We start from the raw sequence: 55960 nt of genomic DNA on the forward strand, positions 1-55960 counted from the left end.
TCCGGAAGCAACGGCTCGATCCGCGCCCACTGCGCATCTGTTAACGGCACACCCAGACCAACGACCAGCTGATCCAAACGAAACTGCCTAGCCGGGTCAAGCCGCTCCCGCCGTCGCCGCCGGGGTGCCGGTGGGCGCGGCCGACGCCATGGCACCGTGCTGACACCCGCACCCCCGACGCGTACTCTCCGCAGGATGCGCCTCACCAAGTACACCCATTCCTGTGTCCGGCTGGAGCGTCCGGGGGGCGGGACCCTGGTCATCGACCCCGGCATCTGGAGCGAGGCGCGGGCGCTGCCCGGTGCCGACGCGGTCCTGGTCACACACGAGCACGCCGACCATGTCGACGTGCTGCGGCTCAAGGGACTCGGCGTGCCGGTCTTCGCGCCCAAGGGCGCGGACTTCGGCGGCCTCCTGGACGTCATCGAGGTGGAGCCCGGCGAGGAGTTCAGCGCGGCCGGCTTCGCCGTCACGGCACACGGCGGCCGGCACGCGCGGATCTACGGCGACCTCCCGGACTGCGCCAACCTCGGCTACCTGATCGACGAGCGCCTCTACCACCCCGGCGACTCGCTCCATGTGCCGGACAGACCGGTGGAGACGCTGTTCGTCCCCGTGCAGGCCTCGTGGCTGCGCACCTCCGAGGCCATCGACTTCGTCCGCACGGTCAGGCCGGAGCGCGCCTACGGCATCCATGACGCACAGCTCAACGAACGGGGCCTGCACAGCGTCAACGGCTGGCTCGGCCAAGAGGCGGGCGGGTGCTACCGCTGGGTGCCTCCGGGTGAGCTGACGCCGTGTTCGCGAGGGTGAGGGTGCGCCCGGGGAGGCGCCCCGCGTACCTCAGTCCACCTCCACCTGGTCGAAGAGCGCGAGCATCTCCGTGAGCACCCGCACGCACGCCCGCACGTCGGAGTCGGTCAGATTCCCCTGGACGTGACGGAGCAGCGCGTGCTCGCGCGCGAGTACCGCGGTGATGGCTGCCCTGCCCTCATCGGTCAGCCGGATCAACGAAGAACGCTGATGTGCCGGGTTCGGGGTGATCTCGACCAGCTTCCGGTCAGCGGCGTCGTTGACCATGCGCTGCACGAACTGCCGGCTCAGCGCCTGGGCCCGGCCCATCTGAGGGACGGTCATGGGGCCCTTGTCGCGCAGCAGGTCCAGGACGGCGCGCACGCCGACGGACAGTCCCTCTACCGGCGCGGCCTGTTCGACCTTGCGCTGTACGCGTCGGTACAGGGGCCCCACGAGGTCGAACACCTCCGTGAGCCGGTGGGCGAGGTCGTCGGGGGCGAGGGGCAGTTCGATGTCGGTCACCGCTCCAGAATGACACCTCAGTTGCCAAGTGATGGCCAATGTGACACCTTGGTTGTCATGAGTGATGTCTTAGCCATGCGTTTTTTCGAGACCGGGGGCGGCCGCCTCGCCTACCGCGACATCGGTGCCGGGCCCCCGGTGGTGCTGCTGCACGGCGGCTTCCTGGACAGCGGCATGTGGGATGACCAGTTGGCGGCCCTCACGCCGGACTTCCGGGTGATCGCCCCGGACGCCCGCGGCCACGGCGCCTCCTCGATCGCGACCGGAGCGTTCCGGCACACCGACGATCTCGCCGCGCTGCTGCGGCACTTGGACGTCGGCCCTGTGGTCCTCGTCGGACTCTCGATGGGCGCGGGCATCGCGGTGGACACCGCGCTGGAGCACCCCGGGCTGGTGCGCGCGCTGGTCGTCAGCGGTGCCGGGACCAGCGAGCCGGAGTTCCACGACCCCTGGGTCAAGGGCATCGTGGCCGAGCAGGACCGCGCCCTGGCGGCCGGTGACGTCGCGGGCTGGATCGACGCCTTCATGTTGTTCGCGGCCGGCCCGTGCCGCACGCTCGACGACGTCGACCAGGACGTCGTACGACGGCTGCGGGCGATGGCCGAGCGGACGCTCGCCAAGCACACCGGTACCGAACCGGACTGGCAGCTCCCCGTGGCAGACACCTGGGCGCGGGCGGCGAAGATCACCGTTCCGGTGCTGGCCCTCAGCGGTGCCATCGACGCGCCCGACCAGATCGGCATGGGGGAGCGCCTGGCGCGCGGTGTCAGCCATGGCCGGGCCGAAACCATCGACGGCACCGCGCACTACCCCAACATGGAACGCCCGGACGTCTTCAACGAGTTCCTGGGGGAGTTCCTGCACACCGTGGGTGTGCCGGCGCGCTGACGGGGGTCGGGGCCCGCCGTGGTGGCTGCGGCCCGGGGCACGGCTGATACGCCGCACCCCGGACCGGGCAGGGATGCGGGCATGACCGTTCTCGTCGGAACCTCCGGCTGGCAGTACAAGGACTGGCGTGAGGTGCTGTACCCGCCGGACCGGCCGCAGCGGCGGTGGCTGGAGGAGTACGCGCGGCACTTCGCCACCGTCGAGAGCAACGCCGCCTTCTACCGGCTGCCCGAGGAGAAGACCTTCGCGGACTGGCGGGACCGGACCCCCGAGGGGTTCGTGATGGCCGTGAAGGCGAGCCGCTATCTGACCCACATCAAGCGGCTGCGCGATCCGGAGGAGCCGGTCCGGCGGCTGATGTCGCGCGCCGCCGCCCTCGGGCCCCGGCTCGGGCCCGTCCTGCTCCAACTGCCGCCCACCCTGCGGGTGGACGCCCGGCTGCTGGACGACTGCCTCGGCTGCTTCCCCGCCGGCACCAGGGTGGCCGTGGAGCCCCGCCACGCCTCGTGGTGGACGGAGGAGATCCGCGCGGTGCTGGAGCGGCGGGGTGCCGCGCTGTGCTGGGCGGACCGGGGCTCCCGGCCCGTGACGCCCCTGTGGCGGACCGCCGACTGGGGGTATGTGCGCTTCCATGAGGGCCGCGCGGACCCCTGGCCGCGCTACGGCGGGCAGGCGCTCACCACCTGGGTGCGGCGGATCGCCGACACCTGGCCGGACGGTGCCGACGTCCACACCTACTTCAACAACGACCCGGGCGGGGCGGCCGTCCGCGACGCCTCCCGCTTCGCCCGTGCCGCCGCGGCCGCCGGACGCTCCGTGAGCCGTGCGCCGTCCGGGCGTGGCGCCGCCCGGTGACCGTGGGGCGGGGGAGGGCCATCGAGGGACGAGGTGACGAGGTGAGGCACGGATGATCCGCAGACGGGTGGTGGTCTCCGGAGAGGTGCAGGGCGTGTTCTTCCGCGACACCTGCCGACGCACGGCCGAGGCGTCCGGGGTGGCCGGCTGGGTGCGGAACCTGCCGGACGGGACGGTGGAGGCCGTGTTCGAGGGGGAGCCCGAGCGGGTGCGGCAGCTGGTCGACTGGGCGCACACGGGCCCGCCGTCGGCCACCGTCGACGCCGTGTCCGTGCGGGAGGAGGAGCCGGAGGGGCTGACGGGCTTCGCGATCCGGCCGACGGCGGGAGGCTTCTGACCGGGGCGGGGTGCGGGCGCCGCCCCGCCGCGGTCAGCTCATGAGGAAGGCGGCGTCCCAGCCGTTCCCTTCCTGCGGAGCGGCTCCCCGGCGGGCGTCCGCGTAGTCGGCCAGGACGAGGGCGATTCCGGCGGCGCCGTCCAGCAGCCCGGGGTGGTGCACCCGGTGCGGCGCGGCCGCGAACGGGTCGGCGGGCGGCACAACCTGACGGTAGCCAAAGGGAGTTCGGGTGTCGCACTCCGCCACGAGCTCCCCGGCGAGAGCGTCCGCCGTCGCCCACCACTCGGTGCGCCCCGTGGCGACCGCCATCCGGCTCACGGCGTGCAGGACGCCCGCCCGGCCGTGGCAGAAGCCCGGGTCGGCGGCCACGGCGGCGTCGTGCGGGCGGCGCACCAGACCGCTGACCGCATCCTCGGCCAGCGCCGTCAGCCGGTCGTCACCCAGCGCCCGCCCGGCCAGATACAGGGCCCAGGCGATCCCGGCCGTCCCGTAACACCACCCCGGGCGGCTCCGCGCCCCCGCCTCCCGCCAGGACGCCGGCGCCTCCGGCCGGGAACCCGCCGTCTCCGGATGCGGGACGCGGCCGGGCCACCGCATGCCCAGGCCGTCGGTGTGGCCCACGCTCACCACCCAGTCGGCCATACGGCGGAGGGCGTCCGGCATGCCGTGCACCCGGTGTCCCGCGCGGTAGGCCAGGGACATAAGGGCGAGGGGGCCGCAAATCCCGTGGGCGGCACCGACGTTGAGGTCACCCTTCGGGAACTCCGTGCGGTCCCGCGGGACGGGATACCGGCCGGGGGCGCACCACCACCCCGGCACCTGGAGGCCGTCGTCCGCCACGGGGGACCGTACGGGAAGGGTCATCCCGACCAGGAAGGAGAGGACGTCGCCGAGCGCGCGGGCGCACCGCTCGTCGCCGTGGTCGGCCGCCGACAGCAGGGCGCGGCCCTGGCCCGCCAGGCCCGAGATCGCGTCGTAGTCCTCGGCCGCCAGCCCCGGTCCGTGCTCCCGCCGCCGCGCCACCAGCCGGGCGACGCGGGCCCGGACGTATCCGGCGTGGACCTCGGCGCAGCGGGCCAGCAGCCGGGCGTATCCGCCGTGTGCCTCGGCGTGCAGCCGGGCGGGCAGCAGCAGATCACCGACCGCGGCCGGGCCCGCTTCGGTGGTCGCGGCGACGGCGGCGGCGAGGTGGGCGTGCCCGAGCGCCGCGTGCCGTGCGTCGTTCCGGGCGCATCTGATGTGCAGCAGCGCGACACCGGGGTGCCCCAGCAGCAGTGACGCGGGCTGCCAGGCGGGCTGCAGCAGTTCCGGTGGCAGCGCGGCGAACGCCGCACGGGCGGTGCCGGCCACCTGCTCGGGTGAACTCAGCAGACCGGCGACACGGAGGGCGAGGTCAGACGCCGCGTCGCACAGTGCGAGAGGTGCGCTCATCCGGCGTTCCGCCTCCTGCCGAGCCACAGCGACAGCGCCTCACGGGCCGTCACCTGCGCCGTCAGTTCCTGTTCGCGCCGCGGTCCGAGCAGCCGGTTGCAGTGCATATGGGCCAGGCTCAGGGCGATCCGCGCCGTCCGGCCGGGGTCCGTCCCGGCGGCGGACAGCGCCTCGCGCAGGCCGGCCAGCGCCGGGCCGCGGCTGCTCCACCCCACGCCCCACCCGTCCGCCGCGGCCGGTGGCCGGGGCCGGCCCCGCGCGTCCAGCAGCGCCGCGACCTCCTGCTTCCGGGCCCGCGGGATCTCTCCCCGGCGCTCCAGCACCGACGGGCTGCTGAGCCGGTCGAGCGCCTCCTGCGGGGAGCCGAGACGGGTGAGGATGTCGAGGATGCCCAGCGCGGCCGACGCCGACGGATCGCCCAGCTGGTCGGGGGCCATGGCCAGCAACCTGACGACGGACTCGCTGTCGGCCTGGAAGACCCGCTCGGCGTGCCCGAGGGCGGCCGGTCCGCCGTACCGCTCGACCTCGGGCTCGTAGGTGTCCAGGACCACCTTCCCGAGGAGCCCCGCCTCTGTACGCGCCCGTGCCCAGGAGTGGAGTTCGGGCAGCAGCACCGGCCACAGGGACTCCGGCGTGCCGTGGAAGCGCAGCCGGAGGTGCGGTTCGGGGTCCTCGTACCGGAGGAAGAACCAGCGGTCGACGCCCGCCTTGTGCAGCAGTCCGGGGTCGGTGAGTGTCCCGAGGTGACGGGTCAGCACCTCCGGCTGGCGGGCCGTGGGTACGTAGAGCTTCGCGTAGAGCCACTCGCCACCGGGCAGATGGCCGCGCGCGCCCGGGAGGCCGCCGTCCGGGCCCGCCGTCGGGAGCGGGGCCGGCGCCGTCCCGGGGGCGTCCCGCCGGATGCGGTCGCCGGTGCCGCGGCCCGTGGGCCGGGCGAGGACGGGGAAGACGAACTCGGCGGCGTGCGGCCCCTCGGGCCCCCCGAACCACTGCCGTCCGGCCCGGCCGCCGACCTGCTCCACCACGGTCAGCCCGGCCGCCCGCCGCACCTCGTCACGGAAGACGGCCAGCTGCGACGGGTCGTCGAGGTCGGCCGCGACGCGGTGGTCGGCCTTGGCGAGCAGTACCCGCCGGGGGACGTCCCAGCGCCGCCGCCACCGCCCCACCGCCGTCCGCCACTCCTCGTCCCCCTGGCCGGCCGCGGCGCGCAGGGCCCGGTCCGGCAGCCAGCGCGCCGGGGACAGCACCGTCCGGCCGTACCGCACCCGCGGCAGCGCGGGAGCCGCGTGCCAGCTTCCCCAGCTCCACGGCGCGCAGAAGGACCGGCCTTCCTGCCCGAGTTCCAGCAGGAACCGTGCCACGTACGGCAGATGACCGTTGCCCGGGTAGAGCATCGAGTACGAGAGCGGCCGCACCCCGCGGCCGGTCGTGGTGTCGACGAGCCGGAGGCGCTCCGGGTCCGCCCGCACCGCCAGGTTCTCCAACCGCAGGTCGTGCGCCGTCTCCGCCGCGGCGGGCCCGACACCCAGCGGGATGCGGTGCGAGAGCCACTGCGGTACGGCGGACACATTGGCCGCACGCGCCACCCGGGGCCGGTAGGCGACACAGGCCGGGATCTCGTCGTCCGGGGCGCCGCGCTCCGGGTGCCGGGCCAGATCCCGGATCTGCGCACCGGACCGGCCGAGCACCGGCGCGAACCGGCTGAACATCGCCCCGGCCAGCGGCGACACCGCCTGCGGAGCGAGCACCAGACGGAAGTCCCCGTCGCACAGGGCGTCCCGGTCCGGCGCCACCAGCTCGGCCACCAGCTCCATGCTCGGCGGGGCCGGCCCGCGCTCCGCGGGTTCCAGGGCGCGGACGGTCTCCTCGTCGAGCACCACTTCCGGTGTGCCCCGGCGGGCCGCGTCCATCAGCAGCTCGCCGAGGACCCGGTCGCGCGCACCGGACACGGGGGCGGGCTCGGCGGTGGGCTGCCGGTAGGCGCGCGGCAGCCCCAACCCCCGTGCCTCGTCGAGCAGTTCCAGGACCGGGACCGGCCGTTCGGTGCCGTACCGTTCGAGGAAGGCCAGGTGGTAGTCGCGCAGCTGCGGATTGCCGCGCTGGACGGGGGAGGTCCGCCACAGCACCGTCGCGGCCTGCGCCACCTCCCGGGCCACGTCCCGCGGCAGGGTAAGCCGTATGCCCAGGGACAGGTCCGTCTGGAGGACGTCGGACGCCGGCCGCAGCGCCCGCATCCGTGCGGAGACCGCGGCCCGCCGGGACCGCCGTGCGCCCGGCGGGTCGGCGTCCAGGGAACGTAACTCCCCGTGAATCGCGCACAGTTCACGGGCCGCCGGGTGGTCGATCCCGTGCAGCCGGTCCCGTACGTGGTCGAGGGGCGCGGTGCAGTCGGGCGGCGGCGTCAGGTCGGTCAGCAGGAAGTGGCCGCGCACGAGCTGCCCGACGGCCGCCTCGACCGCCCCGTCGGGAGCCTGTGGGAACTGCCGCCCGGCCTCCTCGACCAGCCGGGGAAAGGGGGTGGGGCGTGCCGCGGCCGCCAGGAGGTGCCGGACCACCCGGGTATGCCGCACCGACCCCGTCACCTGCCGTTTCCCGGTGCGGTCATGGTGGTCGACCAGCACCAGACGGCCGTCCCGGACGGTGTGCAGGTTGTTGGCCGTGAGCCGGGCACGCTCCAGTACGGCGGGGGCCTCGCGCAGCGTCTCCAGCACGTCGTCCAGCCAGGCCGCGTCGGGCCGGGTCACGCTGCGCCCGCCGCCGACCGCTTCCCCCGCGGACGCCGCTCCGAACCCGGCGAGACCGACCCCCGCGAACAGGCCGAACGGAGTGGGGCGGTGGGACATCCGTGAGTGGTACTTCGTCAGCGACAGCGCGATACGGCGCAGCGACTTGAGCCGCAGCCGTTCCCCGGCGACGACCCGGTCCACCTCGGGGGCCAGGCTCGGACCGGCCAGGCCGACCGCTTCCATGAGCCGTGGGTCGGCGGCGAGCCGGGTGATGTGCCGGCGCAGCCGCTCCTCCTCGGGCGGGGCCTCGCCAGGCTGCCGGACCGGGGGCTCGTCCGGGGGCAGGGGGAGGGCCGCGGCCCGTACCAGGGCCACCGTCCCGCACTCGAAGGCCACCTCAGCCGCACCGCTCATGTCCGCCCCCGCCCCGTTCCCCTGCCACCGCCTCGGCCGGCATGGGTGCGGGGTGCTGCGGGACGGCCTCCCGCAGCACCCCGCACCCATGTCTCAGCAAGGCCAGGTGGTGGGCGAGCAGACCTGCGTCATGAGCTGCGGGTCCTGCGCCTTCACGGCGGTCTCGGCCGGCTCCATGAGGTCCATGTCCAGGTCGAGGTCGAATTCGTCCACGCTGATGGCGACGTTCTCCATGATCCCCTCCAAGAAAGATAATTCAATTCCGGAGTATTTCCGGTTGTTGCGGCGATATGGCGCAACCGCCGACGTATTCCATCCAAGGCCGCGGACCGGGGTCAAGCACCTTTGATCTTTGGCTGAGGACCAACTCCCGTGCTGCGGGCCTGTGTTAGGTTGCGCCCCACCTCGGTGCCCCGCGCGGCCTGCGCCGCCTCAGAGAGAAGTCGAGTTCAGAGGAAGCCGAACTCAGAGGAAGTCGAGCTCGGAGGTCAGCCGGACCCCCGTGCGGCGCAGCACCTCCTGCTGTACGCGCTCGATCGCCCGGGTGAAGCCGGTGGCGGTCGCCCCCTCGTCGGCGACCAGGGTGTAGTGCCGCGAGGAGACGCGCACGCCGGTGCCGACCGGGCTGTTCAGCTCGAAACCGGCCTGCCGGATGAGCCAGCTCGCACTGACCCGGGTCGAGCCGTCGGGGAACCGGTTCACCGGCGCACTGCGCGTCCGCAGGCCGTCGGCCTGCGCCGGGGTGATCTCGGGGCTGAGGAACACACTGCCGACCGACCGGTCATCGGCGCCCGCGCAGCCCAGCACCATGCCCTTGCTCCGCCGCACGGCGAGCACCGCCTGGGCCGCCTCGTCCAGGGGCACCCTGCTCCCGACCGGGACATCGAGCGCGGCGGCGACCGTACGGTAGGTGACCGGCGCGCTCAGTTCGGACCGGCGCAGCGCGAAGACCAGGGTCAGCAGGGTCCACCGGCGGGAGTGCTTGAAGACGCTGGTGCGGTGGCCCAGACCGCAGGCCGCGGCGTCCAGGGTGACCCTGCGGCCCAACTCCCAGTCCCACGCGGTCACTTCGACCAGACAGTCGGCGGTCTCCTGGCCGTAGGCGCCGACGTTCTGGACCGGTGTGGCGCCCGTGGTCCCGGGGATGCCCACCAGCATCTCCATGCCCGTGAGGCCCTCGGCGATGGTGGTGTCGACCAGGTCGCCGAGGAGGTGACCGGCCTGGACCTCGACCAGCACCCGGCCATCGGCGGTGCCGCCGGTGATCCGAAGGCCCTTGGTGCTCATCCGCAGCACGGCGCCCGGGCATCCGGCGTCGCCGACCACCACGTTGCTGCCCTCGCCGAGACAGACCGGGCGGCCAGGGGAGGCGTCGGCCAGTGCGACGAACGCGGGGAAGTCCGCGGGGTCGAACAGCTCGCAGAGGACCGCCGCCGGACCGCCGAGGCCCAGCGTCGTCATCGGGGCAAGCGGTACCTCATGAGTGACTCGCATATGTTCCTGTTCTCCTGGATGCCGTTCCATGTCGAGGGTCATGTCCTGATGCGCGCGGGGGAGGGGCCACCCTCAGTGTGTGACGGGCGGGACGCAGGCCCGCGCCGCCGCACGGGCGGTGGGCGCGGCCGTCGCACGGACAATCGCGGAACGGCCCTGCGGGCAACGGCACTTGGTGGCCACGCCTCAGCCCGCCGCCCGCGCCGGGTCCACGGCCAGCAGATCATCGGCCCGTTGCACGACGTCGCGCGCCACCGCGGCGTCGTACCGCACGAACCGCCGCCGCAGCGCGGTCAGCCGCGCGTGGGCACGCTGTGAGCTGACGTTTTCGGCCAGGGACAGCGCGTCCGTGGCGGCCTCCGCGGCACCGTCGAGTTCACGGCACGCCAGCCGCGCCTCGGCCAGCGAGGCGCTGTGCAGCAGCAGATTGCGCGGCTGGCCGCCCCGCAGCAGCTCGATCCCGCGGGTGAGATGCCCCTCCGCCCGGTCCGGGCGCCCCAACTCCAGCCAGGCCCGGCCGGCATCGGCCACCATGACGGCGGGGGTGAGCCAGTACGCCCAGGGCGGCTCGGCCGAGGGGCCGCCCGCCCGGCTCAGCTCGGCGGCGTCGTCCAGGGCCCGCCGGCAGGCCGCCTCGTCGCCGAGACCGGCGTGCGCCCTGGCCTCGCGGGTGGCCAGCAGCGCCTGGCCGATGCCCATGTCCTCGTGCACCGACCCCTTGCGGGCGATCCGGATCAGCCGCAGCGCCTCGTCCGTCCGGCCGGCCCAGCCGGCCCGGTAGCTCATACAGGAGATGATGTACGCGGCGAGCGGCCGGTCGCCGGCCGCCCGAGCGGCGCCCAGCGCGGCCAGGAAGCGGGAGCTGCTCAGCTCGTCCATGCCCTGATCAGCCGTCAACCAGGCGGCCAGCTGGCCGAGTTCGGCGATGATGCGGTGCAGTTGCCGCCCGGTCGAGGCGTCGTAGGAGTACTGGGCGGCCAGCTTCTCCGCCCACTGGAGGTCCTGCAGCGCCCACTCCAGGACGAGCCCGCTGCTGCCGCTGTCGTCCAGCCGGCGCAGCTGCTGGATTCTCGCGGCCAGCACCTCGATCGCGACCGCGGGGATCTCGTCACCCCGCAGCCGCGAGGGCGGCGGCAGCGCTTCGTCGGCCAGCAGCCAGTCCACCGCCGCGGTCAGCGGTTCCTGGCCGGCCGGCCGCCGGCCGGGCGCCGCGCGGCGCCGCTGGGCGGGGATGCGCCGGCACTGCGGGGCCGCGGACGGGAAGTGCTGGGGCCACAACGCCTCGACCGCGATCGGCTCGCCGAGCTTGTCGGACAGGATCGTGGCGACGATGTGCGGCAGCCGGCGCCGGGGGCATGCGCCCTTCAGCCAGTTGTACGGCGCCTTGCTGCTGATGGTGCCGTTGCCGCACCGCCTGTTGATCTCCCGGGCCAGCCGCTCCGGCGGCCAGGACAGCCGCGCCAGACAGGTCGCTAAGACGGACGTGTCGTTCATCGGCGGAGAACCTCCGCCGCGGCGGCACCCGATGCGGAGGGACCGGGCGGAGCGGTGTGCCGGTCGGGTCGGAACGGTCCCGGCGACTGCCGAAGGCGCCGCGGAGCCGGACCGGACCGGAGGGGAAGGGGGCCGATGATGTGCATAGCTGCTTCCCACGCCCCCCTGCCGACAACTGCCCAGCAAAAGTAGGGATTCCCTGGGGTGGAGCGGCAAATCTGTGACGACTGACACAGGTGCTGCGCACGATGTGCAAGTACTTGACACGGGCAGCAAGCGGCGCCGTCCGAGACCGTCACACCCGGTCCAGTTCCCGGGCCGCGGCCGGTTCCCGTACGGCTGCCGGGCGCAGCGCCCGCCAGTAGAGTGCGACCCCGACCGCCAGCACGGCCACCGCGAACAGGAACGGCGCCTCGAACGACCCGCTCACCTGCGCCAGCCAGCCGGTGAGCAGCACCCCGCCCGCGGTGGCAGCCGTGTTGAGGAAGTTCATCAGCCCGCTGACCGCCCCCACCGTTCCCGGCGGTGCGAGCAGTCCGGGCAGCCCCCAGGCGACCGGGGCGGCGATGGCCAGGCCCGCCAGGGAGACCGACATCCAGCAGACCGCGACGGCCGGCGAACCGGCGCTCCCCGCGGCGCCGATCGTGCCGCCGAGCGCCAGACCGCAGGTCAGCACGGTCCTGCGGACCACCCACGGGTCGCGGCCCCGGCGGATCAGCCGGTCCACCAGCCAGCCCCCGAGGGTGAGTTCGGCGACCGTCGCCACCGCCCACGGGACCATCGCGTAGAAGCCGGACTGCAACAGCCGTACGTGGAACTCCCGCTGGAGGAACTCGGGCATCCAGGTCAGCACGATGTTGATGGTGTAGCCGTAGCAGGCGAAGCCGCAGGCCACGAGCCAGACCCGGCCGGAGCGCAGCGCGGAGCGGAACTCCCGCAGCCCGCCCCGGTCGGCGTCCCGTGCCCCGCCCCGGAGGATGAACTCCCGCTCCGCCGGCCGCAGCGAGCGGTACGCGGACGGCTCCCGGTAGCCCCACCACCACACGGCGGTGAACAGCAGGCTGAGCGCCGCGCTGAACAGGAACCCGGCCCGCCAGCCCCACTCGCTCATCACGAACGCCAGCACCGGGAACGCCACCATGTTGGCGAGCTTGGTGGCGCCGTCGAACAGGGCCGTCGCCATCCCGCGCTCACTGACCGGGAACCACGCCGCGGTCGCCTTGGAGGCGCCGACCATCGACGGCCCCTCGGCCACCCCGAGCAGCAGCCGCGCCAGGATGATGGGGCCGACACCGCCGGCCACCGCGGTCAGCAGGCCGGCGACGGCCCATAACGCGGACGCGATCCGGGTCAGCCGCGAGACGCCGAACCTGTCCACCAGCAGGCCGGCGGGTAACTGCACCAGGCAGTACGACCAGGTGAACGCAGAGAGCACCACCCCGAGTTGCTGGAGGTCCAGACCGAACTCGTCGGCGATCGAGGAGCCGGCCACCGAGATCGCCGTACGGTCAAGGAAGTTGACGACGATGCCGCCGGCGAGCAGTCCGCCGATCGCCCAACGGGTGCGTCCACGGGGTTCCACGAGCGTGCGCAGCCTTTCCTGGTGAAGCCTCTCCGGCACTCCGGAGCCGGTGCCGGGCGGACGCTACTCCTGTTGCCGAGGGGGCGGCCGTCGGGAGTGTCGAGAAATGGCGGTGGCGCGCCAGGAACGCGCCACCGCACCGCGCCGCACAGGTGTACGGGCCCGCTGGCCGGCACCCCGACAATGGCTGAAATTCAGGAAGGACCTGGTGCCCCGTCCGGCCCCGCTACGACACCACGTCCCGCAGTGGCTTGCCCTCCAGATGGTCGATGACGTTCTGCACGGCGGCCAGGGCGATACGGACCAGGGTCTCGCGGGTGACGCCCCCGACATGCGGGGAGAGGACCACGTTCGGGGCCCTGAGCAGACGCAGTGCCGCCGTGGGCGGTTCGGGTTCGAAGACGTCGAGACCCGCCCCGGCGAGCGTGCCCGCCTCCAGCGCGTCCGCGAGGGCGTCCTGGTCGATGAGGGCACCCCGTGCGGTGTTGATGACGAACGCGGTGGGCCTGAGGAGGGCGAGGCGCTCCGCGTCGAGGAGACCACGGGTCCGTTCGGTGAGCGGGGCGTGCAGGGTGACGTAGTCGGAGGTGCGCAGCAGGTCGTCGAGGCCCAGGTACCGGGCGCCGCCGAGACGGGCCTCGACCTCCGGCGCGGCGGCCCTCGGCCCCGTGTAGACGACGGTCATGTCGAACGCGACGGCGCGGCGGGCGACTTCCTCACCGATGTGGCCGAGACCGACAATGCCGAGGGTCTTGCCGGAGAGTTCGGTCAGGGACTGCTGGAGCCGCGGCAGCGCCCAGTCCGCCCGGACGAGGGCGGTGTGCGCCGGGACCAGCTGCTTGGCCAGGGCGAGCATCAGGGCGAAGGTCTGCTCCGCCACGTTCTGCTTCTCCGCGCCGCTGGAGCCGATGTTGCAGACCGGGATGCCCCGCTCCCGGGCCGCTTCCAGGTCGACGTAGTCGAAGCCGTGACTGGCGCACTGGACGAGCTCCAACTGCGGCGCGGCGGCGAGATGCCCGGCGGTGACCGGACTCAGCCCGGTGATCAGGAGCTGCGCGTCGCGCAGCGCCGCCGGGTCCTCGTCGGCCGACTCGACGACGGTGACCCGGGCCTGGCCGGGGAAGATGCCGGCCAGCGCGGCTCCGGCGGCACGGCCGCCGACATGCGGCGAGACGACGGCGAGAACGTTCTTCACGGCCTGCGGCTCCGGGGCCGGCTGCGGCGCGGTGGTCATACGGACTCCTCGGTCAGGTCGTCGGCGGTCAGGGTGGCGGGGCGGGAGTGCCCGGACAGTGCGAGGGTGAGGTCGAACTCGGCGAGCAGACAGCGCACCACATGCTCGACGCCCGCCTGGCCGTCGAGGCCGAGACCGTAGGCGTAGGGCCGCCCCACCAGCACCGACTGCGCGCCCAGGGCGAGCGCCTTGACGATGTCGTCGCCGGTGCGGATACCGCTGTCGAAGAGGACGGTGAGCCGCCCGCCGGCCGCCTCGGCGACCCGGGGCAGCGCGTCGGCGGCGGCGACGGAGCCCGCCACCTGACGGCCACCGTGGTTGGAGACGACCACCCCGTCCACACCGGCCTCGGCGGCCCGCAGCGCGTCGTCCGGGTGCAGGATGCCCTTGAGCACGATCGGCCCGTCCCAGTTCTCCCGCAGGAACGCCAGGTCGGGCCAGGTCTTGGCGGGGTCGGCGAACATCCCCACGAAGTGCCCGACGGCCGCGTTCGGGTCCTCGTGCACCGGCTTGGCGAGCCCGGCCTGGAACGCGGGGTCGGTGAAGTAGTTGGCGGTGCCCACACCGTGCAGGAACGGCAGATAGGCCTGGTCGAGATCGCGCGGCCGCCAGGCGAGCAGCGGGGTGTCGAGCGTGACGAACAGGGCGGTGTAGCCGGCCGCCTTCGCCCGGTTCAGGAAACTCCGGGTGACCTCGCGGTCCTTCGCCCAGTACAGCTGGAACCACCGCTCCCCGTCACCCATCGCCTCGGCGACCTGCTCCATGGGCGTGCTGGAGGCGGAGGACAGGATGTACGGCACGCCCTGGGCCGCGGCGGCCCGGGCGGCGGCGGACTCGGCGTCCGGGTGCATGATCGACAGCACCCCGACCGGCGCCAGCGCGAGCGGCGCGGGCAGCGCCCGGCCCCACAACTCCACGGACAGATCGCGCTCGTGCACATCGCGGAGCATCCGCGGGACGATCCGCCGGCGGTCCAGCGCGGCCCGGTTGGCGTCGGCGGTGCTGCCGGTGCCCGCGCTGCCCGCCACATAGCCGACCGGCCCGGGCCCGAGCCGCTGCTCGGCGAGCCGCTCCAGCCGGCTCAGATCCGTCGGCAGCCGCGGTACGGCGCCCGTCATGCCGTGGAGATAGATCTCGTACTGGAAATCCGCCCAGTGCTTCGCCATCCGTCCGCTCCGCCTCTCGTCGCTGCGACCGCGTGTCCCCCGCGATCCTGGCGACAGTGACAAGACCCGTCCACCGTCCTGCGCACAACACGCGGGTGGAATCATCACCCTGTGACAGAGGAACGGGACCGCGTCCGGCAGCAGCTGACCGCCGACCCACGGGTTGTGCCGGCGATCGTCGCCGCCGTCCGCGCGCAGGTACCGGCCTACGCCGTGCTCGACGGGAGCCGGCTCCACGAGGTACGGGCCATCGCCGCCTGGGCGCTGGACCGGCTGCTCCATCTCTGGGCCACCGACGGCGCGCTCACCCCCGCCGACCTCCGGCGGTTCCGCGGGATCGCGGCGGCGCGGGCCGCGGACGGCCGCCCGGTGCAGGCGGTGCTGCGCGCCTACCGGGTCGCGGCGACCGCCCTGACCGACGAGATCGCGGCCGCCGGGCCCCCGCTGGGAGCGGCGGACGCCTTCGCCCTCACCCGCATGGCGCTGACCACCCTCGACACCCTCGCCGAGGAGATGGCCACCGCCTACACCGCCACCAGCGAGGACCTGGCCGGCGACCGCGATCGCGCCCTGCGGCTGCTCCTCGACGACCTGATCACCGGCCGCCACGCCTCCATCGGCGCCCTGACCGACCGCGCCGCCCGCCTGGACATCCAACTCCCCGACCCGTACTGCCTGTTGGTGGCCGAACCCATCGACCAGCCCGGCCCCGCCCCGACCCAGGAAGCCGCCCTCGCCCTCCTCGCCGCGGTCACCGCTCCTGGAGAGCCGGGAGGGCCGGGAGGGCCCAGAGGCCCCGGAGTGCCCGGAGCCACCGGAGAATCCGGAGACCCCGGAGAGCACGAAGTCTCCGGAGCCCCTGGGGAACCCGCCGCCGCACCCGCCACCTCACCCGTGACGGTCCGTGGCTCGCGGTTCGTCCTGCTGCTGCCCGCCGCGGCCGCCGGCCGGGCACCGCAGGCCCTGCACGAGCGGGGCCTGCGCGGCTGCGCGATCTCGGAGGAGAGCCTGGACCGGATCGCCGTCGCCTACCGCCTCGCGGCCGACGCCCTCGACACGGCGCCCGCACACGCCCACCACCCCACGCGGGTCCTCACGGACGGGGACGCCCAGGTGCTCGCCCTCCTGGGCGGCCGCCCCGCCGTCACCCCCGAACACCTCAGCCGCCTGATCCTCGGCCCCCTCACCCAGCCCGGCCGCGATCACCTCATGGCGGCCCTCACCGCCTACCTCGACACCGGCTCCGCCAACGCCGCCGCCCGCAGACTCGGCCTCCACCCCCAGTCCCTCCGCTACCGCCTCCGCCGCATCAGCGACCTCACCCAACGTGACCCCCGCGACCCCTGGCAACGCCTCACCCTGGACATCGCCCGGACGATCGGGCTCTGAGATCAGGCATTGAGGGGGTGGCGGGTCCGGCAACCCGCGCAAGGGGCGGATCGACGCCCCGACCTCCGCCCCCTCAACCCTCCTTGTTGGCCTTGAGCTTCCGCCACACCGTGCTCAGCGCTTCGAGGTCCTCCTGGTCGAGGAGGTCGGTGAACACCGGGGCCAGGCAGGTGCGTCGGGTGGCGTCGGCCTCTTCGAAGAGGCGGTGGCCTTCCGGGGTGAGGGAGACCTCGACGGAGCGGGCGTCGCGGGCCGAGGGGGTGCGGGTGACGAGCCCGCGGCTCTGGAGGGCGTCCACGACGCGGGAGACCTGGCTGCGGCTGAGCATGGTGCTGTTGCCGAGCACCGAGGCCGGTACCGGTTCCGGGCTGGAGGCGAGCCAGAGCATCACCTCGAACCAGGAGACCGGCAGGTCGTGGGCCTTGCTCAGGGCGCGGTCCACGCGTTCGGTGAGGACGGTTCCGGCCCAGACCAGCCCGTAGAAGGCGTGATCGGCCACGGACATCTCGGCCTGGGTGAGCTTCCTTTTCGCCATGCGGCAAGGCTACCGGTTGCGTGTATGTGCACACAATGCTTATGGTGTGTGTACACGCACGTAAGTGCCGCAAGTCTTCTCCGTACGGCCGAAAGGTTCGCCATGTCTTCCCCCACGTCCAAGGTTGTTCTGATCACCGGCACGTCCTCCGGCATCGGCCTGGCCGCCGCGGTCGCCGCCGCACAGACCGGCTGGCGGGTGGTGGCGACGCTGCGCGACACCGGCCGCGCCGGCGCGCTGCGCGAGGCGGCCGGGGAAGCGGGGGTGGAGCTGGACGTCCGGCAGCTGGACGTCACCGACGAGGGCTCCGTCGCCGCCGCGGTCGACGGAGTGATCGCCGATTACGGCCGCCTCGACGCCGTGATCAACAACGCGGGTGCCGGACACCTCGGCACCCTGGAGAACGAGACTGTGGCCGAGGTGCGCACGGTGATGGAGGTGAACTTCTTCGGGGTGCTCCATGTCTCGAAGGCGGCACTGCCGCACCTGCGGGCCACCGGCGGCCGTCTGATCACCGTCACCAGCGTCGGCGGGGTCGTCGGCCAGCCCTTCAACGAGGCGTACTGCGCGGCCAAGTTCGCCGTCGAGGGGTACATGGAGAGCCTGGCGCCGGTGGCGGCCCGGCTCGGGGTGTCCGTGTCCGTGGTCGAGCCCGGCGCCGTGGCGACCGAGTTCGTCAACAACATCGGGGCCGATCTGTCGGCCGAGGTGGCCGCCGCCGGCCCGTACGCGGACGCGCTCCAGGCGTACCTGGACCGCACCGTCGCGCAGTTCCTCAACGGCGCGCAGACCCCCGCCGAGGCCGCCGGGACGGTGCTGGAGGCGCTCACCGCGGACCGGCCCGCGTTCCGCCTCCAGACCTCGGACTGGGCGCGGCAGTTCACCGGCATCAAGCTCACCGACCTGGACGGCTCGGCGGTGCTCGGCCTCACGGCCGGCTGGGTCGGCTGACCCGGGGGGCCGGACACCGGCCCTACGCCCGGTCCCGGGAGAGCGCCGGGACGCGCAGCCGGCGTGCGCTCTCGTCGTCGAAGTCCGCGCAGAACGCGCCGAGGACGTCTTCGAGATGCTCCAGGGAGCGGGCGGTGTAGAGGACGGGCTGGTAGCCGGAGATGCGGTACGGGGTGGCGGCCGCGGCGCGCGGGTCCAGGGGGCGGATCGTCCGCCGGTCGTGGGCGCCGATCTCGCCGTAGGAGGACAGGAGGGCGGCGCCGAAGGCCTTGGGTGTGCCGGATTCGGAGATCAGCCCGTATTCGAGGGTGAACCAGTAGACCCGGCTGAGGATGTCGAGGGCCTCGTCGGTCTCGGTGCGGTTGGCGGCCTGTCCGATGAGCCGGTAGAGCCGGGCCAGGCGCACGCTCGACAGATGGACACCGTGCCCGAAGACGTCGTGCAGGACATCGGGTTCGGGCGCGTACAGCGGGACCGCGGGGTGGCGGACGAACTGCACGGCGTGGAAGTAGCCGTGCTCCATCGCGCCCAGGAACCGCTCGTTGGGCACCACTCCGCCGGCCAGTGTGAAGGCGAATCCCGTACGGGCGGTGAGGGCGGCGCTGACCTCCGTGTGCTGGGGGATGCGGTCGGCGCGGATGCCCGCGTCCTCGGTCGCGTCCAGTACCGCGCGGCACGCGTGCGCGTGGTGTGCCGGGGCGAGGGCCCGGTGTACCGCCCGCCAGGTGCGGTGTTCGTCCTCGGTGTACGCAACGGCCGGGTAGGGCGCCCCCACGCGAAGCCCTTCGGCCCGCGCGGCCAGCGCGTCACGGCGGCGCCGGTAGGCCGGATCGCTGCGGCCGGGGTGCTGGTCCGGGAGCCCCAGCCGGCCGTCGGCGGAGATGGGGGTGTACTGCCACGCAGTGCTCATGTCCGTCACCTTGTTCGGCACAGGTGATACGGGCGCCGGCCGCAGACCACCGCCGGCCGCGGGGGAGCCGCGGGGCGCCCGGTCTCCAGGATCTCACCGAACCGGCCGGACGGCCGGATGAGTGGCGGGCCGCGGGGCATCGGCCGCCGTGGGCGTTCGCGGCCGCCCCGCGCGGAGAATCGGCACCGGAAAATCAAACCAAAGAGATTCTCTGGGAATTGCCATTGTTGTTACCGGAATTGGTGGTGGCACGGAAGCGGAAATGGGTGGCGGGGGTTCGCCGCCGGGGCGGTGCCGGTCGGCGTATCGACTGTCCCGGCCGGGGCGAACGGGGTCACGCCGCGGCCCGGTGACTCTCCCGGAAAGCTGTGTCCAGCATCTATATTCCTGCTGTTCCGCGCGGATGGGTCGGGGGAGGGGAAAGGACCGATCGTGCCCGGCGGTGCGTTGGCGGTCCGTGATGACCGTGCAACTCCGGCCATATTTGGGCTGGTTGACGATCCGGCCGGCGAGACGGGTGCAGGTGTTACCTTGCGTTACACTTCGGGATTCCGGGCTATGTTACCGGCCGGAAAACGGAACTTTCCGGAGTGATACGGAACGAATTGAACTTTTCGGTACTGTCCGGAACGCCCGCCGGATGACGGTGCTTCAGAGGGTCAACTCACAACTCACTTTCATATCGTTGTGACTTTGATTCTTGACGGTGGGGCGGGAGGTGTCGTTCACTTCAGCCGTTCTGGGCCGGTCAGGTCAGGGCGGCCCCTTTGGAGGTACCGGAAGATGAATGCAATAATGCGGCGTGCTCTCACCGGCGCGGTGGCGCTTTCGCTCGCAGCACCCTTGGCGGGCTGTGGCAGCGATCAGGAAGAGGCCGGTGCCGGCAAGGACTCCATAGGTCTGCTGCTCCCGGAGAGCAAGGCGGCCCGCTATGAGAAGTTCGACCGCCGTATCATTTCGTCGCGTATTGCATCGCTCTGCCTCGAATGCAAGGTCGACTACCACAATGCCGAGCAGCAGGTCGACACTCAGAAGAGACAGTTCGACGCCCTGGTGAAGAAGGGCGTCAAGGTCATCATTCTGGACCCGGTCGACGCCGCGGCGGCCAAGGAGTGGGTGGACTCGGCCGCGAAGAGGGACGTCAAGGTCATTGCGTACGACCGGCTCGCCGAGGGTGATGTCGCGGCCTATGTCTCCTACGACAACGAGCGGATCGGCCGGCTCCAGGCGCAGGGCATTCTCGCCGCCCTCGGTTCCCAGGCGGCCACCTCCGACATCGTCATGATGAACGGCTCGCCGACCGACCCGAATGCACCGGCCTACAAGAAGGGCGCCCATGACGTCCTCGATGGCAAGGTGAACAAGATCGTCTTCGAGAAGGACATCCCCGACTGGTCCGAGGCACGGGCCAAGAAGGAGATGACCGATCTCATCAACGCCGAGGGCGCGGAGGGCTTCGACGCGGTCTACTCGGCCAATGACGGGATGGCGGGCGGCATCGCCCAGGCACTCAAGTCGGCCGGAATCAAGAATGTGCCGGTCGGCGGCCAGGACGCCGAACTGCCCGCGTTGCAGCGCCTGGTGGCCGGCACCCAGTCCTTCACCATTTACAAGGAAGTCCGGCCGGAGGCCGAAACCGCCGCCGAAATCGCCTTCCGTCTGCTGCGCGGCAAGAGCATCAAGTCACTGACGACGACCACCGCCGACAGCAAGAGCAAGTCCGGTATCCCCGCCAAGCTGTTCAAGGCGCAGATCGTCACCAAGAAGAACATGAAGAACACCGTGGTGCGCGACGGCGCCGTGCGGACCGACCTGCTCTGCGAGGGCCTCACCAGCGCCTGCAAGTCCGTCGGCCTGGAGTGACCGTCTCCCGTTGACTGCCTTACGGGGCAGGAAGTGCCCGTCGGCGGCCGGTGAGGTGCACCGGCCCCGGCGGGCACGGCGGTCATCCCCCGCGCCCGGCCTCGCCCCGGCCGCCACGGTTCCTCAACGCCGGAGCCAGTCGTACGCCGCCCGCGCCGTGAACTCCCGCCGGCCGCCCCGGAACAGCAGCCCGGCGCTCGTGAACGCCGGGTCGTCGGCGGTGGCGGCCACATACGGGACGGCGATGCACCGCATCCCCGCCCGGTGCGCCGCGAGCGCCCCGGGCGCCGCGTCCTCCAGCACCACGCAGTCGGCGGGGACGGCACCGAGCCGCCGCGCGGCCTCCAGGAACACATCCGGCGCCGGCTTGCCGTGCGCCACCTCCTCGGCCGACACGACCGTGGTCAGCAGCGCGTCGAGCCCGGTACCGGCCAGCACCGCCTCGATCGCGGCCCGAGACGAGCCGGACGCCACCGCCATCGGATGCCCGGCCGCCGACAGTCGCTCCACCAGGACGCGCATCTCGGGGAAGACCTCGGTGTGCGCCCGCGCCAGCTCCAGATAGGCGCGGTTCTTGCCGGCCAGCAGCTCCTCGACCGGGGCGTCGAGACCGAACTCCGCGCGCAGCACCTCCAGCGTCTCGCGGGTGCCGATGCCGATGAAGCGGGTGTGGTGCTCCCAGCTGAAGTCGGGCACCCCGTAGGCGGCCAGCAGCCGGCGCCCCGCCACGTAGTAGTTCGGTTCGCTGTCCACCAGGGTGCCGTCGAGGTCGAAGATCACCGGTGCGGGCGGGGCGGGGGAGGTGCTCATGTCCACCAGCATGCCAAGCGGCGGCTCACTGCGGCCCGCCGCCGCCCACCGCCTCGACCAGCGGCAGCATCCGGTGCGGCACCCGCTCCCGCAGCGCCATCTCCGTACGGGTCCGGACCACGCCCGGCAGGCTGATCAGCCGCTGGATCACATCCTCCAGATGCGCCGCGTCCCGGGCCACCACCCGGGTCAGCAGATCCCCGCCACCGGTCGTCGAGAACGCCTCGATGATCTGCGGCACCTCCGCGAGCGCGTCCGCCACCTCCTCCAGATGCCCCTGCGTGACCTCGATATGGACGAAGGCGAGCACGGGGTGGCCGAGCGCGGCGGGGGACAGTCGCGGGCTGTACGCGGTGATCACACCGTCCCGTTCGAGGCGGTCGAGCCGGGCCTGGACGGTGCCCCGGGCGACGCCGAGGAGTCGCGCGTACTCCCGGACGCTGGTGCGCGGCTGCTCCAGCAGCAGTCGCAGGATCTTGGCGTCCAGCGCGTCCACGGCCATGCGGGGCGGTCTCCTCACGGTGGCTGAAAGGGAGCGGTCACGCTCGGTCACGTTCCCGCCCATTGGCCCCCTGTCGGCGGTCGAGGGAGCCAGAAGACTGTACCAATGGCACAGCACTTCCGGCCTCTGTTGAGCAACCTGCCGCAGAGATGCTGTGATGGTCACGTCGATGGCGCTGCGGGATTCCGCGGCGCCTTTTTCATGCGGATGTGCCGGGAGGACGGAAGCTGTGCTGAAGAGGGTGTTCGTGGCCCCCGATCCGGGGCTGCTGCGGCTGCGCGGCGCCACCCGGGCCGTGCTCGGCATCGGCCTGGCGGTCACGGTGTGTGCCCTCACCGGCCACTCGCTCGTCGCGGCCATCACCGGCGGACTCGCCGCACTGCTCGCCCTCTTCACGGTCACCGACACCACGGTCCGCGGCCAGCTGGTCACCACCGCGCTGCTGCCCGCCGTCGGCTTCCCGGTGCTCGCCGCCGCTGCGGTGCTGCACGACCACCCGCTGGCGCGGGACGCGGTCTTCGTCGCCGTCGTGGGCGCCGGGGTCTACGCCCGCCGCTGGGGACCGCGTGGCCACGCCCTGGGCGTGTTCGCGTTCATGACCTTCTTCGCGACGCAGTTCCTGCACACCGTGCCGGAGCAGCTGCCCGAGCTGTACACCGCGGTCGCCCTCGCGCTGCTCGCCGCCGCGACCGTCCGCTTCGCCGTGTGGTGCTACGAGCTCCGGCTGCCCCCGGTGGCCGTGCCCGTGCCGTCGGCGGCCAGGGGGCTGGCCCGGGCGACCACCCGCCAGGCGATCCAGGCGACCGCCGGCAGCGCCTTCGCCCTGCTCGTCGGCCAACTGCTCTCCGAGCAGCGCTGGTACTGGGCGGTGGGCGCCACCTGGTGGATCTTCGTGAACACCACCTCGCGCGGCGAGACCCTGGTCCGGGGCTTCCGCCGGGCGCTCGGCACGGTGCTCGGCATCGCCCTCGGCCTGGTCGTCGCCGTCCCGCTGCAGGGGGCACTCGTCCCCACGGTCGCCCTCGTCGCGGTCTGCGTGTTCGGGATCTTCTACACGGCCGCGGTCTCCTACACCTGGATGATGCTCGCGGTGACGCTGATGGCCGGGCTGCTGTACGGGCTACTGGGGGTGCTCGACCCCGCACTGCTCGCGCTGCGCCTCGCCGAGACCGGCGTCGGGGCGCTCGGCGCGGCGCTGGCCGTGCTCCTGGTGCTGCCCGTCACCACCCACGCCACCACCGACGCCTGGATCGAGCGCGCCCTGCGCTGCGTCCACCGGTGCACCGCCGAGGCCGCCGCCCGCCTCGCCGGCTCCCCGACCGCCGACCCCGCCCCGCACGTCGCCGAACTGGCGCCCCTGCTGCACCGGGTGCGGCTCTCACTCGCCCCCCTGGTGCACCCGCTCAGCCCGCTGCGCGCCCGTAAGGCACGGGCCCGCCAGGTGCTCGCCCTGCTCGACGACTGTGCCCGCGAGGTCCGGGGGCTGGCCTCCATCGCCGCCGACCCGGAGGCCTCCCACGACGCCCGGCTCACCGCCGCCTGCCAGCGCGTGGAGGCCGCCGTCGAGGCCCTCACCGCACCGCGCAGCACCCGCCGCCCGGCGACCGCCGCCGTCACGGTGTCGCAGCCCTCGGCGGCGGAGCCCGCGCTCGCCCATCTGCACGGCCTGGAGCAGGCGCTGTCCGAACTCTCCGCGCCGCTGCGCAGCTCCCCGCGCGCCCCGCTGGTCGACGCCTGACCCGCGGCCCGGCCCGCCCCCGTGCCCTCCGGAGGACGTCCGGTCCACGGCCCGAGGGCGGGAACCGGCCACGGCCCGGAACGCCCCGCCCGTGACTGTTAGCGTCGCCGCAGCACCTCAACGGGCAGGCGGACGAAGGGCGGACCAGTGGGGACGAGCGTCAGCGGCCGGCGGGCCTACATCGGATCGTTCACCACGGCCGGCGGGCCCGGCATCACCACCGCGGCCGTCGACCCGGACTCCGGCGCCCTCACCCCGCTGCACTCCACCGACGCCGTGCCCAACCCCTCCTACCTGGCGCCGAGCCCCGACCGGCGGTACCTCTACGCGGTGAGCGAGACCCCGGACGGCGCCGCGGCCGCCTTCACCCTCACCCCGCGGGGACCCGAACTGCTCGCCCCCGCCGTCCCCGTGGACGGCGCCGACCCCACCCACCTCACCCTGGCCGACGGCCGGCTCCTCACCGCCAACTACAGCTCCGGCAGCGTCAGCACACTCCCCGTACGGGCCGACGGCACCCTCGGCGGACCCGCCACCGTGCTCACCCACCGGGGCAGCGGCCCGCGGGCCGACCGCCAGGAGGGCCCGCACGCCCATGCCGTACTGCCCGATCCCAGTGGCCGCTGGCTGCTCAGCGTCGACCTGGGCACCGACTCGGTGCGCAGCTGCGCCCTCGGCGGCGACGGAGCGCTGACCGTGCACACCGAGGCCCGGCTGCGGCCCGGCAGCGGCCCGCGGCATCTCGCCTTCCACCCGCGCGGCGACCGCGCCTATGTCGTCAACGAACTCGACCCGACGGTGACGGTCTGCCGCTGGGACGCCGGCCGCGGCGAGCTGACGCCGCTGACGGAGACCGGCCTCCTCCCGGAAGGCGCCGCCACCGGCACCTACCCCTCCGAACTGGTCGTCTCCCCGGACGGCCGGTTCGCCTGGGCCGCCAACCGGGGTCATGACAGCCTCTCGGTGCTCGCCCTCGACGCCTCCGGGGACACCGCCACGCTCGTCACCACCGTGCCCTGCGGCGGGCATTGGCCCCGTGACCTGGCGCTGCACCCCGACGGCCGGCACCTCTACGCGGCCAACGAGCGCTCCGGCGACCTCACCTGGTTCACCGTCGACCCGGCGACCGGCATCCCGGCCAGGGCCGGTTCCGTCGCGGCACCGGCCGCCTCCTGCGTGGTCTTCGTCTGACGGCCGGCCGTCTCACCCCTGCGGAAAACGTCCGCCGAAATACACCTGGGTCTCGGTGACCCGGCCGTCCCGCACCGTCATCACCTCGACATTGCGGTGCCGCTCGCCCGTCGTCAGCTCGTACTCGTAACGGACGAAGACCTGCTCGTCGTCGAGGGCCACGGCATCGAGGATCTCCTGCCGGCGCAGCCGGTCCGCCGTGGGGAAGCAGATCTCAAGGAAGGCGGCCTTGCCGATGTGGTCGTCCTGCGGGCTGGTGAACACGAAGTCCTCGGCGAGCAACCGGTCCATGGCGGCGCGGTCCTGGACGAGATAGGCGGCGAAGGCGGCGCGGACGACATCGACGGGCGACATGAACTTCCCTCCGTGGGCGGCCCGCTCACCCGGGAGCGGCGAGCGGCGGCGTATGGCCTCGTGCAGGACGGTAGACCGCGCGCGGCGCCCGGACTCATCGGTCGGCGCGTCGGTCGGCGTGTCAGGGGGACGACAGGCGCCCTGTGCGCGTCTCTCGCGGGCTTGCGGCCGTCCGCCCGGCCCCGCGGTGACCGCCCCCGCTCCAGGCCGCCTGGCGGCCGTCTGCGCCGCTCAGACCGGAAACGGACGTATCGCCTCCGCCCGGACACGGCGAAGGGCCGCCCCGCGCGCTGCGCGAAGACGGCCCTTCGGAGAACGTTGTCGATCCGGAGCGACTAGCGGATCGGAACCCCCTGCGTCTGCGTCGGCAGGGTGATGCCCATCGCGGCCGCGTAGTTCGAGAGCACCAGCCGTCCCACCGTGCCGTAGGCGCCCAGCGCCTCGGCCGAGGCGCAGCCCGCTTCCGCCGCGGCCGCGGCCAGCAGGCCCTCGGTGATCTCCGGGCCGATCAGGTACGGGGCCAGCGCCAGCTGCTGCGAACCGGAGCCCCGCAGCTGCTCGGCGGTACGGGAGATGGCGCCCTCCTCGTCCAGGGCGGCGGCCAGCACCGGCACCGCGAGCCGCGCGGAGAGCAGCATGCCGGTGATCCCGGCGGCCTGTACGGCCTCCTCGCCGCCCACGGTGGCGAGGATGATGCCGTCAGCGGCCGTGGCGACCGTGAACAGCCGGGCACGGTCAGCGCGCGCCAGACCGGCCTCGGACAGTCGGACGTGCAGCGCCTCGGCGAGCAGCGGGTGCGGGCCGAGGACATCGGTCAGCTCGGCACCGGAACCGCTGTTCATCATCGCCTGGCGTATCCGGCGCAGCAGGGCGCTGTCCGGTCCGGCCAGCAGCGGCACCACGACGGCGGCGGGGCCGGGGTCGGGCTGTCCGTCGGCGCCCACCCGGTCCTTCTGCTCGGCGGCGGCCTGCGCCAGCACGGCCTCCAGGGACGGGAACTCGTCGTCGCCCCCGTCGACATAGCCGATCCGGGCGTCGAGGCCCGGGAGTTCGGAGCGGGCGATGCTGGAGACCTCCTCCGCCAGGCTGCGCGAGGCGGCGGAGGGGGAGCCCGGTACGGCCAGCACCAGGGCGGGTGCGCCCTCGGGTGCGGCGAGCGGCTCCGGCTTGCGGTGGCGGCCGGTCTGCCGTCGCGGCATTCGTACCGGCAGGCCGGGTGCGGCTCCCGGGCTCGGGGAGGCGGCGTCAAAATCGGGCGAGCCAGGTGCGGGCCCAGTGGGGGAACTCATGGCGTCGCATGCTAACGCCTCGGACCACCCCCGCGCGGAGGGAGGGTTCGGTCGAGCGGTATCCGTCCCGATTTATCCCGCGCGTCACCCCGGCACAAGCCGTGTGATCTGCAACAACTTCCGATCGGCGGGCAGCGTCAGCCGGTCGCGGGCCAGTGCCGCGGCGAGGGCCAGTGCCCCGTCGAGCGGGCTCCCGGCGGCGGCCGTCAACCGGGCGTCCGGCAGCCGCTCGGCGAGTGCCGTACGCAGCGGAGCCAGCAGGGGTTCGCCCATGTCGAACAGCCCGCCGGAGCAGGCCACCGCGCGGCCCGCGCCCGGTGGGCAGACCGCGGCAGCGGCACCGGCGAGATGGTCCGCCGCGGCCCGCAGGACGCCGGCGGCCACGGCGTCGTCCGCAGTGGCGCAGCGGGCGACCTCCGGGGCGAACGAGGCCAGTACGGCGGGCCGGTCGGGGCGCGGATAGAGCGCGCCGGGCAGCTCGGTGACCGGTCCGAACACCGCTTCCGCGCGCGCCAGCAGGGCGGCCGAACCGCCCGGCCGTCCGTCGTACGCCCGCAGTGCGGCCTCCAGCCCGGCGCGGCCGATCCAGGCGCCGCCGCCGCAGTCGCCCAGCAGATGGCCCCAGCCGTCCGCGCGGCGCCAACCGCCTTCCGTGGTCAGGTCGGTGCCGAGGGCGACCACGCCGGTGCCCGCGGCGAGGACGGCGCCGGCCCGCTGGCCCAGCGCCCCGGCGTACGCGGTGACCGCGTCCGCGGCCAGCGCGAGCCGTCGCACCCCGAACGCGGTCGCCAGCGCGCCCGGCAGCCGGGTGCGCAGCTCCTCGCCCAGCGAGGCCATACCGGCCGCCCCCACGCACACCGCGGTGAACCCGTCGGCGCCGGTCTCCCGTGCCAACTCCGCCGCAGCGGGCAGGAGTTGGGACAGCAGATGCTCCGCGTCGATGCCCTCGGGGCCGGTGCGCACCGGCTCGTGCGAGGTGCGCAGGGCCAGGAGCCGGGCCTCGGCGTCGTCGGCGCGGGCGACGGCGATCCGCAGCCCCGAGCCGCCCGAGTCGACGCCGAGCACCTGGCCGCGGAGCGCGCCGTGGCAGGTGGGCTCACCCAAAGCCGCGGGCGTCCTGCTTGAGGGCGGTGTCGACGGTCAGGGCCGTGGCGACGACCAGGCTCAGCAGCGGGTCGGGCAGCTGCTGGTGGATCTGCAGGACGTAGTTGTCCGCGCTCGTGAACATCGTCTTGGCGAGGCCCTCCCAGGTCTTGGTGATCCGGGCGACCTCGGTGTCGGCGTGGTCCACGATGGCGAAGTTCCAGGCGCGCCAGTTCTCGGCCTTGATGGCGCCGATCTGCTGGCCGTTGACCGTCATCGCGAAGTTGATCTTCCCGATGGCGTTCTGCTGGACGATCTCGCCGATCTGCGAACCGTCCGGACGCTGCACGATCACCTTGGACTTGATGAACTTCGCGGGCCGGGTCAGCATCAGCTGCGGCTGGCCGTACGCGTCCCGGATCTCCAGCTTGTGGGTCATGTACTGGTCGAGGCTGGAGACGACCCGGAGCACCTTCTTGGCCGTGCTCTGGCCGACCTGCACGACCGCGCCCAGGGCGTTGCCGTGCTGGTCGAAGACGCCGTACTCGTTGGTGACCTCGATCAGCTTGGCCTTCTGGTTGACCACCAGCACCGGTTCGGTGAAGAGAGTGCCACCGCCCGGACCGCCGGACGCCACTCCGGCCTGCTGCTGCACCTGTCGCTGCACGGCGCCCGGCTGCCCCGCCATCGGCTGCTGTCCGTACGGCTGCTGCACCGGCTGGCCGGGCATCGGGCCGGGGGCCTGCTGGCCGGGTGCCTGCTGGGGGTAGCCGTAGCCCTGGCCGTGCGGTGCGCCGCCCTGCTGCGGGCCCGGGTACGGGGCCTGGCCCGGCGCCTGCGCGGGCTGCTGCGGAGCGAACTGCTGCGGCATCGGCTGCTGCGCCGGCTGCTGAGTGGCCTGCTGGGCGGCCTGTTGCTGTGGCGCATGCTGCGCCTGCTGGGGGCCCGGCTGCGCCGCCTGCCCCTGGGCCGGCGCCGCGGCCTGTTGTCCCGGGTGGGTGTGCTCCGTCCACTGGGACCCGTCCCACCAGCGAAGCTGATGGGGGGTGCCCTGAGGGTCGGCGTACCAACCCGCAGGGATGTTCGCATTCGTCATGCGGGGCACACTATCGCCCGGTGTCAGGGCAGCCTCCAGTCGACGGGCTGGGCGCCCTGCCGCGCCAGGAGATCGTTCACCCGACTGAAGGGCCGCGAGCCGAAGAAGCCCCGGTCGGCGGACATGGGGGAGGGGTGCGCGGACTCGACGGCCGGCAGATCGCCGAGCAGTGGTCGCAGATTGCGGGCGTCGCGCCCCCACAGCACCGACACCAGCGGGCGGCCGCGCGCCACCAGCGCCCGGATGGCCTGCTCGGTGACCTCCTCCCAGCCCTTGCCGCGGTGGGCGGCGGGCTTGCGGGGGGCCGTCGTCAGCGCCCTGTTGAGCAGGAGTACGCCCTGCCGGGTCCACGGGGTCAGATCGCCGTTCGAGGGGCGGGGGAGACCGAGGTCGGAGTGCAGCTCGCGGAAGATGTTCTCCAGGCTGCCGGGCAGCGGGCGGACGTCCGGCGCCACGGAGAAGCTGAGCCCGACCGCATGCCCCGGGGTGGGGTAGGGGTCCTGCCCGACGATGAGGACCCGTACCTCGTCGAAGGGCTGCTGGAAGGCCCGCAGCACGTTGTTCCCGGCCGGGAGATAGGTGCGTCCCGCGGCGATCTCCGCCCGCAGGAAGTCACCCATCGCGGCGATCCGTCCGGCAACGGGCTCAAGTGCCTTGGCCCAGCCCGCTTCGACAATGTCTTGGAGAGGTTGTGCAGCCACGGGATCACCCTACTGGCCGCGGCCCCCTCCCCTTCAACCGATGGCCCGGACCCGGCCGCCCGCGGCGGCGGGCGGCACCAACTGTCCGGCTCCCTCTCTCCGTTACCCGTCACACCACCCTCCGCCTTCCCCCTCAGGCGACCGCGGCCGCCCGTACGCACAGCACATCCGGCAGATGGGAGGCGAGCTGCCGCCAGCTGTCGCCGTCGTCGGCGCTGGCGTACACCTCGCCGTTGCGATTGCCGAAGTACACCCCCGCGGGGTCGCTGTCGTCGACGGACAGCGCGTCCCTGAGCACCGTGCCGTAGTGGTCCTCCGCCGGCAGCCCCGCGCTCAGCGGCTCCCAGCTCCGGCCGGCGTCGCCGGTGCGGTAGACCCGGCAGCGGTGCCCGGCCGGCACCCGGTCGATATCGGCGGTGATCGGGAAGAGGTAGGCGACATCCCCGGTGCGCGGGTGTGCGGCCACCGCGAAACCGAAGTCCGAGGGGAGTCCGCTGCCGATGTCCGTCCACTGCGCGCCCGCGTCATCGCTGCGGTAGACGCCCCAGTGGTTCTGGAGGTACAGCCGGTCGCGGTTGACCGGGTCCTGCGCGATCTTGTGTACGCACTGGCCGAACTCCGGGTTCTGGTCCGGCAGGAAGACGGCCTTCACGCCCTTGTTGGACGGTTCCCAGCCGGCGCCGCCGTCGTGGGTGCGGAAGACCCCGGCCGCCGAGACGGCGACGGTGACGGCGTCGGCGTTCCGCGGGTCGGTGACCACGGTGTGGACGGCCAGTCCGCCGCCCCCGGGCACCCACTGCTCCCGGCTCGGGTGGTCCCACAGCGCCCGTACCAGCTCGAAGGTCTCGCCGCCGTCCTCGGAGCGGAACAGCCCGCCGGGCTCGGTGCCCGCGTAGACCACATCGGGGGCGGCGGGCCCGGCCGGATGCAGCTGCCACACCCGCTCCAGGGAAGTCCCGGTGTCCTTGGGGTACTTCACCGCGGGCCGGGACGGCTCGTGCCAGGTCTCGCCCAGGTCGTCGGAGTGGAACACCGACGGGCCCCAGTGGGCGCTGTCGGCCCCGGCCAGCAGCCGGGGCGTGCTGCGACGGGTGTCGATCCCCAGGGAGTACACCGCCTGCGCGGGGAAGTGCGGGCCGGTCAGCTCCCAGTCGCCGTGCCGTCGACGGCCGATGAAGAGCCCTTTGCGGGTGCCCACCGCGAGTAGTACGTCAGTCATGCCGGAACACCTCCGGGACGCCGTTGTCTCAGATAGTGGCCAGTCTGCACCCGGCCACTGACAAAGGCGTCCCGGCACGCATCCGTGCAGGTCGGACGGTGCGGCACCGGCTCCCGCCGCGGATGCCGCACGCCCTGCGGAGGTCTCAGACGGCCCGGTGGTACGGCTGCGGCACCGCGACCTCCGCACCCAGTTCCCGCGCCGCGTGCAGCGCGAAGCTGGGGGAGCGCAGCAGCTCCCGGCCGAGCAGCACGGCGTCGGCCTGGCCGTCCGCGATGATCTTCTCGGCCTGGCGTGCCTCGGTGATCAGACCGACCGCGCCCACCGCCAGGCCGCTCTCCTTCCTGACCCGCTCGGCGAACGGCACCTGGTAGCCGGGGCCCGCGGCGATCTTCGCGTCGGGGACGTTGCCGCCCGAGGAGGTGTCGAGCAGGTCGACGCCGCGCTCCCGCAGGTCGTGGGCGAAGCGCACGGTGTCGTCGGCGGTCCAGCCCTCGCGCGCGTCGCTGGTGTCCTCGGTCAGCCAGTCGGTCGCCGAGATCCGGAAGAAGACCGGCAGTTCGTCGGGCCAGACCGCCCGTACGGCGTCCACGACCTCCCGCGCGAACCGCGTCCGGTTCTCGTACGAGCCGCCGTACTCGTCGGTGCGCCGGTTGGTGAACGGGGAGAGGAACTCGTTGATCAGATAGCCGTGCGCACCGTGGATCTCGATGACCTGGAAGCCCGCCGCCAGGGCCCGCCGGGCCGCCGCGCCGAACTGCTCGACGCGCTCACGGATCTGCGCCACGGACAGCTCGGCCGGGGTCGCGAACCCGTCGCCGAACGGTACCGGGCTCGGCGCGACCGGCTCCCAACCGAGCCGCTGACCAGGGAGGATCGGGGCGCCGCGGTCGACCCAGGTGCGCTCGGTGGAGGCCTTCCGGCCGGCATGGGCGATCTGGATTCCCGGAACGGTCCCCTGCGCCTTGAGGAAGTCGGTGATGCGGCGGAACGCCTCGGTCTGGGTGTCGTTCCACAGCCCGAGGTCGTACGGGGTGATGCGCCCCTCGGGGCTCACCGCGGTCGCCTCGGCGAGGATGAGGCCGGTGCCGCCGGCCGCCCGCGCGGCCAGGTGCTGGAAGTGCCAGTCGCCGGGCACCCCTTCCGCCGGGCCCTCGGGGGCCGCGGAGTACTGGCACATCGGCGCCATCCAGAGGCGGTTCGGGACGGTCAGCGAGCGGAGGGTGATGGGCTCGAACAGTGCGCTCACAGCAGGCTCCTGTACCTGAAGATGAACGGGTACCGGCCGGGACCCGCACTCATACGATAGGCGTCGTACTACGGTGGATGTCAAACTACGACGCTTCTCGTACAATGAGCGGGCGGGCGCCGCGCCAGGCCATACCGCGTCCCGCAGAAGGAATCAGGAGCCGTCATGCCGACCGAAACGACCTCCCCGCGTACCCCGTCGGGCTCCCGCTCGCTGGAGCACCCGGTCCGTGCGGACATCCGGCTCGCCGACGTGCTGCACGCCCTCGCCGACCCCATGCGCCTGCGGATCGTTCGCGCCCTGGCGGCCGCCGAGGGTGAGCTGAACTGCGCGGACATCGAACTCCCGGTCAGCAAGTCGACCTGCACCCACCACTTCAGGGTGCTGCGGGAGCACGGCGTCATCCAGCAGCTCTACCGGGGCACGGCCAAGATGAACGCCCTGCGCCGGCCCGACCTGGACGCCCTCTTCCCCGGCCTCGTCGACGCCGTCCTCCGGGGCGCCGACCTGCAGGCCGACCGCCTCGGGGAGGAGTGAGCGGGCCGGTCCGGCACGGCGGGCGCGCGGCGCCGGCCTGGGTACACCGCGGCCGCGGTGGCGACACACGCCGCCCGCGCGCGATTCCCGAGCGGGCGCGCCCGTCCGCCCGCGTTCCCGGCCGGGTGAACCGCGGGCTCAGCCGGCCGGTCCCGCCGTGTGTGCCGCGTCCAACAACCCCGTCCAGTCCGGCAGTTTGACGGTGCCACGCCCCAGCCCCCGGCCCCACTCCGCCTCGGCGGCCTCGATGGCCAGCCAGCCCGTCCACAGGACCGGCCGCTGCCCCGCCCGGACCAGCGCCGCCACCGGGTCCCCGGCCGTACCGCGCGCCGCCAGTGCGGGGGCGTCCGCCAGCAGCGACGACGCGGTCTCCTTCGCGCACGGCCGGTTCGTGCCGATCACCCCCGTGGGGCCCCGCTTGATCCAGCCCGCCACATAGACACCCGGGACCGGCACCCCGTCCCGCAGCACCCGACCCGCCTGGTGCGGCACCGTCCCCGTCGCCTCGTCGAACGGCAGACCGGGCTGCGGCCTCCCCCGGTAGCCCACCGAACGCAGCACCAACTGCCCCTCGATGTCCTCGAATTCACCGGTACCCGCGACCCCGCCCCGCCCGTCGGGCGCGGTCCGCTCGAACCGGACCGCGCGCACCCCGGCGGCATCCCCCAGGATCTCCACGGGCCGCAGGAAGAACCGCAGATGAATACGGCGCCGAGGGCCCGCGGGTCCCGTCTCGGGGCTCTCCGGGCCGGTCACCGGACGCTCCGCCCAGCCGCGCAGCACCTCGACATTGCGCCGCGCCGCCGCGGGCAGCCCGCCCGGGTCCCGGTACGCCGGGTCCAGCGCCAGCTCCTCGGGCCGTACCCGAACGTCCGTGCCCGGAAGGGAGCCCAGCTCCCGCAGCTCCTTGGTGGTGAACTTGGCCTGGGAGGGGCCACGTCTGCCGACCAGCCAGACGTCCTCGACGCGACTGTCCGCGAGCGCGCCGAGCGGCCCCTGCGGCATGTCGGTCGCGGCGAGTTCGGCGGCGCCACGGGACAGCATCCGCGCCACGTCCACCGCCACGTTTCCCACCCCGATCACGAGCGCGGACCGCGCCGCGAGGGCGAAACGGAGCGCGGCCGCGTCGGGGTGCGCGCTGTACCAGGCGACGAACTCGGTGGCCGGATGGCTGCCGGGCAGCTCCTCGCCCGGGATGCCCAGATGCCGGTCGGTGGCGGCGCCCACACAGAACACCATCGCGTCGAAGATCTCCCGCAACTCCTCGACGCCCAGCCCCGGCGCGCCCACCTCGACGTTTCCCAGGAAGTGGGCCCGGGGGTGCTCCAGCACCGTGCGGAGATTGTTCTGCAGTGACTTGATCTTCTCGTGGTCGGGGGCGACGCCGTAGCGCACCAGACCGTACGGACACGGCAGGCGGTCCAGGACGTACACCTCGATGTCCGGTACGGTCTGCTGCTCGATCAGGGACTGGGTCGTGTAGACACCGCTGGGCCCGGAACCGATCACTGCGACACGAAGCACGAGTGGCCCCTTCCGCGGAATACCCCCAGGATCGCACCGGCGGGCGCACGACGGGAGATGCGCTATCGGGGTTGCTCCCTGTGGGAAGAGCGTGCCGCGCCACTTGGCCGGGTGAGCTGGGGGCTAGGTTTTCAAATGTGTCGGAAAGTGACTTTTATACCGTTAATCACCGATATGAAGCCCGGGGCGCGCCCTTGGAGTGGCCCACGTGGGAGCTGCAGGCTCACGGCTCCGCCGCGCCCGCACCCGCCCCCGACCCCGCCGCCCCGGACGATCCGGCCGGCTCCCGCGGTCCCGGGAGCCCGCTGCCCCGGCTCGACCCGCTGGGCCCCTGGTGCAGCGCCAGGCTGACCTTCGCCGACGGCGCCCGGGTCGATGTCCTCGTGACGGTCTCCGACGACCACATCACCGTCGAGGACGTACGGGCCGACCCGCCGCTGACCCTCGGCGGCCTCGCCGACCTCGCCCGCTGGATCGACGGCCCCCTGGACGACGCCTTCCGGGCGGCCACCGGCCGGCCGCGCAAGCCCCGGCCCACACCCCGGCAGCCCGGTCCGGCCGACCTCGCGCCGGAACGGGGCGGCGGCGCGCGGACCGGGCCGCCGCCGGAGCCGGTCTGCGGCGCGGCGCCCGAGCCGGTGCGGGGCCCGCGGCCGGTGGCGCCGCACGAGCCCACGGGGCCCGCCCGGTCCACGCCCGGCCTGGTGCCGGAGCGCGGGCCGGAACCGCAACCGGCGGCCGCCGGAGCGGGGGCGGCGGCGGAGCACGCGACATGTGCGACGGGCGAGATGGACGACACGGAGGAGGCGGTGCAGGTAGTAGAGGCGGGTGCGCCCGGGGCGGGGGCGAGGGGAGAGGGGTCGACGGGGGTGGAGCCGGTGGGGACGGGGGCGGCGGCCGTGCCGGGCGTCGCCCATGGAGAGGGGACACCGCTGGACCCGACCGTAGCCGGGGCCGGCCTCGGTCACCCCGCTGACCCGTCTGCCGCCCCATCCGCCGGCGTTCCCGAGGAGCAGGCCTGCGAGCAGAACGCCGGGCAGACCTGCGAGCGGACACCCGGGCAGGGGCCCGACCAGGGGGCAGAGAAGGCCTCGACGCCCCCCGACGCACCGGAGCCGTCCCCGTCGCCCGCCCCCGCCGCTCCGGCGGCGCGGGCCCGCTCCGTCGTCCTCGCCCGGACGCGGACCGGTGAGCGCCGCAAGATCGCCGCGGACGCCTACCGCGAGGCGCAGCGGGAGGGGCGCGATCCGGTGCAGGCCGTCATGCTCGCCACCGGCCGTAATCGGCGGAGATCCCTGCGGCTGATCGCCGGCGCCCGCGACGACGGTCTGCTGACGCCACGTCACAACAAGCGTTAGGTCCTGTCTCCCCGATCTCTGTGGGACGGCCGGTGGCACGAGATGCCCCGGTCAGACGCCCACCGGGACCGGGGGGACAGGCCCGAGCGGCCATCCCTCAGGGCGCCAACTCCGCCCGTATCGGCCGTATTCGACGTACCCGCGCCTGATGTTCGCTCAACCACTCCTGCAGGAGGCTGGTTTCGGGTCCTTGGGCGCGGTGATCAACGGCGCCCGACGCCGACGCGGGATCACTGTCTGGACGTAGGTGACGCCCGAGGCTCACACCTGGCGGGAACCCCGACTCCCCTGCCGGCCGGTACCGCTGGAGCAGGCGCTCGCGGGAGCGCCGCCGCAAATCTTCATTGACCGATGCGCCGCGGGGGGACATCCTGTAACTCCTGCGTTGACCGGTTGGGGGCCAACGCACTCGGAATGACTCCGGATACCGTCCCTGGAACGGATTTTCCGGTCAAGCTGCCCGATTCGGGCGACGCGGGGGATCGCCCGAATCGGGTGACGGGGGATCGGGGAAGGCCTCGCGACCTGTGTTTTTTCCCAGGTCGTCAGGGCCTCCCCGGCTCGCATCGGGAAGCGGGCCCGAGCATCTGCGCCGCCCTCGCCGTACTGCTCCTGGTCCGCTGACGGGTCAAGGCCCTTTCCGTTTCCGGGAGTTGGCTCTCGCGTCCCGGACTGTCATGGGTGATGCCCTCCGCGAGCAGGCGGCGCGGGGTGCGCGCCCCGCGCTACGACAGGGTGCCCGCGACCACCGACGCCGCCTTCGCGATCAGCTTGTTGTCGTAGTCGGCGTCCTTCTTGGTGCGGTTGGACAAGATCGCCATGACGATGGGGGCGCCATCGGGGCGCCACACCACGGCGATGTCGTTACGGGTTCCGTAGGTGCTGCCGGCGCCGGTCTTGTCGCCCACCACCCAGCCCTTGGGCATCCCGGCCCGGATGAGTTCGCCGCCGGTGGTGTTGTTCCGCAGCCACTTCGTGAGCTGTGTGCGTTCGCCCTTGCCGAGGGTGTCTCCGAGGACGAACTCGCGCAGGTCCTTGGCCAGCGCACGCGGGGTGCTGGTGTCCCGCGTGGCGCCCGGCGACCATTCGTTCAGCTCGGTCTCGTAGCGCTCCATCCGGGTCACGCCGTCGCCCATCTCCCTGAGTTCGGCGTTGAGGCCCTTGGGGCCGCCGAGGGCGTGGAAGAGGAGATTGCCCGCCGTGTTGTCGCTGTACCGGACCGCGGCGTCACACAGGTCGCCCAGGCTCATTCCGGTGTTCACATGCTTCTCGGTGACGGGGGAGTTCTCGACCAGGTCGTCCTTGTCGTACTTGATCACCCGGTCCAGCCCGTCCTTCGAGTACGTCCGCAGGACGGCGCCGGCGGCCAGCGCCTTGAAGGTGGAGGCGTAGGCGAACCGTTCGCCCGCGTGGTAGGTCACCTCGCGGCCGGTGCCGGTGTCGACGGCGTAGATGCCCAGCCGCGCCTCGTAGGCGCGCTCGAGCTGCTGGAACTCGCCGGTGGACGAGGCGGCCGCCGCGGCGGGACGGGCCGCTTTCGCGGCCGGGGAGGGCGCGGCCGCGGAGCTGCTGCCTCCGCATGCCGTCAGCGGGACGAGGGTGAGCGCGGTCAGCGCGCCGAGAACGGCGCGACGGGCACGGGTGAGCTGCATGGTCCAACCTCCGAGTCGCCCCCGGGGCACCGGCCCACAGGGGATCGAGTGGCCGGCCCCACCAGGGGCCCGGCCGTGCCGCCACCCTCACCCGGGGGCGGCTATGCGATCCAATACGCTCATGCGCCTTTTCATGCCGATCTCGCATAGGGTGCAGGGGTGGACCTGGTGGGAGCGTGCCGTGCGTTTGTCAGCGTGAGCGAACGCGGCACGTTCACCGTCGGAGCGGCCGCCGCCCGGATGTCGCAGTCGGTGGCCAGCCGCCGCGTCGCCGCGCTGGAGGAGTGCTTCGGCGAGCAGCTGTTCCAGCGCACGTCACGGCGGGCCGTCCTCACGCCCTTCGGGCGGGACATGCTGCCGATGGCCAGGAGGCTGGTCCAGGCGGCCGATGTGCTGCTCGACGAGGCGGAGGCCGCCCGGCACCGGCCGTGGCGGCTCGCGGTGCCCGGCATCTTCTCCACGGCGGCTCTCGCCCGGCTCGTCGCCGAGGCCCGCGGGCAGGGCGTCACGCTCGATCTCCGTGTCGCGGCGCCGGCGGAGCGGATGGAGCTCGTCCACTCCCAGCAGGTGCGCGCCGGCCTGCTCGCCGTACCGCCGGGGGAGGCGACCTGGTCCGTGCCGCTCGGTCTGGCCGGTGCCTGGGAGTCCGGGGTGCAGCGGGTCTATCTCGAAGCGCTCCGGATCTCCCGTGCCGAGCCGGACCTGGTCCGCCGGGTCTGGATACAGCCGGAGGACGATGTGCCGCACATCCGGGACCCGTTGACGCGACTGCGCGACGCGGTGGGCCTGCGGCCCGCACAGCTCGCCGTCGCCGCGGACCTGCCCACCGCGGCGGCCGAAGTCCTGTGCTCCGGCGACCTGTTGCTCTGCTCGCCCGCGCAGGCGGAGGAACTCGGCCTCAGCTGGCGCCCGGTCGGCGAGATCACCCTCAGTCGCGGATTCACCCTGACCGCCGCCGCGGCCGGCAACCCCCAGCACATCCAGGCCCGCCTGGGTGACGCCCTCGCCCGCTGCCTCGGCGCGGGCGGCGACCGGGCCGGCACCACGGGCGGGGAGGCGTCGTGAACACCGAGACCCTGCTGCGCGACATGCGCCGACAGCTCGACGAGGGCGGGCTGCACGGCTGCCTGTTCGTGCGCGATCTGCATACCGGCGAAGAGATCGGGATCGAGCCGGACACCCAGCTGCCCGCCGCCTCCCTGGTCAAGATTCCGCTCGCGCTCGCCACGGCCGAGCGCATCCGGCGGGGCGAACTCGACGGCGCGATGATGCTGGAGGTGCGGCCCGGCCGGATCACCACACCCGGCCCCACCGGACTGAGCCGGTTCCGCCACCCCGCCCGGATCGCGCTCGACGACCTGCTCTACCTGAGCACCTGCCTGAGCGACGGGACGGCGGCCGACACCCTGTTCGACCTCACCCCGCCCTCCGAGGTCGCCGCCCTCCTCCGTGAAGTCGGCATCGGCGGTATCACCGTCCGGCACACCATCGGCGAGCTGAGCGACACCCCCCAGGAACGCTTCGACACCGCTCAGGCGCACCTCGCCCATGCCCTCGCCATCGACGCCGGCACCAGCGGCGGCGGACACCGGGTGCCGCAGCTCGACACCTCCCGCGCCAACACCGGCAGCGCACGCGCCTATGCCGACCTGCTCCAGGCCCTGTGGACCCCGTCCCGGGTCCACCCCGACGTGGCCGAGCGGGTGCGCGGCTTGATGGCCCAGAATCTGCTGCGGCACCGGCTCGCCCCGGACTTCAGCTCCGACGCGACCACCTGGTCCTCCAAGACGGGTACCCTGCTCAACCTCCGCCACGAGATCGGCGTCGTCGAGCACGCCGACGGCCAGGCCTTCGCCATCGCGGTCCTCACCGAGTCACTCGTACCCGCCAGCACACAGCCCGGCGCCGAAGCCCTGATGGCCCACATCGCCCGCACGATGCGCGATCACCTGCGTCAGCTGTACTGACCGCACCGGCCGGCGTGGCGGGACCCGCCCACGGCCAACTGACCAGGGCCAACTGGCCACGGCTGCACTGTCAGTGGCCCGCACTACCGTGATGTGCATGAACCGGACCAGCTTCTGGACGCTGCCGCCCGGCCTCGCGGCCGTCGACGGCACCCGCTGTGGTGCGAGGTGTCCAGGCTGCACGAGCGGTTCCCCAATGGGAAGGCTCAGAACCTCCGTCTTCCGCCTGCGGCACACCGAGTCCTGCACCCGGAGGATGGAGGAGCTGTTCTTCATAGGCGGGTGAACAACTCGCCTTGTGGGGGCGGGAGTTTACTCGCCCTTCTCATGGCTGCCGCAGGTCGTCGAGCGTGCTGAGCCACTGGGTGACGGTGGTGTCGATGAACGCGTCGGTGACCCGGCTGCGGTCGAGGAAGAGCCGGGCGAGCACCGGTCCGTAGAGCAGGGTGTACTCGGCGCCGTTGATCTGGATGCCGGAGGGCTCCAGCAGGGTGTTGAGGGCCGCGAGGCGGTCCTGTCCGATGCGCAGCAGGGCCTGGGCGCTGTCGGGGTCGTGGTCCGCCTGGGCGGTGACGGCCAGCACCGCGGTGCGGACGGCCGGCTGGCTGATGCCGTCGCGCAGGCTCTTCAGCCAGTCCGTGGCGACGGTACGCACATCGCTGCCCGGCTCCGGGTAGTTGCCGAGGTCCGGGCCTTCCAGGATCAGGTCGAAGAGCAGCGCGGCCCGGTTGGGCCAGTGGCGGTAGAGGGTCTGGCGGGTGACCTCGGCGCGCTCGGCCAGCAGCGCGTAGGTCAGCCCGGTCGGGCCGACCTCGGGCAGCAGTTCACGCGCCACGGTCAGGACGCGCTGGCGGGTGCGCTGGACGCGGGGGTTGCTCTGGGTGGGCGGGCGGCGGTGGAGGGGCTGCTGCATGGGACTGATCTTACCCATGAATCATACGGATCGTGTGATTCAGGCCACATCTTAAATCATACGCTGCGTGTGATACAAAGAAATCACACGCACTGGATGATTCACCTGTGCGCCGTTCCGTTCGGCTCCGTTCCGTGTTGCCGTTCCCCCTCCCTGGAAGGCCCACGCCGACCTCGAAAGCCGCCGCCGTCAGGGCAAGGTCGTCCTCCTCCCCTGACCCGAGCACCCGAGGTGCCCCCACCACCTCCACCGTCCCCACCAGCAACTACCGAGAGGAACATGACATGAAGGCCGCTCAGATCACCCGCTACGGCGCTCCGGAGGCCCTGCGGATCAACGACGTCGACCGACCCGCCCCCGGGGCGGGGGAGGTCCTGGTGTCGGTCGAGGCGTCGAGCGTGAACGGACTCGACACCATCGTGCGCGCCGGAGGGCTGCGGATCGTGACCGGACGCCGCTTCCCGCTGGGCGTGGGACTGGACTTCGCCGGAGTCGTCGCCGCGACCGGTGCCGGTGTCCGTCACCAGGTGGGGGAGCGGGCGTGGGGCACGGTGCAGCCGCTCAAGCGGTACACCGTCGCCGGTGCCGCCGAATACGTGGTGGTCCCCGCGGACCGCATCGGGCCCGCGCCGGAAGGCGTCCCGTCGGTGGAGGCCGCCTCCCTGGTCGTCGCGGGAACGACCGCGCTCACGGCGCTGCGGGACACCCTGCACCTCACCAGTGGTGAACGCCTCCTGGTGCGGGGCGCCGCCGGCGGAGTCGGCACCGCCGCCGTCCAGCTCGCGCACGCGATGGGGGCGCATGTCACCGCGCTGTCCCGTGGCCGCCATGCCGAGGCGCTGCGTGAGCTGGGCGCCGACGAGGTCTTCGACTACGGCACGACCACACCGGACCGGATCGGGCCGTTCGACGTCATCCTGGACACGGTCGGCAAGGAACTGCACAGCTACCGGCGCCGCCTGACCCGTGGCGGCCGGATGGCCACCATCGCGCTGTCGGCCTCCTCCGTGACCGCCATCGCCGCGTCGAGCGTGCACGGCGCCCGCCGTATCCGCACCCTGAGCTCCAATCCCGACGCCGCGATGCTGCGTGACCTCGCCGGTTACGTCACCTCCGGCGGGCTGCGGCCGGTCGTCGACAGCGTGTACCCGCTGGCCGACATCGCCTCGGCGCACCAGGCGTTCGAGCGAGGCGGTGTGGTGGGCAAGCAGGTGGTGAAGGTGTCCGGGGTGTAGGTGGAGGGGCTCCGGTGGAGCGTCAACTCGCCGTCCGCTCCTCTGTGTTGGGCCTGCGGAGCGAGCCGCCGGAGCGGTGGGCGTCGGCGTCCTCGCGGCACCCCGTCAGCGGGTGGGGCCGCTCCAGGAGGCGTCCGGCCACTCCATGGCGTCGGGGCTGAACTCGACCTCGACCCGGTCGGCGGCGTCGGGCGGCAGCGAGAAGGCGTACTTGCCGACGGCCTCCCTGCCGGGGAGGACATAGCCGGTGATGACCTTCTGTCGTCCGCTGCCGTCGATCACCAGCTCCGCCGAGGCCCCGTCGGCGTCGCTGACTTCGGGCAGTCCGGTGTCCACCTTGACCCGCTCGGCGCCGGTGTTGACCACCTTGACCGTCACCTGGACCGCCTTGTTGCCCTTGGCGTGACCGAGGACGAAGTCGTCCGGGGTGTACGGCTTCGGTGTGGTGACCGTGACCTTCAGCCCGTTCTCGAAGGTGTAGGAGTCTCCGAAGGACAGGTGCCGGGCCTTCTCCGACGCCGATGCGGAGGCCTTCACTTCGCCGACCTCGGCGCGTGCCGCGTCGGTGACCTTCTTCACCGCGGTGATGGTGAAGACCGCGCCGCCGGCCGCGACCAGCAGACCGGCCCCGCCCAGGATCACACCGGTCAGTGCCACCCCCTTGTTCGTCGCCCGCCCCTTGCGCGCGTGGCTCACCCCGACCGAGCCGAAGACGACGGCCAGCAGGGCCGGCAGCCAGGACAGCCAGAACAGGATGACGAGGAGACCGAGGGCGACACCGACGATGCCGAGCACCAGGGCGGTGATGCCCATGCCGTTGCGGGGCTGCGGCGAGGGTATGGGAGCCATCGGGTACGACGCCCAGCGGTCGGCAGGGGGCGTTCCGGGCGGCGGCGGGCTCCACGGGTTGTGCTCGTCCGGTGTCCGGTCACCGGGCTGCCGGCCGTCGGAGGGAGGGGGAACGGTCATGCACTGTCCTCGAAGTAGATGAACTGGCGACATTAGCAGTCGGTTTGGTCATTCATTACTGGATTTCGGACAGTTCCGGACAGGGCTCGTGGGGACGGCGGACGTGGTCCGGCCGCCCTCCCCGGGGGACAGCAGGCGGACGGGCCCGCCGACGGGCGGACGACCGCCGGAAGCGCGACCATGGGACCGGTGACCGCTACCCCGCCGGCCCGGCCCCTCCGGCCGGGCGCCCCGCCCGAGCGAGGGGCATGCGCGAGATGTCCCTGACAGGGAGCCCTCCATGACCACACCGCGGGATCTGCTGATCGTCGCCATGGACAGGGAGTCCGGCCGTCCGCTGGAGCGTGGCGACCTGTCGCTGGCGCTCGCCGGAGCGGAGCTGATCGAGCTGCTGAGCGCCGAGGCCGTCCGGCTGGACGGCGAGCGCATCGTGCCGGGTTACCGGCCGGTGATCCCGGACCGTCTGTTGGACCGGGCCGCGTCGTCGCTCGTCCAGCAGGCGCCGTACGAGACGGTCGACGACTGGCTGTGGCGCCGGGGGCACGGCCTGGCGGCGGCCTATCTGGCCGCGTTCGAGGACGAGGGGCAGCTCACACGGGAACACCACCGCTGGCAGCCCTTCCGGAGCGACCGGACGGTGCTGGCGGATTCCCCCGACCGGCGCCGGGCGGCGGAGCGCTGGACCGCGCACGAGACCGTGCTGACCGCCCTCGCCGCCGCCGCCGGGATCGAGGGGACCGACGAAGACACCACGGAGGGAACCGACGGCGGCACCATCGAGGGGACCGACGGCGGCACGGAGAACGGCGGCGAGCCGGAGGCGGCCGGTGAGGCCGTGTCCCTCGTGCTCGCCGCCGTCCATGACGCGGTCAGGGAGCTGGAGGCCGAACGGCAGCGCCGGGCCATCGAGAAGGCGGCCTTCGACAACGTCTGGCGCGGGCCCGGCGGCGACTGACCGTTCCTGGTCGCCGTACCGCGCTCAGTCGGTGACGGCGGCGGCCCGCCGGTCGCGGCGCTGCTTGAGGTGGCCGGCCCCGGCCAGCGCCGCCACCACGACGGCCGTGCCGACCAGCTGCTGCCGGCCGTCCGCACTCGCGGCCATGACGGCGAAGACACCGAGGATGGCGGCGAAGGTGAGCCAGGTCAGATAGGGGAAGCCCCACATCCGCACCGAGAGCAGCTCGGGGGCCTCGCGCTCCAGACGGCGGCGCATCTTCAGCTGGGTGAGGCAGACGATGGACCAGACGACCAGTACCGAGCAGCCGGCGATGTTCAGCAGCCAGGCGAACACGGTGGTCGGCCAGACGATCCCGGCGACCACGGCCGCGAAGCCGAAGACACAGGAAGCCAGCACGGCCGCCATCGGCACGCCCCGGGTGACCTTGGCCAGGAAGCGCGGGCCCTGGCCCCGGTGGACCAGGGAGTACGCCATGCGCGACGAGCCGTAGATGTTGGCGTTCATCGCGGAGAGCAGGGCCACCAGCACCACGATCTGCATGATCGTGCCGGCCGACGGGATGCCGAGTGTGTCGAGCACGGTGACGTACGGGCCGTCCGTGGCGACCTTGGGGTTGTTCCACGGCACCAGGGTGACGACCACGGCCATGGAGCCGATGTAGAACACCGCGATGCGCCAGACGGCGGTGCGGACGGCACGGGCCACGTTCCGGCTGGGGTTGTCCGACTCCGCCGCGGCGATGGTGACGGTCTCCAGTCCGGCGAACCCGGAGATGGTGGTCAGCAGCCCGGCGGCGAGCCCGGCGGCACCGGTCGGGAAGAAGCCGCCGTGACCGGTGAGGTGGCTGGTGCCGGGTGCGTCGCCGAACACCCCGAGGATGCCGAGCACGCCCAGCACCAGGAAGGCGACGATCGTGGTGACCTTGATCGCGGAGAACCAGAACTCGAACTCGCCGAAGTTCTTGACCGCGGTCAGGTTGCTGGCGCAGAAGAACGCCATGAAGATCGCCACCCAGCCGTAGGCGGGGATGAACGACACCCAGTTGTGCATGATCGTGCCCGCCGCGGTGGCCTCGGCGGCCACACCGGCGCAGAGCATCAGCCAGTACATCCAGCCCGAGGTGGCACCCGCCCAGGAGCCGATCTCCTCCTCGGCGTGCACCGAGAACGAGCCGGTGGAGGGCCGGGCCGCGGACATCTCGCCGAGCATCCGCATGATCAGCATGACCAGCGCGCCGGTACCCATGAAGAGGAGGACGATGGCCGGTCCGGCCGCGGCGATACCGACGCCGGAGCCTACGAAGAGCCCCGCGCCGATGACCCCGCCGAGCGCGATCATCGAGAGATGGCGCTGCTTGAGGCCGTGCGACAACACGGACTCGGATTTCTGCCCGGCCTCCGGGGAGTTCTGGGGTGACCGGGTGTTTGTCCGACTCATGGTCGTGCCTGTTCATTGCTTGAGACGTTCGGTGAGCCCGACGAGTGTGCGGGGACGTGTCGCACGTACGACGTCGATGCCCGCCATTCGGACGATTAGCTCACGCGTGGTGCAGGGTCCGACACGCACCGGAGTGGCGCTCTTGGGGTGATTACCCCCGCGAGGGGACGGAACGGCCGTGCCCGGAGCGCGAGTTGTGTGGGGCGCGCCGTCGGAGTCCGCCGGGCACAGGGCAGTTCAACGACTCCCGGCCGCTGCCCGTCAACTCGTCCGGCCCGATACGCCTGTCGCCGCTCCGCCGCTCCGCCGCTCCGCCGCTCCGCCGCTCCGCCGCTCCGCCGCTCCGCCGCTCCGCCGCTCCGCCGCGCGCGGTGGCCCGGTGCCGGACTCAGCCGACCGGCACCGAGGCCGGGTGCTTGCGCTCCATCGAGCCCGACCAGGTGCGGCGCGGCGGGCGGCCGACGAACTTGCCGAAGAGCAGCGCCGCCGCGGTGGCCGCGAGCACGCCCGGCACCATCTCGTAGATGCCCGACTGCAGCGGCCCGAGGAGCGGGTCGATGTGCTTCCACAGGACGACGGTGGCCGCGCCCGTCACGATGCCGGCCATCGCCCCGGCCCGCGTCATCCGCGGCCAGTAGAGCGACAGCAGGATCACCGGTCCGAAGGCCGCACCGAAGCCCGCCCAGGCGTACGCGACGATGTCGAGCACGGCGCCGCCGCTGAGCGCGATGACGTACGCCACCAGGGCGACCGCGACCACCGTCGCGCGCGCCGCCAGCACCATGGACGCGTCCGAGGCCTGCCGTTTGACGAACGCCCGGTAGAAGTCCTCGGTGAGGGCCATCGCCGAGACCAGCAGCTGACTGTCCGCGGTGGACTTGATCGCGGCCAGCACGCCGACGAGCAGGATGCCGGCGACCCAGGGGTTGACCAACTGGGCGCAGAGCGCGATGAAGACGGTCTCCGGGTTGTCCAGCGTCTGGTCGAGCGTCGCGATGCCCACCAGCCCCACGAGGGAGGCGCCCGCCAGGCAGACGACCACCCAGCTCACGCCGATCCGGCGGGCCCGGGGGATCTCGCGGGTGCTGCGGATGCTCATGAACCGGGCCAGGATGTGCGGCTGGCCGAAGTAGCCCAGCCCCCAGGCGAGCAGGGAGATGACCGCCACCGCGCCGAGCGGCCCGCCGGACGTCCACCGGCTGCCGTCGAAGCCGGCCTTCGCCCCCATGTCCAACAGGGCCGGGGTCTTACGGGTGAGCACCTCGTGCAGCGCCCCGAAGCCGCCCAGCATCCCGATACCGATCGCCGGCAGTGCCACCGCCGCGCAGAACATCACCGTGGCCTGGATCGAGTGCGTCACACTCACCGCACGGAAGCCGCCCAGCACCGTGTAGAAGACGATGACCACCGCGAAGACGGTGAGCGCGAACTCGAAGCCGCCGCCGAAGATCCCCTCGAACAGCACACCCCCGGCCAGGAGTCCGCTCGCCACATAGACGGTGAAGAAGACCACGGTGACGGTCGCCGAGACCAGCCGCAGCGTTCTGCTGCCGTCCTCGAACCGCTCCTCCAGATACGCCGAGAGCGTCTTGGCGTCGCCCGCGTGCTCGGTGTACGTCCGCAGCCGCGGCGCGACCAGCAGCCAGTTGAGATAGGTGCCGACGGCCAGCCCGACGGCGATCCACGAGGCGCCGATCCCGGCCGCGTACACGGCGCCGGGGAAGCCCAGGAACAGCCAGCCGGACATGTCACTGGCGCCCGCCGACAGCGCCGCCAGCGGTGCGCTCAACCGGCGCCCGCCCAGGGCGAAATCGGAGAACGTCACGGTGTCCTGATACGTCCAGATGCCCACGGTCACCATGGCGAGCAGGAATATCCCGAATGTGATCATGACGGGTACGATCAGGGGTGTCACCACTGCTCCCTAGCTGGCTGCTGGCACTGCCGTCGGCGGCACGGGCGCCCGGGGGAGATCTCGTGAGGAGATCCCGGGGGCGAGAAGGCTCCGGCGCGTGCAGACGATACGGATCTGCCACCGGGAGCGGCACCCTTTTGACAGATGTCCTTGGCGACCGCGAGCCCCCGCGACCCCCGGTTCCCGCAGGCCCGGGACGCGACGGGGGCAGACCCTACCGTGGGCCCCGGCCCTTGGCAGTGACCAACATCCCTCTGGTGAACGGGAGTTGGCGTGTTCCAGGTGGGTGGGGCCGTACGCCGGGGCCGGTGCGGCAGGTGTCAGGCGGTCCGGCGACGCAGCTTCACGGTGTTGTCGGTGCGTGGGTCCGGCGTCCCGTCGTGGCCGGTCCGGAAGCTCGGGTGCTCCTCGCAGCGCAGCAGGTCCCACTCCCCGTCCGGGAGCGCGAGGGCCGCGACGACCTCCTCCGGAGTGGGCGGCGGGGCGCCGGAGTCGGGCTCCGAGGCGGGCGTTCCGGCATGTCCGACGATGAGCAGCACCCCGCCGGGCGCGACGGCGGCAGCGGCCCGCCGCAGGATGTCCGCACGCGGCATGGTGGCGCCGTGGGAATGCAGGAACTGGGCGGTGACGAGAGCGAAGGTGCCGGCGGGGAACGAGCTGCCGAGGTCGTGCCGCTGCCAGTTGATGCGGTCGGCGGCCCCGCTCGCCGCCGCGTGCTCGGCCGCCCGGCCGAGGGCGACGGCGGAGATGTCGACGGCGGTGACCTCCCACCCCTGCCCGGCGAGCCAGATCGCGTCCGCGCCCTCCCCGCACCCCAGGTCCAGGGCCCTGCCCGGCGCGAGGTCGCCGGCCTCCCGGACCAGGGAGGAGTGGGGGCGGCCGCTCCGGACCCGGTCGCTCCGCGCATAGCGGGCGTCCCAGAATTCCGCGTCCGGGACGGTGGCGTCATGGGGCATGGGGTCCTCCTCGGTCCGTGTTCCTCGGGCGCGGCGGTGACGCCGTTCTCGGTGCCGTACCGCCTGTGCCGGGATGGTCCGCCGGGCGCACCGAAAAGGGCAAGGTGCGTTGCCGTACCGGCAAAGCGGGCGGATGCCCGGCGGGCGGCCCCCGCGTCCCCCGCGGCCGCCGCGGTCCGGTTCGGGAGGCAGCGTCACCCGTACGGCCATAGCGTGAAGAGAGGGCCGAAGACTTCCCCTCGACGGAGCACTGGGGTGATGCGCAATGACCGAGTTCGCAGAGCGCGGGTCGCGGAACACCGGGGACCTGGGCCGGACGACCATCGCCGACGGTGTGGTCGCGAAGATCGCCTTTCTGGCGGCCGGTGACGTGACAGGAGTTCATGCCCTGGGCAGCGGGCTCTCGCGGTCGGTGGGAGCGCTGCGCAAACGCGTACCCGGCGGAGGCACCACCACCACGCACGGCGTCAAGGTCGAAGTCGGCGAGAAACAGGCGGCGGTGGACCTGGACATCGTCGTGGAGTACGGCGAGGTCATCCCCGAAGTGGGGCAGGCCGTACGGGAGAACGTGATCTCCGCGGTGGAGCGGATGACCGGTCTCGAAGTCGTGGAAGTCAACGTCGCGGTCAGCGATGTACGGCTCCCCGAGGAGGACGAGGCCGAACCGGAACGGGTGGTGTAGCGGCACGGCACGGGCGCGGTCCCCGGACGGCGGGTGCCGCGCGCGGGACGGTCAGCGGGCGGGGGCCGGTCCGCCCGGTCCGTCCGGTCCGTTCGCGCCGGGAAGCGCGCACACGGCGATACCGCGTTCCGCGACACTGCCCATGGCCAGCAGACTCCCCGTCCGGCAGACACTGGTGACCATCCGGTACGGAGACCGCACGGCGCGCAGATCGCGGGCCGTACGGCCGTCGGGACCGACCGCCAGCACCCGCACCGTCGGATGCGGCGGCAGGGAGAGCCGCAGCCGCTTCGCGACCTCCCAGGCCGTCCGCCGGACCGTGCGCGGCATGCCGTGCAGCAGGGTCACACCGGCGGCCGGGGGCCGTGCCAGCGCGACCCAGAACTCCCCGTCGGGGGCGAGGGAGATGTTGTCGGGGTAGCCGGGCAGCTCGCGGGCCAGGGTGCGGGCGGTCCCGGCACCGGGGCCGGTGAGCCGGTAGCGCAGGAGACGGCGGGCCCCGGTCTCGGCCACGGCCAGGAAGGACTCGTCCGGGGCCAGCGCCACGCCATTGGCGAACTGCAGTCCCTCCAGCAGGACTTCGGGCCTGCCGCCGGGCCGCAGTCGCAGCAGCTGCCCGGTTCCGGTGTGCTCCAGGAAGTCACCCAGCCAGGTGTCGAGGCCGTAGCGGCGGCTGGAGACGGTGAAGTAGACCGTGCCGTCCGCCGCGGCGGTCACATTGCTGCAGAACCGCAGGGGCGCGCCCGCCACCTCGTCGGCGAGCACCCGCACGGTCCCCTGCCGCGGGTCGATGCGCAGCAGACCGCGTGGGGCGTCGCAGACCAGCAGCTCACCGCCGGGGAGGGGGTGCAGGCCGAGCGGTCTGCCACCGGTGTGTGCCACGGCCGTCGCCCGGTCCACGGCGCCCGTCGCCGAGAGGCGCAGCCGCCAGACCGTGCCGTCCGCGGCGCCCGCGAAGAGGACGCCGTCGGCATCGGCCACCACGTCCTCGGGGCCCTCGATCTCGGGCGCGACGACCCGCAGTGCCGGGAACGCCCGCGGCCCGCCGGGTGCGGTGCGGCCCGCCGAGGGCGCGCGCACCCCGTCAGCGGCCGCCGGGCGGACCTGTGGCAGCTCCATCTCTCGCCTCCGGACTCCTGGGCCGACGGTGCGCCGCACCGCCCGTACATGGCGCACGGTTGCCTCTCCGGCCAGCCAAGCAGACCCCTCCGCGGCCGGCCCGTGCGCCACGCTCCGTGTCGCCCGCCCGGGTGCCGCGGGCTCAGGTCCGGCCGGGGCCCGAGCCCACCCGGGCCACTTCGGGGGTTTCGGTGTCCAGCGGCACCGACCAGGAGCGGACCAGGCCCAGCTGGACGGCCTGGCGCGGCAGCACCGCGTCGAGGAGCCAGTCGGCGGCCACCCGGACGCGGTTGCCCGGCATGCCCAGGAGGTGGTAGCCGCGGGTGATGACTCCGGCGAGCGGGCCGGACAGCGGGATGTGCAGCGGGTTCGCCGCGGCCTGGATTCCGCCCAGGTCCACCATGAAGCCCAGGTCACGATGCTCGTAGACGCGCGGGGTGCCCTGCCCGCAGGACGCCGCCACATTGTGGGCCACGACCTTGCCCTGACGCTGGGCGTGCTGGGCGGTCATCGGTGTCGTCTCGCCGGGACGGGTCAGGTCGGGGACGGCCGCGGCGTCACCGCAGGCGAACACCCCCGGCCGGCCGGGCACCCCCAGGAACGCGTCGACACACAGCCGCCCCTTGTCGGTGGGCAGCCCGAGCGAGCTGACCAGCGGATCGGGCCGTACACCCACACACCAGATCAGCGAGCGGCTGCTGACGAACTCGCCGTCGTCCAGCAGCACCCCGTCCGGGGTCGCCTCCTTCACGGAGGTACGGGTGCGGACGTCGACGCCGCGGGCGCGCAGCACCCGCTCCGCGGTGCGCGACAGTCGCTCGTCCAGCTCGGGCAGCAGCCGGCCGGCGATGTCCAGCAGCAGCCAGCGGGGGCGTGGTGCGTCCCGCAGTGCGGTGTTCTGCCGGACCAGGGAGTCGGTGAACCGCACGCCCTGGGCGGTGACTTCGGTACCGGTGTAGCCGGCGCCCACGACGACGAAGGTGGTCCGGGCGGCCCGCTCGGCCGGGTCCTCGGCCGCGGCGGCCAGCTCGATCTGACGGGTGATGTGGTCACGGAGGTAGAGCGCCTCGGGCATCCCGCGGAAGCCGTGGGCATGCTCCGCGACACCCGGGACGGGCAGCAGTTTGTTGACGCTGCCGACGGTCAGCACCAGCCGGTCGTAGGACAGCGAGCCGGCCCGGTCCTCGGGGTCGGTGTAGTCGACCCGCCGGGCGTCGAAGTCCACGTCATGGACCTCGCCGAGCACGAGCCGGACGCCCGGCAGGGTCCCGGCGAGCGATACCGAGATCCGGCGGGGTTCCAGAATCCCGGCCGCCACCTCCGGCAGCAGCGGTACATACAGAAAGTAGTCATGCGGATTGACGAGCACGATCTCGGCGGCCCCCTTGGCCTGCCGGGAGAGCGTGCGGGCACATTCGTAACCGGCGAAGCCGGCTCCGACGATCACGATCCGAGGACGACGTCGCTTCACGTGGACTCCTGCGGTCGAGGGTGGTGCTCGAGCGCCGGGCCGAACGGCGGTCACCGTCCGGTGCGGCCGACGGCCGGCGCGGGCACACCGTGGTGCCCTGTCGGCTAACCGGTGTGCGGCCGGGTACACATGGCCCCTTCTCATTCTGGCCGTGACGGACCCCTGGCGGCACGCCGAGGGGCGGACCGGGGCAGCTACCGCCCGCTGCCCCGCAGGAGGAAGGGCCGCACCCGGTCGTTCGGCCAGGCCCTGGAGGACGGCCATGTCTCCTTCTGGCTCGACGGCAGCAAGCTGCACGGCGGCTGTGCGCTCACCCGCTTCCGCACCGCCGAGGGCCCCGGCAAGCGGGAATCCTGGCTGCTGGTCAAGGAGAACGACGACCGGGCCGGGCGGCACGGGACACCGGACGCCCGCCGGGCCCGCTCCGTACGCAGCGGCCGCACCCTGAAGCGGGTGGCCGCCGAGGAGGGCACGGGGAACTGATCGAACGGGCCCGAATGAAGGGCCCCGGAATGCGGTGTCGACGTTGTCCGGGAATTATCCCCGGAACTCGGCATTTCCGCCCGCCGAGGCCGGTCACCGGCTGACCGCCGGACCGCCGGAAAACTCGGCACTCGTCTCCTGGGAAAAGCCGCCGGAACCGCGGCCGTAATTTCCCACGCCACAATCTCCCACGCCACAGGGACGGGATGACGGGACCGCCCTCAGACCTCCCGGTCCCCGTCCTCCGCGCTGTCCCGGGCGATGTGCACCGCGGCCTCCTCCGCCGACGCGGCGCCGCCGTCGATCCCGACGTCGCGGGCGGCGATGTCATTGCTGCCGCCGCGCCAGAACCCCTCGTCGGAGCCCACGAGCCGGCCGGCCCGCTCCTCACCGCATTCGAGGTCCGTCGGCTCCCCGACCCCGTCCGGCAGATCGCCGATCCCGTCGCCGTCCGGCGCGCGGACGTCCGGTACCTCCACCGACAGCCGGTGCTCCAGCGACTCCCGGTCGTGCAGCTCCCGCGCGGTGGTCCCCTCGTGGTTCACCACGAAGGGCCGCTCGGGCGGCGAATAGCCGGTGTCCAGCGTCGCGTCGAGGTCCGGCTCGTCGAGGGCGTCCTCCATGTCGAGGTCGTTGGGGTTGTCCTGGGGATCGGATCTGGGCGGCTGGTAGACCTCGTCGCCCATCGCGTCGTCGGACATAGCCGCCCTCCTTCTACCCGTCCACTCCGCCCGGCCGCCGGGTGCGGCAGGTGCGTCTACGGTCAATTGTCCGCCTCCCGGTGGCTCCCGGCACCGCCAGGAAGCGCGGACCCGCCCCGGCCTCAGGCGTGCCGGTGCTCCGTCGCGATCCCGACGGCCTCGGCGATGCTCTGCACATTGCCGAACCGCTCGTGTGCGGGCAGCCGCTCGGCCATGGTGACCAGCCGGTCCGGCGCGTTGTTGCGCCGCAGGGTCTCGATGATCGCGTTCCTGTCGGCCGGATACAGGCTCCGCCCGAGGTGCTGGGCGAGTTCGGAGCGCAGCCCGACATCCCGCTCGGTCATACCGGTCGGTGTGCCGCCCCGGAAGTCGCTCTCGGGGGACCACGCCGCCACCGGCTGGTCCTCGCCCGCCGGCTGGAGTTCATGCTCCTCGACCGTCCGCAGGGAGCGCTCCGCCGTCAGTTGCCCCCGTAGTTGCTTCTTCATCATGTCGTCCCGGGCGGGACCGGTCTTGTCCGTTCCGTGTTCCATGACCATGGGTGCCTCCGGCTCCACGAGTCCTGCGGACCCGTCGCGTTACTCCCAGTTTCCCTGGTCCCCCAGCCCTAACAACCCGGCGCGGCAGTTTCCACCCCGCACACGGAAATCGCGCGGACAGGCACGGAACGTGACACCAGATGCATATGCCCTCGATGCATACGCCTTTCGGGAACGGGAATTCGTAAGGCAGCCCACCGCATACCGATGAGGGCCCTTCGCACAACAGGAGAATCCACGGAATCCGAGGAAGCCAAGGAGGCAGCGCCATGCGACTCTCGCTCCTGAAACCGGTCATCGACCGGCCGGGCCCCTGGGCATCCGTCTATGCCGATGTCTCGCACAGCACCGAGGACGCCGCGAAACAGCAGGAGTTGACGGCCGGCGCCACCACGGCGCAGTTGTTCGCGCTCGGTGCGGACGAGGCCACCTGCGGGGCGGTGCACGAAGCACTGCTCACCCGGCACGAAGGCGAACCCGGCGAGCACTCCGGGCGGGCGCTGTTCGCCGCCCACGGGGAGATCGTGCTCGACACCCCGCTCCCCGGGCCCCCGGCCACCCCCTTCGCGGCGTGGGGACCGGTGCCCCGCGTCACGCCCTTCCTGGCGGCCGTCGGCGACGACCCGGTCTGCCTCGTGGTCCGCCTGGACCGGTCCGGGGCGGACTTCTCCGTCCTCGGCGCAGGCGGCACCGAGGACGCCGCCGGCCAGGTCGGCGGCGCCGACTGGCCGCTGCACCGCACCGCTTCGGGCGACTGGTCCGAAGGGCACTTCCGCGCGAAGGTGGAGAACACCTGGGAGCACAACGCGCAGGAGATCGCCGACGCGGTGCGCGCGGCGTTCGAGGAGTGCGCCGCCGGGGCCATCGTCCTGATCGGCGACGCCCGCGAACGCCACCTGGTGCACGACAAGCTGCCCGAACCGCTGCGCGCGCTCACCTACGAGAGTGAGCACGGCGGGCGGGCGCCCGGTGCCGAGAGCACGCTGGTGGACCGGGACATCGCCCAGGTCAGGGCGGTTCAGGAACGGGAGCACATCGCGCAGGTCGCGGACCGCTTCCGCACCGGCGCGGGGCCGGGAAAGGGCGCCCCGCACGCCGCGGCCGGCATCCCCGCCCTGGTCGAGGCGGCCCGGGAGCACCGGATCGACACCCTGCTGATCAGCCCGCACGGCTCGGACATCGCCCGGCCCGTCTGGGTGGGCTCCGACGCCGATCAACTCGGCGTACGGGGAACGGAGTTGCCGTACCTGGGCGAGACGCGTCCGGCCGCCGCGCGGGCGGACGACGCACTGGTGCGGTCGGCGGTCGCGAGCGGCGCCGACATCGTGGTGGTCCGTGACCCCGAACGGGCACCGTCCGGCGGGCTCGGCGCCATCCTGCGCTGGACGGAGGAGAAGACGGGGTGACTGCCGCCGCGGCAGACGCTCCCGCCCCCTCGACCCGGCCGACGGCCCCACAACAGGTGTGGTGCCGGACGGCCATGACGGAGGTTCACTCATGCTGAAGGCGATCGCGGATGTTCTCAGGTCGATCGGCGGCGCCGTCGCCACCGTCGTCACCCTGCCGTTCCGGGCGGTGGCCCGGCTCTTCGGCGGGGCCTCGGACACCGTGCACGGACACCACTGACGCGGGGACGGGGGCCACGGCGACGGGACCGCCCGCCGACCGGCAAGTCCGGTCGGCGGGCGGTCCCGTGAGGTGCGGTCGGCGTCTCAGCCCTGCGCTTCGGCCGCCACCGGCTTCGGTATCAGGAAGGACGTCGCGATGGCCGCTGCCAGGATGGCCACGCCCGCGATCATGCCCGCGGTGTAGCCGCCGGACGACGACGGGTCCGCCGGTGACGCGGCCGTCTTCACCGCGTACAGGAGCGCGAAGCTCAGTCCCGCGCCGAGGTTGAAGGCACCCGCGTTCAGACCGGGCAGGAAGCCCGGGTTGTCGCTGGGGGAGAGGACGATGCCCAGTCCGTTGAGGACGATGTTCGCCACGCCCGCGTAGGCGATGCCCACCAGGACGGACGTCGCCAGCAGCAGGAGCTGCGAGTGGCTGTGCATCGTGACCAGCATCAGGGCGACCGTCGCCACCGACCCCACCAGGCCGAACCGCAGCACCCGGCCGTAGCCGAAGGTCGCGGCGAGGCGGCCGGCCAGCGGGCCCATGGCCAGTCCGGCGAGCGCGTACGGCGACAGCGTCCACCACGCGGACTGTTCGGCGCTCATCCCGAGACCGGCCTGGGCGTCCTGCGCGAAGGCCGGGATCAGCCCGTTCATGACGGCGAACACACCGGTCATGGTGAGCACGGTGGTCAGCAGGGTCGCCCAGGTCGCCCGCTGCTTGAGGTGCCGGGTGGCGACCAGCGGGTGGCCGCTGCGGTTCTCGGTCCGCCAGAACAGGGCGAAGGCGGCCCCGGCCACCACGAGCAGCACGGCGATCAGCGGCCAGTCGGCGGCGGCCAGCTTGCCCGCCTCGTTGAGCGCGGTCAGCAGCGAGCCGACCGAGATCACCAGCAGCGCGACTCCGGGCCAGTCCATCCGGGTCGCGGTGGGTGCCTTCGACTCGGGGGTCAGCGTGGCGACGAGCACGGTGGCCAGGGCGGCCACGACCGCCATCGCCCAGAACACCGACGCGAAGCCGTGCCGGTCGGCCAGGTAGCCGCCCGCGAGGGAGTCGACACCGGCGATACCGCCGTTGACGGCGGTGATCACGCCCAGCAGGGTGCCGTACCGCTTCGGCTCCCGCACCTGCACCCGCAGCATGATCAGACACAGCGGGACGACCGGACCGCAGACGCCCTGGATGACGCGGCCGACGAACAGCATCGGCACGCTGGTGGCCAGGGCGGCGACGACGCAGCCGACGACCATCAGACCGAGCATCCCGGCCAGCACCCGGCGGCGCCCGATGACATCGCCCAGCCGCGGCAGGAAGAGCGAGAACAGCGCCGCCGAGGTGAAGAACGCGGTCTGGGTGAGGCCGATCTCCGCGGAACTGGCACCGAGGGTGTCCTCGATGTTCTTCAGCGCCGGGCTGAGCATGCTCGCGTTGAGCTGGAAGGCGAAACAGGCCGCGAGCAGCGCGGCGACCAGCACGCCGGTGCGGACTCCGGACCCGCCGCCGCTCCCCTCGGCGGTGCCCGTCCCGGTGGCGGTGTTCGTCTCGGTGGGAGTGTTCATGCCTCGATGTCGCCGATCCGCTCGAGCGCGTCCACGACGAGGTTCCAGAACCGCTCGTGGTCGAGCGTGACGGCGACCTGGGTGGTGCAGTCGTCCGGTGCGGGCGCACGGAAGTCCGTGACGGTCATCCCGAGCGTGAGCGCGCCGCGCAGCTCGATGTCGACCGGGGCCTTGCGTACGGTCATGACGTCCGGGTCGATGACGTAGGCGACCGCGCACGGGTCGTGCACCGGCGGGTGGTCGAAGCCCTGGTTCTCGCGGTAGGCCTCGCGGAAGAAGTCCAGCAGCTCACCGACGAACCTGGCGGGGCGGGTGCCGACCGCGTCGATCCGCGCGTCGACCTCGGGGGTCGCCAGCGCCTGGTGCGTCAGATCGAGACCGACCATGGTGACCGGCCAGCGCTCGTTGAAGACGATGTGCGCGGCCTCGGGGTCGATGATGATGTTGAACTCGGCGACCGCGCTCCAGTTGCCCTCGTGGAAGCCGCCGCCCATCAGGACGACCTCACGGACCCGCTCGGCGATCCGCGGCTCCTTGCGCACGGCCAGCGCGATGT

The 55960-nt window shown here is 73.0% G+C and carries 52 protein-coding genes and 1 pseudogene (1 of these 53 cut by a window edge); 19 read left to right on the forward strand and 34 right to left on the reverse strand.

What is annotated here, in order from left to right; translation table 11 throughout:
• Positions 1–195: 195 nt before the first annotated feature.
• Complete coding sequence (locus tag ACWC9R_RS05260; protein WP_450729039.1) at positions 196–813, forward strand: MBL fold metallo-hydrolase; 618 nt, start codon at positions 196–198, stop codon at positions 811–813.
• 30 nt (positions 814–843) lie between these two features.
• On the opposite strand, the gene ACWC9R_RS05265 is transcribed toward ACWC9R_RS05260, so the two are convergent.
• Positions 844–1317, reverse strand: a complete 474-nt coding sequence (locus tag ACWC9R_RS05265; protein ID WP_450729040.1) for a MarR family winged helix-turn-helix transcriptional regulator — start codon at positions 1315–1317, stop codon at positions 844–846.
• Positions 1318–1374: 57 nt separating this feature from the next.
• On the opposite strand from ACWC9R_RS05265, the gene ACWC9R_RS05270 reads away from it, so the two are divergent.
• The 3 genes from ACWC9R_RS05270 (at position 1375) to ACWC9R_RS05280 (ending at position 3397) form a co-directional block, all read left to right on the forward strand.
• The gene (locus ACWC9R_RS05270; RefSeq protein ID WP_450729041.1) at positions 1375–2205 is read left to right on the forward strand and encodes an alpha/beta fold hydrolase; all 831 of its coding nucleotides are present in this window, start codon (positions 1375–1377) and stop codon (positions 2203–2205) included.
• Between the two features lie 81 nt (positions 2206–2286).
• Positions 2287–3060 (forward strand): DUF72 domain-containing protein, encoded by a 774-nt coding sequence (locus tag ACWC9R_RS05275; RefSeq protein ID WP_450729042.1) that lies wholly within the window; start codon positions 2287–2289, stop codon positions 3058–3060.
• A gap of 52 nt (positions 3061–3112) precedes the next feature.
• Complete coding sequence (locus tag ACWC9R_RS05280; RefSeq protein WP_450729043.1) at positions 3113–3397, forward strand: acylphosphatase; 285 nt, start codon at positions 3113–3115, stop codon at positions 3395–3397.
• 33 nt (positions 3398–3430) lie between these two features.
• Here ACWC9R_RS05280 and ACWC9R_RS05285 read toward each other — a convergent pair whose 3' ends face one another.
• The 8 genes from ACWC9R_RS05285 to ACWC9R_RS05320 form a co-directional block, all read right to left on the reverse strand.
• Complete coding sequence (locus tag ACWC9R_RS05285; RefSeq protein WP_450729044.1) at positions 3431–4828, reverse strand: lanthionine synthetase C family protein; 1398 nt, start codon at positions 4826–4828, stop codon at positions 3431–3433.
• Positions 4825–7968: a lantibiotic dehydratase gene (locus tag ACWC9R_RS05290; protein ID WP_450729045.1), complete on the reverse strand. Its 3144-nt coding sequence runs from the start codon at positions 7966–7968 to the stop codon at positions 4825–4827. Before ACWC9R_RS05290 ends, ACWC9R_RS05285 begins: the two co-directional genes overlap by 4 nt.
• A 93-nt stretch (positions 7969–8061) precedes the next feature.
• On the reverse strand, positions 8062–8202 hold the full coding sequence (locus ACWC9R_RS05295; protein ID WP_362601760.1) for a hypothetical protein: 141 nt from the start codon (positions 8200–8202) through the stop codon (positions 8062–8064).
• Between the two features lie 231 nt (positions 8203–8433).
• On the reverse strand, positions 8434–9462 hold the full coding sequence (locus ACWC9R_RS05300; RefSeq protein WP_450729046.1) for a UDP-N-acetylmuramate dehydrogenase: 1029 nt from the start codon (positions 9460–9462) through the stop codon (positions 8434–8436).
• Between the two features lie 186 nt (positions 9463–9648).
• Entirely contained in the window at positions 9649–10956 is a 1308-nt protein-coding gene (locus ACWC9R_RS05305) for a hypothetical protein (protein ID WP_450729047.1), read from the reverse strand.
• A gap of 295 nt (positions 10957–11251) precedes the next feature.
• Positions 11252–12538: an MFS transporter gene (locus ACWC9R_RS05310; protein WP_450729048.1), complete on the reverse strand. Its 1287-nt coding sequence runs from the start codon at positions 12536–12538 to the stop codon at positions 11252–11254.
• A gap of 226 nt (positions 12539–12764) precedes the next feature.
• Positions 12765–13772: a 2-hydroxyacid dehydrogenase gene (locus tag ACWC9R_RS05315; RefSeq protein ID WP_450729049.1), complete on the reverse strand. Its 1008-nt coding sequence runs from the start codon at positions 13770–13772 to the stop codon at positions 12765–12767.
• A complete protein-coding gene (locus tag ACWC9R_RS05320) occupies positions 13769–14938 on the reverse strand; it encodes a lactate 2-monooxygenase (RefSeq protein ID WP_450729050.1) in 1170 nt (389 codons plus the stop codon). The genes ACWC9R_RS05315 and ACWC9R_RS05320 overlap by 4 nt, the downstream gene beginning before the upstream one ends.
• Before the next feature lie 111 nt (positions 14939–15049).
• Here ACWC9R_RS05320 and ACWC9R_RS05325 point away from each other — a divergent pair, with 111 nt between their 5' ends.
• Complete coding sequence (locus ACWC9R_RS05325; RefSeq protein WP_450729051.1) at positions 15050–16327, forward strand: PucR family transcriptional regulator; 1278 nt, start codon at positions 15050–15052, stop codon at positions 16325–16327.
• Between the two features lie 73 nt (positions 16328–16400).
• On the opposite strand, the gene ACWC9R_RS05330 is transcribed toward ACWC9R_RS05325, so the two are convergent.
• Positions 16401–16862 carry a MarR family winged helix-turn-helix transcriptional regulator gene (locus ACWC9R_RS05330; RefSeq protein WP_450729052.1) on the reverse strand — a complete coding sequence of 154 codons (462 nt, stop codon included), beginning with the start codon at positions 16860–16862 and terminating at the stop codon, positions 16401–16403.
• 102 nt (positions 16863–16964) lie between these two features.
• Between ACWC9R_RS05330 and ACWC9R_RS05335 the strand changes: the two genes are divergently transcribed.
• Complete coding sequence (locus tag ACWC9R_RS05335; RefSeq protein ID WP_450729053.1) at positions 16965–17813, forward strand: SDR family oxidoreductase; 849 nt, start codon at positions 16965–16967, stop codon at positions 17811–17813.
• Positions 17814–17835: 22 nt separating this feature from the next.
• Here ACWC9R_RS05335 and ACWC9R_RS05340 read toward each other — a convergent pair whose 3' ends face one another.
• Complete coding sequence (locus ACWC9R_RS05340) at positions 17836–18723, reverse strand: phenylalanine 4-monooxygenase (RefSeq protein WP_450729054.1); 888 nt, start codon at positions 18721–18723, stop codon at positions 17836–17838.
• Between the two features lie 783 nt (positions 18724–19506).
• On the opposite strand from ACWC9R_RS05340, the gene ACWC9R_RS05345 reads away from it, so the two are divergent.
• Positions 19507–20586: a sugar ABC transporter substrate-binding protein gene (locus tag ACWC9R_RS05345; protein WP_450729055.1), complete on the forward strand. Its 1080-nt coding sequence runs from the start codon at positions 19507–19509 to the stop codon at positions 20584–20586.
• A gap of 123 nt (positions 20587–20709) precedes the next feature.
• Here ACWC9R_RS05345 and ACWC9R_RS05350 read toward each other — a convergent pair whose 3' ends face one another.
• Entirely contained in the window at positions 20710–21396 is a 687-nt protein-coding gene (locus ACWC9R_RS05350) for an HAD family hydrolase (protein WP_450729056.1), read from the reverse strand.
• A 25-nt stretch (positions 21397–21421) separates the two neighbouring features.
• A complete protein-coding gene (locus ACWC9R_RS05355; RefSeq protein WP_450729057.1) occupies positions 21422–21898 on the reverse strand; it encodes an Lrp/AsnC family transcriptional regulator in 477 nt (158 codons plus the stop codon).
• A gap of 229 nt (positions 21899–22127) precedes the next feature.
• On the opposite strand from ACWC9R_RS05355, the gene ACWC9R_RS05360 reads away from it, so the two are divergent.
• Together ACWC9R_RS05360 and ACWC9R_RS05365 are read left to right on the forward strand one after the other, a co-directional pair.
• On the forward strand, positions 22128–23636 hold the full coding sequence (locus ACWC9R_RS05360; protein ID WP_450729058.1) for an FUSC family protein: 1509 nt from the start codon (positions 22128–22130) through the stop codon (positions 23634–23636).
• 147 nt (positions 23637–23783) lie between these two features.
• A complete protein-coding gene (locus tag ACWC9R_RS05365; protein WP_450729059.1) occupies positions 23784–24827 on the forward strand; it encodes a lactonase family protein in 1044 nt (347 codons plus the stop codon).
• Positions 24828–24839: 12 nt separating this feature from the next.
• On the opposite strand, the gene ACWC9R_RS05370 is transcribed toward ACWC9R_RS05365, so the two are convergent.
• The 7 genes from ACWC9R_RS05370 to ACWC9R_RS05400 form a co-directional block, all read right to left on the reverse strand.
• A complete protein-coding gene (locus tag ACWC9R_RS05370) occupies positions 24840–25181 on the reverse strand; it encodes a nuclear transport factor 2 family protein (RefSeq protein WP_450729060.1) in 342 nt (113 codons plus the stop codon).
• Between the two features lie 335 nt (positions 25182–25516).
• Entirely contained in the window at positions 25517–26470 is a 954-nt protein-coding gene (locus ACWC9R_RS05375; protein ID WP_450729061.1) for a sirohydrochlorin chelatase, read from the reverse strand.
• An 84-nt stretch (positions 26471–26554) separates the two neighbouring features.
• On the reverse strand, positions 26555–27574 hold the full coding sequence (locus ACWC9R_RS05380) for an N-acetylglucosamine kinase (protein ID WP_450729062.1): 1020 nt from the start codon (positions 27572–27574) through the stop codon (positions 26555–26557).
• Positions 27567–28649, reverse strand: coding sequence for a phospholipid scramblase-related protein (locus tag ACWC9R_RS05385; RefSeq protein ID WP_450729063.1), 1083 nt, complete (start codon positions 28647–28649; stop codon positions 27567–27569). The genes ACWC9R_RS05380 and ACWC9R_RS05385 overlap by 8 nt, the downstream gene beginning before the upstream one ends.
• Positions 28650–28672: 23 nt before the next feature.
• Positions 28673–29350, reverse strand: a complete 678-nt coding sequence (locus ACWC9R_RS05390) for a uracil-DNA glycosylase (RefSeq protein ID WP_362601817.1) — start codon at positions 29348–29350, stop codon at positions 28673–28675.
• 133 nt (positions 29351–29483) lie between these two features.
• Positions 29484–30569: a WD40/YVTN/BNR-like repeat-containing protein gene (locus tag ACWC9R_RS05395; RefSeq protein ID WP_450729064.1), complete on the reverse strand. Its 1086-nt coding sequence runs from the start codon at positions 30567–30569 to the stop codon at positions 29484–29486.
• Between the two features lie 145 nt (positions 30570–30714).
• The gene (locus ACWC9R_RS05400; RefSeq protein WP_450729065.1) at positions 30715–31818 is read right to left on the reverse strand and encodes an NADH:flavin oxidoreductase/NADH oxidase; all 1104 of its coding nucleotides are present in this window, start codon (positions 31816–31818) and stop codon (positions 30715–30717) included.
• Positions 31819–31983: 165 nt separating this feature from the next.
• On the opposite strand from ACWC9R_RS05400, the gene ACWC9R_RS05405 reads away from it, so the two are divergent.
• Entirely contained in the window at positions 31984–32355 is a 372-nt protein-coding gene (locus ACWC9R_RS05405; RefSeq protein WP_450729066.1) for an ArsR/SmtB family transcription factor, read from the forward strand.
• A 138-nt stretch (positions 32356–32493) separates the two neighbouring features.
• Here ACWC9R_RS05405 and ACWC9R_RS05410 read toward each other — a convergent pair whose 3' ends face one another.
• Positions 32494–33879, reverse strand: coding sequence for an FAD-dependent oxidoreductase (locus tag ACWC9R_RS05410; protein WP_450729067.1), 1386 nt, complete (start codon positions 33877–33879; stop codon positions 32494–32496).
• Between the two features lie 194 nt (positions 33880–34073).
• Here ACWC9R_RS05410 and ACWC9R_RS05415 point away from each other — a divergent pair, with 194 nt between their 5' ends.
• Positions 34074–35237 (forward strand): DUF6214 family protein, encoded by a 1164-nt coding sequence (locus ACWC9R_RS05415; protein WP_450729068.1) that lies wholly within the window; start codon positions 34074–34076, stop codon positions 35235–35237.
• Between the two features lie 274 nt (positions 35238–35511).
• On the opposite strand, the pseudogene ACWC9R_RS05420 reads toward ACWC9R_RS05415, so the two are convergent.
• Both ACWC9R_RS05420 and bla read right to left on the reverse strand, forming a co-directional pair.
• Positions 35512–35607: pseudogene (locus tag ACWC9R_RS05420) on the reverse strand (TetR family transcriptional regulator); the annotation flags it as partial.
• A gap of 355 nt (positions 35608–35962) precedes the next feature.
• Positions 35963–36889, reverse strand: coding sequence for a class A beta-lactamase (bla, locus tag ACWC9R_RS05425; protein ID WP_450729069.1), 927 nt, complete (start codon positions 36887–36889; stop codon positions 35963–35965).
• A 159-nt stretch (positions 36890–37048) separates the two neighbouring features.
• Between bla and ACWC9R_RS05430 the strand changes: the two genes are divergently transcribed.
• Both ACWC9R_RS05430 and ACWC9R_RS05435 read left to right on the forward strand, forming a co-directional pair.
• A complete protein-coding gene (locus tag ACWC9R_RS05430) occupies positions 37049–37954 on the forward strand; it encodes a LysR family transcriptional regulator (RefSeq protein ID WP_450729070.1) in 906 nt (301 codons plus the stop codon).
• On the forward strand, positions 37951–38856 hold the full coding sequence (locus ACWC9R_RS05435) for a serine hydrolase (RefSeq protein ID WP_450729071.1): 906 nt from the start codon (positions 37951–37953) through the stop codon (positions 38854–38856). Before ACWC9R_RS05430 ends, ACWC9R_RS05435 begins: the two co-directional genes overlap by 4 nt.
• A gap of 325 nt (positions 38857–39181) precedes the next feature.
• Here ACWC9R_RS05435 and ACWC9R_RS05440 read toward each other — a convergent pair whose 3' ends face one another.
• Entirely contained in the window at positions 39182–39769 is a 588-nt protein-coding gene (locus tag ACWC9R_RS05440; protein ID WP_450729072.1) for a TetR/AcrR family transcriptional regulator, read from the reverse strand.
• 284 nt (positions 39770–40053) lie between these two features.
• Here ACWC9R_RS05440 and ACWC9R_RS05445 point away from each other — a divergent pair, with 284 nt between their 5' ends.
• The gene (locus tag ACWC9R_RS05445; protein WP_450729073.1) at positions 40054–41004 is read left to right on the forward strand and encodes an NAD(P)-dependent alcohol dehydrogenase; all 951 of its coding nucleotides are present in this window, start codon (positions 40054–40056) and stop codon (positions 41002–41004) included.
• A 105-nt stretch (positions 41005–41109) separates the two neighbouring features.
• Here ACWC9R_RS05445 and ACWC9R_RS05450 read toward each other — a convergent pair whose 3' ends face one another.
• Positions 41110–41973 carry a DUF4190 domain-containing protein gene (locus tag ACWC9R_RS05450; protein WP_450729074.1) on the reverse strand — a complete coding sequence of 288 codons (864 nt, stop codon included), beginning with the start codon at positions 41971–41973 and terminating at the stop codon, positions 41110–41112.
• Between the two features lie 280 nt (positions 41974–42253).
• On the opposite strand from ACWC9R_RS05450, the gene ACWC9R_RS05455 reads away from it, so the two are divergent.
• A complete protein-coding gene (locus ACWC9R_RS05455) occupies positions 42254–42928 on the forward strand; it encodes a GOLPH3/VPS74 family protein (RefSeq protein ID WP_450729075.1) in 675 nt (224 codons plus the stop codon).
• Between the two features lie 24 nt (positions 42929–42952).
• Here ACWC9R_RS05455 and ACWC9R_RS05460 read toward each other — a convergent pair whose 3' ends face one another.
• The 3 genes from ACWC9R_RS05460 to ACWC9R_RS05470 all read right to left on the reverse strand — a co-directional run bounded on the left by ACWC9R_RS05460 (position 42953) and on the right by ACWC9R_RS05470 (position 47239).
• Positions 42953–44368, reverse strand: a complete 1416-nt coding sequence (locus tag ACWC9R_RS05460) for an amino acid permease (protein WP_450729076.1) — start codon at positions 44366–44368, stop codon at positions 42953–42955.
• Positions 44369–44756: 388 nt separating this feature from the next.
• Positions 44757–46259 carry a sodium/proline symporter PutP gene (gene putP, locus ACWC9R_RS05465; protein WP_450729077.1) on the reverse strand — a complete coding sequence of 501 codons (1503 nt, stop codon included), beginning with the start codon at positions 46257–46259 and terminating at the stop codon, positions 44757–44759.
• Positions 46260–46603: 344 nt separating this feature from the next.
• Positions 46604–47239, reverse strand: coding sequence for a methyltransferase domain-containing protein (locus tag ACWC9R_RS05470; protein ID WP_450729078.1), 636 nt, complete (start codon positions 47237–47239; stop codon positions 46604–46606).
• Positions 47240–47504: 265 nt separating this feature from the next.
• Here ACWC9R_RS05470 and ACWC9R_RS05475 point away from each other — a divergent pair, with 265 nt between their 5' ends.
• Positions 47505–47921 carry an Asp23/Gls24 family envelope stress response protein gene (locus tag ACWC9R_RS05475; protein WP_362601863.1) on the forward strand — a complete coding sequence of 139 codons (417 nt, stop codon included), beginning with the start codon at positions 47505–47507 and terminating at the stop codon, positions 47919–47921.
• 51 nt (positions 47922–47972) lie between these two features.
• Here ACWC9R_RS05475 and ACWC9R_RS05480 read toward each other — a convergent pair whose 3' ends face one another.
• Both ACWC9R_RS05480 and ACWC9R_RS05485 read right to left on the reverse strand, forming a co-directional pair.
• Complete coding sequence (locus ACWC9R_RS05480) at positions 47973–49040, reverse strand: SMP-30/gluconolactonase/LRE family protein (protein WP_450729079.1); 1068 nt, start codon at positions 49038–49040, stop codon at positions 47973–47975.
• Between the two features lie 142 nt (positions 49041–49182).
• Positions 49183–50487, reverse strand: coding sequence for an NAD(P)/FAD-dependent oxidoreductase (locus ACWC9R_RS05485; RefSeq protein WP_450729186.1), 1305 nt, complete (start codon positions 50485–50487; stop codon positions 49183–49185).
• A gap of 153 nt (positions 50488–50640) precedes the next feature.
• Here ACWC9R_RS05485 and ACWC9R_RS05490 point away from each other — a divergent pair, with 153 nt between their 5' ends.
• Positions 50641–50994, forward strand: a complete 354-nt coding sequence (locus tag ACWC9R_RS05490) for a hypothetical protein (protein ID WP_450729080.1) — start codon at positions 50641–50643, stop codon at positions 50992–50994.
• Between the two features lie 221 nt (positions 50995–51215).
• Here ACWC9R_RS05490 and ACWC9R_RS05495 read toward each other — a convergent pair whose 3' ends face one another.
• The gene (locus ACWC9R_RS05495; RefSeq protein WP_362601868.1) at positions 51216–51695 is read right to left on the reverse strand and encodes a DUF5709 domain-containing protein; all 480 of its coding nucleotides are present in this window, start codon (positions 51693–51695) and stop codon (positions 51216–51218) included.
• Between the two features lie 122 nt (positions 51696–51817).
• Positions 51818–52234 (reverse strand): DUF2795 domain-containing protein, encoded by a 417-nt coding sequence (locus ACWC9R_RS05500; protein ID WP_362601870.1) that lies wholly within the window; start codon positions 52232–52234, stop codon positions 51818–51820.
• Between the two features lie 269 nt (positions 52235–52503).
• Here ACWC9R_RS05500 and ACWC9R_RS05505 point away from each other — a divergent pair, with 269 nt between their 5' ends.
• On the forward strand, positions 52504–53640 hold the full coding sequence (locus tag ACWC9R_RS05505; protein WP_450729081.1) for a baeRF2 domain-containing protein: 1137 nt from the start codon (positions 52504–52506) through the stop codon (positions 53638–53640).
• A gap of 91 nt (positions 53641–53731) precedes the next feature.
• The gene (locus tag ACWC9R_RS05510; RefSeq protein ID WP_433137587.1) at positions 53732–53860 is read left to right on the forward strand and encodes an LPFR motif small protein; all 129 of its coding nucleotides are present in this window, start codon (positions 53732–53734) and stop codon (positions 53858–53860) included.
• 86 nt (positions 53861–53946) lie between these two features.
• Here ACWC9R_RS05510 and uriT read toward each other — a convergent pair whose 3' ends face one another.
• Both uriT and uriH read right to left on the reverse strand, forming a co-directional pair.
• Positions 53947–55404, reverse strand: coding sequence for a uridine transporter UriT (uriT, locus tag ACWC9R_RS05515; protein ID WP_450729082.1), 1458 nt, complete (start codon positions 55402–55404; stop codon positions 53947–53949).
• Positions 55401–55960, reverse strand: the 3' portion of a protein-coding gene (gene uriH / locus ACWC9R_RS05520; protein ID WP_450729083.1) for a uridine-preferring nucleoside hydrolase UriH. Its footprint extends 388 nt past the window's final position; only the last 560 of its 948 coding nucleotides appear in the window; its start codon lies off the right edge, out of view; it ends in the stop codon at positions 55401–55403. The genes uriT and uriH overlap by 4 nt, the downstream gene beginning before the upstream one ends.

Source organism: Streptomyces sp. NPDC001219 (assembly GCF_053597915.1).

Coding starts and splice junctions, on each gene's coding strand:
- ACWC9R_RS05260 (WP_450729039.1), top strand. CDS start 196: ATGCGCCTCACCAAGTACACCCATTCCTGTGTCCGGCTGGAGCGTCCG.
- ACWC9R_RS05270 (WP_450729041.1), top strand. CDS start 1,375: ATGAGTGATGTCTTAGCCATGCGTTTTTTCGAGACCGGGGGCGGCCGC.
- ACWC9R_RS05275 (WP_450729042.1), top strand. CDS start 2,287: ATGACCGTTCTCGTCGGAACCTCCGGCTGGCAGTACAAGGACTGGCGT.
- ACWC9R_RS05280 (WP_450729043.1), top strand. CDS start 3,113: ATGATCCGCAGACGGGTGGTGGTCTCCGGAGAGGTGCAGGGCGTGTTC.
- ACWC9R_RS05285 (WP_450729044.1), bottom strand. CDS start 4,828: ATGAGCGCACCTCTCGCACTGTGCGACGCGGCGTCTGACCTCGCCCTC.
- ACWC9R_RS05290 (WP_450729045.1), bottom strand. CDS start 7,968: ATGAGCGGTGCGGCTGAGGTGGCCTTCGAGTGCGGGACGGTGGCCCTG.
- ACWC9R_RS05295 (WP_362601760.1), bottom strand. CDS start 8,202: ATGGAGAACGTCGCCATCAGCGTGGACGAATTCGACCTCGACCTGGAC.
- ACWC9R_RS05300 (WP_450729046.1), bottom strand. CDS start 9,462: ATGCGAGTCACTCATGAGGTACCGCTTGCCCCGATGACGACGCTGGGC.
- ACWC9R_RS05305 (WP_450729047.1), bottom strand. CDS start 10,956: ATGAACGACACGTCCGTCTTAGCGACCTGTCTGGCGCGGCTGTCCTGG.
- ACWC9R_RS05315 (WP_450729049.1), bottom strand. CDS start 13,772: ATGACCACCGCGCCGCAGCCGGCCCCGGAGCCGCAGGCCGTGAAGAAC.
- ACWC9R_RS05320 (WP_450729050.1), bottom strand. CDS start 14,938: ATGGCGAAGCACTGGGCGGATTTCCAGTACGAGATCTATCTCCACGGC.
- ACWC9R_RS05330 (WP_450729052.1), bottom strand. CDS start 16,862: ATGGCGAAAAGGAAGCTCACCCAGGCCGAGATGTCCGTGGCCGATCAC.
- ACWC9R_RS05335 (WP_450729053.1), top strand. CDS start 16,965: ATGTCTTCCCCCACGTCCAAGGTTGTTCTGATCACCGGCACGTCCTCC.
- ACWC9R_RS05340 (WP_450729054.1), bottom strand. CDS start 18,723: ATGAGCACTGCGTGGCAGTACACCCCCATCTCCGCCGACGGCCGGCTG.
- ACWC9R_RS05345 (WP_450729055.1), top strand. CDS start 19,507: ATGAATGCAATAATGCGGCGTGCTCTCACCGGCGCGGTGGCGCTTTCG.
- ACWC9R_RS05350 (WP_450729056.1), bottom strand. CDS start 21,396: ATGAGCACCTCCCCCGCCCCGCCCGCACCGGTGATCTTCGACCTCGAC.
- ACWC9R_RS05355 (WP_450729057.1), bottom strand. CDS start 21,898: ATGGCCGTGGACGCGCTGGACGCCAAGATCCTGCGACTGCTGCTGGAG.
- ACWC9R_RS05370 (WP_450729060.1), bottom strand. CDS start 25,181: ATGTCGCCCGTCGATGTCGTCCGCGCCGCCTTCGCCGCCTATCTCGTC.
- ACWC9R_RS05375 (WP_450729061.1), bottom strand. CDS start 26,470: ATGAGTTCCCCCACTGGGCCCGCACCTGGCTCGCCCGATTTTGACGCC.
- ACWC9R_RS05385 (WP_450729063.1), bottom strand. CDS start 28,649: ATGACGAATGCGAACATCCCTGCGGGTTGGTACGCCGACCCTCAGGGC.
- ACWC9R_RS05395 (WP_450729064.1), bottom strand. CDS start 30,569: ATGACTGACGTACTACTCGCGGTGGGCACCCGCAAAGGGCTCTTCATC.
- ACWC9R_RS05405 (WP_450729066.1), top strand. CDS start 31,984: ATGCCGACCGAAACGACCTCCCCGCGTACCCCGTCGGGCTCCCGCTCG.
- bla (WP_450729069.1), bottom strand. CDS start 36,889: ATGCAGCTCACCCGTGCCCGTCGCGCCGTTCTCGGCGCGCTGACCGCG.
- ACWC9R_RS05440 (WP_450729072.1), bottom strand. CDS start 39,769: ATGCAGCAGCCCCTCCACCGCCGCCCGCCCACCCAGAGCAACCCCCGC.
- ACWC9R_RS05445 (WP_450729073.1), top strand. CDS start 40,054: ATGAAGGCCGCTCAGATCACCCGCTACGGCGCTCCGGAGGCCCTGCGG.
- ACWC9R_RS05450 (WP_450729074.1), bottom strand. CDS start 41,973: ATGACCGTTCCCCCTCCCTCCGACGGCCGGCAGCCCGGTGACCGGACA.
- ACWC9R_RS05455 (WP_450729075.1), top strand. CDS start 42,254: ATGACCACACCGCGGGATCTGCTGATCGTCGCCATGGACAGGGAGTCC.
- ACWC9R_RS05460 (WP_450729076.1), bottom strand. CDS start 44,368: ATGAGTCGGACAAACACCCGGTCACCCCAGAACTCCCCGGAGGCCGGG.
- putP (WP_450729077.1), bottom strand. CDS start 46,259: ATGATCACATTCGGGATATTCCTGCTCGCCATGGTGACCGTGGGCATC.
- ACWC9R_RS05470 (WP_450729078.1), bottom strand. CDS start 47,239: ATGCCCCATGACGCCACCGTCCCGGACGCGGAATTCTGGGACGCCCGC.
- ACWC9R_RS05475 (WP_362601863.1), top strand. CDS start 47,505: ATGACCGAGTTCGCAGAGCGCGGGTCGCGGAACACCGGGGACCTGGGC.
- ACWC9R_RS05480 (WP_450729079.1), bottom strand. CDS start 49,040: ATGGAGCTGCCACAGGTCCGCCCGGCGGCCGCTGACGGGGTGCGCGCG.
- ACWC9R_RS05490 (WP_450729080.1), top strand. CDS start 50,641: ATGGCCCCTTCTCATTCTGGCCGTGACGGACCCCTGGCGGCACGCCGA.
- ACWC9R_RS05495 (WP_362601868.1), bottom strand. CDS start 51,695: ATGTCCGACGACGCGATGGGCGACGAGGTCTACCAGCCGCCCAGATCC.
- ACWC9R_RS05500 (WP_362601870.1), bottom strand. CDS start 52,234: ATGGTCATGGAACACGGAACGGACAAGACCGGTCCCGCCCGGGACGAC.
- ACWC9R_RS05505 (WP_450729081.1), top strand. CDS start 52,504: ATGCGACTCTCGCTCCTGAAACCGGTCATCGACCGGCCGGGCCCCTGG.
- ACWC9R_RS05510 (WP_433137587.1), top strand. CDS start 53,732: ATGCTGAAGGCGATCGCGGATGTTCTCAGGTCGATCGGCGGCGCCGTC.
- uriT (WP_450729082.1), bottom strand. CDS start 55,404: ATGAACACTCCCACCGAGACGAACACCGCCACCGGGACGGGCACCGCC.